Annotated in this window: 56 protein-coding genes and 1 pseudogene (1 of these 57 running past the window's edge); 43 read left to right on the top strand and 14 right to left on the bottom strand. The window is 47.8% G+C overall.

Features of this window, described 5'->3' with window-relative positions; genetic code table 11:
* From G9F50_RS14200 to cyoE, 17 genes are all read left to right on the top strand, one after another.
* Positions 1-532 carry the 3' portion of a tRNA dihydrouridine synthase gene (locus tag G9F50_RS14200; RefSeq protein ID WP_060562266.1) on the top strand. 452 nt of this gene lie to the left of the window's left edge, so only the last 532 of its 984 coding nucleotides appear in the window; its start codon lies off the left edge, out of view; its stop codon occupies positions 530-532.
* Positions 533-688: 156 nt separating this feature from the next.
* Positions 689-1189, top strand: a complete 501-nt coding sequence (locus G9F50_RS14195) for a DUF6884 domain-containing protein (RefSeq protein WP_060562241.1) — start codon at positions 689-691, stop codon at positions 1187-1189.
* Between the two features lie 256 nt (positions 1190-1445).
* A complete protein-coding gene (gene acoA / locus G9F50_RS14190) occupies positions 1446-2447 on the top strand; it encodes an acetoin:2,6-dichlorophenolindophenol oxidoreductase subunit alpha (protein ID WP_003155540.1) in 1002 nt (333 codons plus the stop codon).
* Position 2448: 1 nt separating this feature from the next.
* Positions 2449-3477 (top strand): acetoin:2,6-dichlorophenolindophenol oxidoreductase subunit beta, encoded by a 1029-nt coding sequence (gene acoB, locus G9F50_RS14185; protein WP_025284430.1) that lies wholly within the window; start codon positions 2449-2451, stop codon positions 3475-3477.
* A gap of 14 nt (positions 3478-3491) precedes the next feature.
* On the top strand, positions 3492-4685 hold the full coding sequence (locus G9F50_RS14180) for a dihydrolipoamide acetyltransferase family protein (protein ID WP_060562242.1): 1194 nt from the start codon (positions 3492-3494) through the stop codon (positions 4683-4685).
* A 14-nt stretch (positions 4686-4699) separates the two neighbouring features.
* Positions 4700-6079 (top strand): dihydrolipoyl dehydrogenase, encoded by a 1380-nt coding sequence (gene lpdA, locus G9F50_RS14175; RefSeq protein ID WP_060562243.1) that lies wholly within the window; start codon positions 4700-4702, stop codon positions 6077-6079.
* Between the two features lie 106 nt (positions 6080-6185).
* Positions 6186-7994, top strand: a complete 1809-nt coding sequence (locus G9F50_RS14170; RefSeq protein WP_060562244.1) for a sigma-54-dependent Fis family transcriptional regulator — start codon at positions 6186-6188, stop codon at positions 7992-7994.
* A gap of 65 nt (positions 7995-8059) precedes the next feature.
* Entirely contained in the window at positions 8060-8242 is a 183-nt protein-coding gene (locus G9F50_RS14165; protein ID WP_060562245.1) for an H-type small acid-soluble spore protein, read from the top strand.
* A gap of 170 nt (positions 8243-8412) precedes the next feature.
* The gene (glvA, locus tag G9F50_RS14160; protein ID WP_007610111.1) at positions 8413-9762 is read left to right on the top strand and encodes a maltose-6'-phosphate glucosidase; all 1350 of its coding nucleotides are present in this window, start codon (positions 8413-8415) and stop codon (positions 9760-9762) included.
* A gap of 68 nt (positions 9763-9830) precedes the next feature.
* The gene (locus G9F50_RS14155) at positions 9831-10592 is read left to right on the top strand and encodes a MurR/RpiR family transcriptional regulator (protein WP_060562246.1); all 762 of its coding nucleotides are present in this window, start codon (positions 9831-9833) and stop codon (positions 10590-10592) included.
* Positions 10593-10608: 16 nt separating this feature from the next.
* Positions 10609-12195: an alpha-glucoside-specific PTS transporter subunit IIBC gene (locus G9F50_RS14150; RefSeq protein ID WP_060562247.1), complete on the top strand. Its 1587-nt coding sequence runs from the start codon at positions 10609-10611 to the stop codon at positions 12193-12195.
* A gap of 187 nt (positions 12196-12382) precedes the next feature.
* Complete coding sequence (locus G9F50_RS14145; RefSeq protein WP_060562248.1) at positions 12383-14710, top strand: peptidase G2 autoproteolytic cleavage domain-containing protein; 2328 nt, start codon at positions 12383-12385, stop codon at positions 14708-14710.
* Positions 14711-15005: 295 nt separating this feature from the next.
* Positions 15006-16739 carry an ABC transporter ATP-binding protein gene (locus G9F50_RS14140; RefSeq protein WP_025284436.1) on the top strand — a complete coding sequence of 578 codons (1734 nt, stop codon included), beginning with the start codon at positions 15006-15008 and terminating at the stop codon, positions 16737-16739.
* Entirely contained in the window at positions 16720-18537 is a 1818-nt protein-coding gene (locus G9F50_RS14135; RefSeq protein ID WP_060562249.1) for an ABC transporter ATP-binding protein, read from the top strand. Before G9F50_RS14140 ends, G9F50_RS14135 begins: the two co-directional genes overlap by 20 nt.
* A 167-nt stretch (positions 18538-18704) precedes the next feature.
* Positions 18705-19109 carry a DoxX family oxidoreductase CatD gene (catD, locus tag G9F50_RS14130; protein WP_007408534.1) on the top strand — a complete coding sequence of 135 codons (405 nt, stop codon included), beginning with the start codon at positions 18705-18707 and terminating at the stop codon, positions 19107-19109.
* 16 nt (positions 19110-19125) lie between these two features.
* Complete coding sequence (catE, locus tag G9F50_RS14125; protein WP_060562250.1) at positions 19126-19983, top strand: catechol 2,3-dioxygenase; 858 nt, start codon at positions 19126-19128, stop codon at positions 19981-19983.
* Positions 19984-20333: 350 nt separating this feature from the next.
* A complete protein-coding gene (cyoE, locus tag G9F50_RS14120; RefSeq protein WP_060562252.1) occupies positions 20334-21281 on the top strand; it encodes a heme o synthase in 948 nt (315 codons plus the stop codon).
* Between the two features lie 37 nt (positions 21282-21318).
* Here the strand turns inward: cyoE and G9F50_RS14115 are convergent, their stop codons facing one another.
* On the bottom strand, positions 21319-21870 hold the full coding sequence (locus G9F50_RS14115; RefSeq protein WP_165417773.1) for a PadR family transcriptional regulator: 552 nt from the start codon (positions 21868-21870) through the stop codon (positions 21319-21321).
* 232 nt (positions 21871-22102) lie between these two features.
* On the opposite strand from G9F50_RS14115, the gene G9F50_RS14110 reads away from it, so the two are divergent.
* From G9F50_RS14110 to bstA, 5 genes are all read left to right on the top strand, one after another.
* Complete coding sequence (locus G9F50_RS14110) at positions 22103-22705, top strand: NAD(P)H-dependent oxidoreductase (RefSeq protein ID WP_007408540.1); 603 nt, start codon at positions 22103-22105, stop codon at positions 22703-22705.
* Entirely contained in the window at positions 22696-23784 is a 1089-nt protein-coding gene (locus G9F50_RS14105; protein WP_060562253.1) for an acyltransferase family protein, read from the top strand. The genes G9F50_RS14110 and G9F50_RS14105 overlap by 10 nt, the downstream gene beginning before the upstream one ends.
* 323 nt (positions 23785-24107) lie before the next feature.
* Positions 24108-26519 carry a PEP/pyruvate-binding domain-containing protein gene (locus tag G9F50_RS14100; RefSeq protein ID WP_060562254.1) on the top strand — a complete coding sequence of 804 codons (2412 nt, stop codon included), beginning with the start codon at positions 24108-24110 and terminating at the stop codon, positions 26517-26519.
* A gap of 22 nt (positions 26520-26541) precedes the next feature.
* Positions 26542-26814 (top strand): ribonuclease inhibitor Barstar, encoded by a 273-nt coding sequence (locus G9F50_RS14095; RefSeq protein WP_007408543.1) that lies wholly within the window; start codon positions 26542-26544, stop codon positions 26812-26814.
* A 25-nt stretch (positions 26815-26839) separates the two neighbouring features.
* A complete protein-coding gene (bstA, locus tag G9F50_RS14090; RefSeq protein WP_060562255.1) occupies positions 26840-27382 on the top strand; it encodes a bacillithiol transferase BstA in 543 nt (180 codons plus the stop codon).
* On the opposite strand, the gene G9F50_RS14085 is transcribed toward bstA, so the two are convergent.
* Positions 27342-28934, bottom strand: coding sequence for an MFS transporter (locus G9F50_RS14085; RefSeq protein ID WP_165406580.1), 1593 nt, complete (start codon positions 28932-28934; stop codon positions 27342-27344). The genes bstA and G9F50_RS14085 overlap by 41 nt on opposite strands.
* 108 nt (positions 28935-29042) lie before the next feature.
* The gene (locus tag G9F50_RS14080) at positions 29043-29525 is read right to left on the bottom strand and encodes a MarR family transcriptional regulator (RefSeq protein WP_012117110.1); all 483 of its coding nucleotides are present in this window, start codon (positions 29523-29525) and stop codon (positions 29043-29045) included.
* Positions 29526-29693: 168 nt separating this feature from the next.
* On the opposite strand from G9F50_RS14080, the gene mprF reads away from it, so the two are divergent.
* From mprF to G9F50_RS14065, 3 genes are all read left to right on the top strand, one after another.
* Positions 29694-32264: a bifunctional lysylphosphatidylglycerol flippase/synthetase MprF gene (mprF, locus tag G9F50_RS14075; protein WP_060562257.1), complete on the top strand. Its 2571-nt coding sequence runs from the start codon at positions 29694-29696 to the stop codon at positions 32262-32264.
* Between the two features lie 94 nt (positions 32265-32358).
* The gene (locus tag G9F50_RS14070; RefSeq protein ID WP_060562258.1) at positions 32359-33243 is read left to right on the top strand and encodes a PhzF family phenazine biosynthesis isomerase; all 885 of its coding nucleotides are present in this window, start codon (positions 32359-32361) and stop codon (positions 33241-33243) included.
* A gap of 76 nt (positions 33244-33319) precedes the next feature.
* Positions 33320-33904 (top strand): nitroreductase family protein, encoded by a 585-nt coding sequence (locus tag G9F50_RS14065; RefSeq protein WP_060562259.1) that lies wholly within the window; start codon positions 33320-33322, stop codon positions 33902-33904.
* 39 nt (positions 33905-33943) lie between these two features.
* Here the strand turns inward: G9F50_RS14065 and G9F50_RS14060 are convergent, their stop codons facing one another.
* The 3 genes from G9F50_RS14060 to G9F50_RS14050 all read right to left on the bottom strand — a co-directional run bounded on the left by G9F50_RS14060 (position 33944) and on the right by G9F50_RS14050 (position 35273).
* Positions 33944-34135, bottom strand: coding sequence for a YfhD family protein (locus G9F50_RS14060; protein WP_003155508.1), 192 nt, complete (start codon positions 34133-34135; stop codon positions 33944-33946).
* 70 nt (positions 34136-34205) lie between these two features.
* Complete coding sequence (locus G9F50_RS14055) at positions 34206-34316, bottom strand: YfhE family protein (RefSeq protein ID WP_003155504.1); 111 nt, start codon at positions 34314-34316, stop codon at positions 34206-34208.
* Positions 34317-34373: 57 nt separating this feature from the next.
* Positions 34374-35273 (bottom strand): TIGR01777 family oxidoreductase, encoded by a 900-nt coding sequence (locus tag G9F50_RS14050; RefSeq protein WP_060562260.1) that lies wholly within the window; start codon positions 35271-35273, stop codon positions 34374-34376.
* Between the two features lie 91 nt (positions 35274-35364).
* Between G9F50_RS14050 and recX the strand changes: the two genes are divergently transcribed.
* The 3 genes from recX (at position 35365) to G9F50_RS14035 (ending at position 37814) form a co-directional block, all read left to right on the top strand.
* Positions 35365-36156 carry a recombination regulator RecX gene (gene recX, locus G9F50_RS14045; RefSeq protein WP_015239427.1) on the top strand — a complete coding sequence of 264 codons (792 nt, stop codon included), beginning with the start codon at positions 35365-35367 and terminating at the stop codon, positions 36154-36156.
* A gap of 6 nt (positions 36157-36162) precedes the next feature.
* Positions 36163-36477, top strand: coding sequence for a YfhH family protein (locus G9F50_RS14040; protein WP_007408553.1), 315 nt, complete (start codon positions 36163-36165; stop codon positions 36475-36477).
* A 143-nt stretch (positions 36478-36620) separates the two neighbouring features.
* Positions 36621-37814 (top strand): MFS transporter, encoded by a 1194-nt coding sequence (locus G9F50_RS14035; RefSeq protein WP_101536292.1) that lies wholly within the window; start codon positions 36621-36623, stop codon positions 37812-37814.
* A 39-nt stretch (positions 37815-37853) separates the two neighbouring features.
* On the opposite strand, the gene G9F50_RS14030 is transcribed toward G9F50_RS14035, so the two are convergent.
* From G9F50_RS14030 to G9F50_RS14020, 3 genes are all read right to left on the bottom strand, one after another.
* Positions 37854-38243, bottom strand: coding sequence for a DUF2606 family protein (locus tag G9F50_RS14030; RefSeq protein ID WP_043020687.1), 390 nt, complete (start codon positions 38241-38243; stop codon positions 37854-37856).
* Positions 38206-39117, bottom strand: a complete 912-nt coding sequence (locus G9F50_RS14025) for a trypsin-like serine peptidase (RefSeq protein ID WP_060562261.1) — start codon at positions 39115-39117, stop codon at positions 38206-38208. The genes G9F50_RS14030 and G9F50_RS14025 overlap by 38 nt, the downstream gene beginning before the upstream one ends.
* A gap of 146 nt (positions 39118-39263) precedes the next feature.
* Positions 39264-39416, bottom strand: coding sequence for a small, acid-soluble spore protein K (locus G9F50_RS14020; RefSeq protein ID WP_003155495.1), 153 nt, complete (start codon positions 39414-39416; stop codon positions 39264-39266).
* A 123-nt stretch (positions 39417-39539) separates the two neighbouring features.
* Here G9F50_RS14020 and G9F50_RS14015 point away from each other — a divergent pair, with 123 nt between their 5' ends.
* From G9F50_RS14015 to G9F50_RS13990, 6 genes are all read left to right on the top strand, one after another.
* The gene (locus G9F50_RS14015; protein ID WP_003155492.1) at positions 39540-39809 is read left to right on the top strand and encodes a YfhJ family protein; all 270 of its coding nucleotides are present in this window, start codon (positions 39540-39542) and stop codon (positions 39807-39809) included.
* A gap of 132 nt (positions 39810-39941) precedes the next feature.
* A complete protein-coding gene (locus tag G9F50_RS14010) occupies positions 39942-40469 on the top strand; it encodes an SH3 domain-containing protein (RefSeq protein ID WP_015417063.1) in 528 nt (175 codons plus the stop codon).
* Between the two features lie 85 nt (positions 40470-40554).
* A complete protein-coding gene (locus G9F50_RS14005) occupies positions 40555-40890 on the top strand; it encodes an SdpI family protein (RefSeq protein WP_060562262.1) in 336 nt (111 codons plus the stop codon).
* Positions 40883-41743: an alpha/beta fold hydrolase gene (locus G9F50_RS14000; protein WP_007408559.1), complete on the top strand. Its 861-nt coding sequence runs from the start codon at positions 40883-40885 to the stop codon at positions 41741-41743. Before G9F50_RS14005 ends, G9F50_RS14000 begins: the two co-directional genes overlap by 8 nt.
* 210 nt (positions 41744-41953) lie before the next feature.
* Positions 41954-42934: a glycosyltransferase family 2 protein gene (locus G9F50_RS13995; RefSeq protein WP_003155484.1), complete on the top strand. Its 981-nt coding sequence runs from the start codon at positions 41954-41956 to the stop codon at positions 42932-42934.
* Between the two features lie 36 nt (positions 42935-42970).
* Positions 42971-45556, top strand: coding sequence for a YfhO family protein (locus G9F50_RS13990; RefSeq protein ID WP_060562263.1), 2586 nt, complete (start codon positions 42971-42973; stop codon positions 45554-45556).
* On the opposite strand, the gene G9F50_RS13985 is transcribed toward G9F50_RS13990, so the two are convergent.
* Positions 45553-46536 carry a metal-dependent hydrolase gene (locus G9F50_RS13985; protein ID WP_017419155.1) on the bottom strand — a complete coding sequence of 328 codons (984 nt, stop codon included), beginning with the start codon at positions 46534-46536 and terminating at the stop codon, positions 45553-45555. The two genes, G9F50_RS13990 and G9F50_RS13985, sit on opposite strands and share 4 nt — an antisense overlap.
* 225 nt (positions 46537-46761) lie before the next feature.
* Here G9F50_RS13985 and mutY point away from each other — a divergent pair, with 225 nt between their 5' ends.
* The gene (mutY, locus tag G9F50_RS13980; RefSeq protein ID WP_017419156.1) at positions 46762-47859 is read left to right on the top strand and encodes an A/G-specific adenine glycosylase; all 1098 of its coding nucleotides are present in this window, start codon (positions 46762-46764) and stop codon (positions 47857-47859) included.
* A gap of 6 nt (positions 47860-47865) precedes the next feature.
* On the opposite strand, the gene G9F50_RS13975 is transcribed toward mutY, so the two are convergent.
* Positions 47866-48090 carry a hypothetical protein gene (locus tag G9F50_RS13975; protein ID WP_013351495.1) on the bottom strand — a complete coding sequence of 75 codons (225 nt, stop codon included), beginning with the start codon at positions 48088-48090 and terminating at the stop codon, positions 47866-47868.
* Between the two features lie 81 nt (positions 48091-48171).
* Between G9F50_RS13975 and fabL the strand changes: the two genes are divergently transcribed.
* The 5 genes and pseudogenes from fabL to G9F50_RS13950 all read left to right on the top strand — a co-directional run bounded on the left by fabL (position 48172) and on the right by G9F50_RS13950 (position 52079).
* Positions 48172-48924 (top strand): enoyl-[acyl-carrier-protein] reductase FabL, encoded by a 753-nt coding sequence (gene fabL, locus G9F50_RS13970; protein WP_003155478.1) that lies wholly within the window; start codon positions 48172-48174, stop codon positions 48922-48924.
* Between the two features lie 83 nt (positions 48925-49007).
* Positions 49008-49160 (top strand): annotated as a pseudogene (locus tag G9F50_RS13965) (gamma-type small acid-soluble spore protein); the annotation flags it as partial.
* A 160-nt stretch (positions 49161-49320) separates the two neighbouring features.
* Positions 49321-49587 (top strand): YgaB family protein, encoded by a 267-nt coding sequence (locus G9F50_RS13960; RefSeq protein ID WP_003155476.1) that lies wholly within the window; start codon positions 49321-49323, stop codon positions 49585-49587.
* Between the two features lie 135 nt (positions 49588-49722).
* Positions 49723-50253, top strand: a complete 531-nt coding sequence (gene ntdP / locus G9F50_RS13955; protein WP_003155475.1) for a nucleoside tri-diphosphate phosphatase — start codon at positions 49723-49725, stop codon at positions 50251-50253.
* Between the two features lie 83 nt (positions 50254-50336).
* Positions 50337-52079: an ABC transporter ATP-binding protein gene (locus tag G9F50_RS13950; RefSeq protein ID WP_014417243.1), complete on the top strand. Its 1743-nt coding sequence runs from the start codon at positions 50337-50339 to the stop codon at positions 52077-52079.
* 79 nt (positions 52080-52158) lie between these two features.
* Here G9F50_RS13950 and G9F50_RS13945 read toward each other — a convergent pair whose 3' ends face one another.
* Both G9F50_RS13945 and G9F50_RS13940 read right to left on the bottom strand, forming a co-directional pair.
* The gene (locus tag G9F50_RS13945; protein WP_007610190.1) at positions 52159-53223 is read right to left on the bottom strand and encodes an aromatic acid exporter family protein; all 1065 of its coding nucleotides are present in this window, start codon (positions 53221-53223) and stop codon (positions 52159-52161) included.
* 209 nt (positions 53224-53432) lie between these two features.
* On the bottom strand, positions 53433-54722 hold the full coding sequence (locus tag G9F50_RS13940) for a glutamate-1-semialdehyde 2,1-aminomutase (protein ID WP_007408567.1): 1290 nt from the start codon (positions 54720-54722) through the stop codon (positions 53433-53435).
* Positions 54723-54879: 157 nt separating this feature from the next.
* Here G9F50_RS13940 and bcp point away from each other — a divergent pair, with 157 nt between their 5' ends.
* Positions 54880-55353: a thioredoxin-dependent thiol peroxidase gene (bcp, locus tag G9F50_RS13935; protein WP_003155466.1), complete on the top strand. Its 474-nt coding sequence runs from the start codon at positions 54880-54882 to the stop codon at positions 55351-55353.
* A gap of 124 nt (positions 55354-55477) precedes the next feature.
* Positions 55478-55915, top strand: coding sequence for a peroxide-responsive transcriptional repressor PerR (perR, locus tag G9F50_RS13930; RefSeq protein ID WP_003155465.1), 438 nt, complete (start codon positions 55478-55480; stop codon positions 55913-55915).
* Between the two features lie 34 nt (positions 55916-55949).
* Here the strand turns inward: perR and G9F50_RS13925 are convergent, their stop codons facing one another.
* Positions 55950-56303 (bottom strand): YgzB family protein, encoded by a 354-nt coding sequence (locus G9F50_RS13925; RefSeq protein WP_007408568.1) that lies wholly within the window; start codon positions 56301-56303, stop codon positions 55950-55952.
* A 202-nt stretch (positions 56304-56505) separates the two neighbouring features.
* Here G9F50_RS13925 and G9F50_RS13920 point away from each other — a divergent pair, with 202 nt between their 5' ends.
* Entirely contained in the window at positions 56506-57390 is an 885-nt protein-coding gene (locus tag G9F50_RS13920; RefSeq protein ID WP_007408569.1) for a nucleotidyltransferase-like protein, read from the top strand.
* The last annotated feature ends 281 nt before the right edge of the window (positions 57391-57671 follow it).

The following is a 57671-nucleotide window of genomic DNA, read 5'->3' as shown; positions in this document are numbered from 1 at the left end:
AGACGAATGGCGCGGCTGGCTGACACACATACTGAAACAAGACATTGCGAATCTTTCCATTCATCTGCGTACAAGAGCGGAAATGAGTAAAGTAGATGCGCATTGGGAGCTCATCCCGGAAATCAAGAAACTTCGTGATGAGATAGCGCCGGATACCCTATTGACGATCAATGGGGATATTCCTGACCGTGAAACCGGCTTGAAACTCGCTGAACAATACGGTGTTGACGGGATTATGATTGGACGAGGCATTTTTACTAATCCATTCGCCTTTGAAAAGGAGCCGAGAGAGCATAGCAGTAAGGAATTGCTTGATCTTTTGAGATTGCACCTGGATCTTCATGATGAATATTCAAAAGCAGATGCTCGAGCATATAAACCGCTCCCTCGCTTTTTCAAGATATATCTCCGCGGATTCCGTGGAGCAAGTGAATTAAGAAATCAATGCATGAATACAAAGTCAACAGATGAAGTGCGTGCATTGCTCGATGACTTTGAGAGAAAGTATCTTGATAAGATGGAGCAAGAGTGACCTAAACAACTCTTCATCCGGCCCGGATTTCGGTTTGAATTCCGGGTCTTTTTGTGTGCAGTTTTTATCCAGACAGATCCATGGCCAGTTTCGTCATGCAGAAATAAACGAATCATGGTACATTGATAGGACATACATCATAAAGGGGAGAGAAAAATGAAACGACTGTGCATCATCCCCTGCGGCAAGAAAAAAATTTGGGATGTCCATTCAGATACAGGTCCGGTAAGGGCGGAAGACGCTTATCTCAGCCCGTTTCATCAGGCGTGCGAGCAATATGCGAAAGCATTTTTCGATGAGTGGGTGATTTTGTCGGCGAAGCACGGATTCCTTCGTCCGGACGATATGGTTCCCGGAAATTACGATGTCACTTTTGGAACCGGTCATCCGGAGATCATGGCAGCGGACGAGCTGCGCCGTCAATTTCACGAAAAAGGCTTTTCCGACATCGAAGAGCTTGTCATGCTTGGCGGGAAAAAATACCGAAGCGTCCTAAACGCCGTCATCGGAGAGCATCAGCATATCACCTGGCCTTTGTCATCGTATAAAGGCATTGGCTACATGCTTCAAGCGCTGAATCGGGCTGTTGAAGAAAAGCATGAACTGCAGCACGTGGATATGAAAAAAAAGAGTGTAACCACTCAAACGCCACGATAGACTGTATGCAGAAGAATGAAGCAGTTAAAAGATTTCCGAGGAAATAAATACGTCGATCATTGTCAAAGACAGGGTGATGCCCGGTCTTTTTTGTATGCCATAAAACGAGACAAAGGGAACAGATCGAGACAAAATGAGACACCTGTCTCAAACTGTCTCCATTGTAAAAATAAAAACATTCATTTTACGGGCTTCAAAGGCTGGCATGCTTCTTGCATTTATAAGTTTGAACCCTAAATAGAAGGAGGCGCACAAAATGGAATTGTTAAAACGAGAAGGCTTGTCATTAACTGAGGAGAAAGCGCTATGGATGTACCAAAAGATGCTGGAAATCAGGGGCTTTGAAGACAAAGTGCATGAACTGTTCGCGCAAGGAGTGCTTCCCGGATTCGTCCATTTGTATGCCGGTGAAGAAGCGGTAGCTGCGGGGGTGTGCGCTCATTTAGATGATGGCGACAGCATTACAAGCACGCACAGGGGACATGGTCATTGTATCGCCAAAGGCTGTGATCTGGACGGCATGATGGCGGAAATATTCGGAAAAGCGACCGGACTGTGTAAAGGCAAAGGCGGTTCTATGCACATTGCGGATCTTGATAAAGGCATGTTAGGCGCAAATGGAATCGTCGGGGGCGGATTCACGCTCGCATGCGGATCAGCGCTCACGGCTAAATATAAACAAACTAAAAATGTAAGCGTTTGCTTTTTTGGGGACGGAGCCAATAACCAAGGGACCTTCCATGAAGGGCTGAACTTAGCGGCAGTATGGAATCTTCCTGTCGTGTTCATCGCCGAAAACAACGGTTACGGCGAAGCCACGACATTTGAGTACGCATCAGCCTGTGATTCAATCGCCGATCGGGCGGCTGCCTACAACATGCCGGGGGTCACGGTGGACGGAAAAGATATTTTAGCGGTTTATCAGGCAGCCGGGGAAGCGATAGAAAGAGCAAGAAACGGCGGAGGCCCGTCTTTGATTGAATGTATGACTTACAGAAACTACGGCCATTTCGAAGGGGATGCCCAAACTTATAAAACAAAGGATGAAAAGACTGAGCATCTTGAAGAAAAGGATGCCATCCAAGGCTTTAAAAACTATCTTCTAAAAGAAACAGATGCAAATAAACTGTCAGACATCGAACAGCGTGTCAGCGAATCGATTGAAAAAGCCGTCTCGTTCAGCGAAAAGAGTCCATATCCGAAAGAGTCAGAGCTGTTGACAGACGTCTACGTGTCATATGAAAAAGGGGGAATGTGAGATGGCGAGAGTCATAAGCATGTCGGACGCGCTCAATGAAGCAATGAAGCTTGCGATGAGAAAAGACGAAAATGTGCTTTTGATCGGTGAAGATGTCGCCGGGGGAGCGGCGGTCGATCACTTGCAAGATGATGAAGCATGGGGCGGTGTATTGGGGGTCACAAAGGGGCTCGTACAGGAATTCGGCAGAAGCAGGGTGCTGGACACACCAATTTCTGAGGCGGGCTACATGGGTGCGGCCATGGCTGCGGCATCCACGGGGCTGAGACCGATTGCGGAACTGATGTTTAACGATTTTATCGGAACGTGCTTTGACCAAGTGATCAACCAAGGGGCGAAATTCCGCTATATGTTCGGCGGTAAAGCGCAAGTGCCGATCACCGTCCGCACCACATACGGAGCCGGGTTCCGGGCAGCCGCTCAGCATTCGCAGGCGCTGTATGGCCTGTTCACCAGCATCCCGGGTCTGAAGACGGTTGTGCCGTCCAATCCATATGACGCCAAAGGTTTGCTGCTTTCGGCAATAGAAGACAATGATCCGGTATTCTTTTTTGAAGATAAAACGTCCTACAACATGAAGGGCGAGGTGCCGGAAGATTATTATACAATTCCGCTCGGAAAGGCGGATATCAAACGCGAAGGCAATGATGTCACGCTCTTTGCAGTCGGCAAGCAGGTCAATACTGCGCTTGAAGCGGCTGCGCAGCTTTCTGAGAAAGGCATCGACGCCGAGGTGCTTGATCCCCGGAGTCTGTCTCCTTTAGATGAGGAAGCGATTTTCACATCGTTAGAAAAAACAAACCGGCTGATCATCATTGACGAAGCCAATCCGCGCTGCAGCATCGCCACGGATATTGCTGCGATTGTCGCCGATAAGGGCTTTGATTTGCTTGATGCGCCGATTAAACGGATTACAGCGCCGCATACACCAGTGCCGTTTTCGCCGGTGCTTGAAGATCAATATTTGCCGACATCAGACCAAATTGTCAGCGTCACGCTTGAATTGCTTGGCGAGCCGGCAATGAATTAAAGGAGGGATATAGAATGGCTGTAAAAGTAGTAATGCCGAAGCTGGGAATGGCGATGAAGAAAGGTGAAGTATCCGTCTGGAATAAAAAAGTCGGCGACCCGGTTGAAAAGGGAGAAAGCATCGCCAGTATCAACTCGGAAAAAATAGAAATGGAAATAGAAGCGCCTGAAAGCGGCACGCTTCTCCATATTAAAGTCAAAGAGGGAGAAGGAGTCCCGCCGGGAACGCCCATCTGTTATATCGGGGAAAACGGCGAAGAAGTGCGGGAGAAGGAGGCGCCGGCTCCTGAAAATGCAGGGAAACCGCAATCTGAACCTGAACATATTCCCGCTCCCAAAGCCGTGCAAAAGCGTAAACACCGCGTGAAAATATCTCCCGTTGCCCGAAAAATGGCGGAGAAAGCCGGGTTGAAAGTTGATACGCTGAACGGGACGGGGCCCGGAGGCAGAATCGTAAAAGCTGACGTCATCAAGGCCATGAAGACGGAATCTGAACCGCAGTCTTCGGTTCAGACGGCACAGCCGGAGGAAAAACCGGCTTCAGCGATGAGAAAAGTAATTGCAGACCGAATGCACAAAAGCCTGCAAAACAGCGCCCAACTGACGCTGACGATGAAAGCGGACATTACGGAGCTTGTAAAATGGCAGCAGCAGCTCGCCGACAGCGTGAAAAAGCGGAGCGGTGTTAAACTGACGGTCACACATTTCGTATCCCGGGCCGCAGTGCTTGCGCTGAAACAGCATCCTGAGCTGAACAGCTCTTATCAAGAGGAGCGGATCATCACCTATCCATATGTCCACCTCGGGATGGCGGTTTCTCTTGAAAACGGTCTCGTCGTGCCGGTGATTCGGGATGCGGAAAAGCTTTCATTCCTTGAGCTTGCGGATCACATCAGCACATCGGCACGCCGGGCGCGGGAAGGCAATGCTTCCGGAGATGACCTGCACGGATCGACATTTTCTATTACAAATCTCGGGGGTTACGGAATTGAGCATTTCACCCCGATTCTTAATCCGCCTGAAGCCGGTATTCTCGGAGTAGGCGCAAGCTATGAAACGCCTGCGTTTAAAGGAGATGAGCTTGTCAAAAGCACCATGCTGCCGCTGAGCCTTACCTTTGACCACAGAGTATGTGACGGCGCACCGGCTGCGGACTTCCTGAAAACGGTCAAAGCGCTGCTTGAAGAGCCGGCCGGATTGATTTTATAGAGAGGGTGAAGAGATTGACACTAGCCATTATCGGCGGCGGGCCTGCCGGATATGCAGCTGCCGTGACTGCCGCGCGGAGGGGAGAAGAAGTCGTTCTGATCGACAAAGGGCCGCTCGGAGGCACTTGTCTCAATGAGGGGTGCATCCCGACAAAGTCGCTTTTGGAAAGCGCGAATGTGCTCGATAAAATCAGGCATGCAGATACATTCGGCATCGAACTGCCGCAAAACATTACACTCAATTGGGCCCGCATGCAGGGGCGCAAACGGCAAATCGTCAGCCGGCTCGTGCAGGGAATTCAATACTTAATGAAAGCAAATCAGATTAAAGTCATCAGCGGGACAGCTTCATTTCTCACAGAGCAGACATTGCTTGTTGAAGGAGAAGGAGGCGCAAAAGACATTCTGGAAGCGGATCGGATATTGATTGCATCCGGATCTGAACCGGCGGAGCTGCCGTTTGCCCCATTTGACGGCGATTGGGTGATCGACAGCAAAGACGCGCTTTCTTTACAGAAAATCCCTTCTTCTCTGCTTATTGTCGGGGGGGGTGTGATCGGCTGTGAATTTGCCTCTTTATTCAGCCGGTTTAAAACGAAAGTGACGGTGATTGAATCGGCTGACCGGCTGCTCCCGGCAGAAGACGGAGAAATCGCCGCCGTTTTCGAAGACTCTTTAAGAGACAGCGGGGCTGATATTCAGACAAAAGCCGCCCTTCAGCGGATTGACAAAGAAAGGAAAACCGCCGTGTGGACAAAAGATGGCAAAGAAATTGAGGCGCAGGCTGATCACATTTTGGTTGCAATCGGGAGAAAGCCGCGTTTGCATGGCTTGAATCTGGAGCAGGCCGGCATCCGGTATTCTCCGCGCGGCATTGAAGTCAATGACCATATGCAGACCAATGTGCCTCATATATACGCATGCGGCGATGCGGCCGGAGGAATGCAGCTCGCGCATGCCGCCATTCATGAAGGAATCACAGCCGCCGCGCATGCCTCGGGAAAGGACAGCAAAGTCAATATGCAGGCGGTGCCCCGCTGTATTTATACATCGCCGGAAATGGCCGCTGTCGGGCTGACGGAAACACAGGCGAGAGAGACATACGGAGATGTGAAAATCGGAGAATGCTCATTTTCTGCTAACGGAAAAGCGTTAATTAAACATCAGCATGGCGGCAAAATGAAAATCATTGCCGAACCTGAATTCGGAGAAATCGTCGGCGTGTCAATGATCGGGCCGGACGTGACGGAATTGATCGGTCAGGCGGTCATGATGATGAACGGTGAAATGACGGCTGATATGTCGGAGCACTTTATCGCGGCGCATCCGACTCTGTCAGAAACGCTTCAGGAAGCCCTGCTGAATGTCACCGGACTTGCGGTGCATTCCGTATAATCGGAATACCCTTTCTCAGATGAGAAGGGGTATTTTTCGTTGAAAGCGCTTTATTTTTCCCCTACAATATATGAAAAGATGGTCTGAACAGGGGGGAGCGAATACAATGAATGTCATTCGGAATGATTTTAAAACCTGGAAGCGCTTTGTGAAAGAAGGCGTGCTTGATGAATCCCGTATTCAGAAGCGGGTGGCCGCCTCATGGCACCGCTGCAAAAAAGCCGACGTCAACCCTTATCTCGAAAAGGGGCCGAATGTAATGCCGGCAGATCATTTAGAAAGGCAGGCCGAAAAGCATGCGTTATTTTTAGCGGCCTCAACGCCGTATGCAGAAAGAATGAAAACGGCGATGCGGGAAATGGAAATGATGGTTCTCCTGATTGATTCAGACGGAGTTGTCCATTCAGTTGACGGCCACCCGCGCACCATTCATGAAGCGAACCGCATCAATTTCTTAAAAGGCGCCCGCTGGACGGAAACGGCCGTCGGCACGAATGCGATCGGGACGGCTCTTTATACAAATGAGCCGGTCGTGATACACGGCTCTGAACATTATTCGCTCGCTTCTCATCAATGGAGCTGTTCCGCCGCGCCGATCCGTTATGAAGACGGGCGGCTGGCGGGTGTCATTGATATTTCCTGCCCCGCCGCCCGCGCTCAGCCGTTTATGCTCGGAATTGCCTCCTCCATCGCTTATACGGCGGAACGGGAGCTTGCCCTAAAGATCAAAATGACAGAACTTGACATGATCAGCAAGTTCGCCGGGCTGACCCGGTCTCACGATCCGATCGTGCTTTGCAATGACATGAGCCGGGTTATCGCCGCAAGCCGTCCCGTTCAGCATTTTACCGGACATACGCTGCGCGAGCTTGAGGAACAGGGCTATCACATCAAGCAGGCGAAGCGGGAGGAGAACGGCTACACATGCGTTTATTTATCCAAACGAGTAGAAAAGCCGTCTTTTATATTCCATGGTGCGGCAGGCAAAAGCCCGTCATCCCGACGTATGCTTCAGCAGCTGGAGCTTGTCACCCGAACGGACGCAACCGTTTGTCTTACGGGAGAAACCGGGACGGGAAAGGAGGTTGCCGCCCGGGCGATTCATAACAACAGCTCCAGGAAAAACAGCCCGTTTATCGCCGTCAATTGCGGAGCGGTCCCCGAAAAGCTGATTGAAAGCGAACTGTTCGGCTACTCGGAAGGCGCCTTCACCGGGGCCAAACGGAAAGGACATAACGGCGCTTTGCAAAAAGCCGATAAAGGCACGCTTTTCCTCGATGAAATCGGAGAAATATCACACTCCATGCAGGTCGCTCTGTTACGGGTGCTGCAGGAACGGAAAGTCACCCCGGTCGGCGGGACAAAAGAGATTCCCGTTGACATCAGAATCATCACTGCCACCCACACTGATCTGAGACAGCTTGTCGAATGCAAAAAGCTGAGAGAAGATTTATTTTACCGGCTTCACGTCTGTCCGATCCACCTCCCTCCATTAAGAGAACGCACCGAAGACATTCCCGGCCTCTTCCTTGAATTTCAGCGAAATCGCGGCTGGCGGGGGGAGCTTCCTGATGACTTTTTAGACCTATTAAAGAGCCGGAAATGGCCGGGGAATATCAGGGAATTGTTTAATGTATTTGAACGTCTTTCCGTCATGTTCCCGGACGGGCGGCTGTCAGAACGCCCCATCGCAGCCCTGCTTGAAGCGTCAGGTCTTAAAGAGGCGGCCGAGTCTTATGAACAGGAAGAAGCGTCCCCTGTCTCCATCCGGGAGCACATTCAGAAAAACATCATCGTAAACGCGCTTGAATCAGCGAAGGGGAATGTCACGCTGGCCGCCAAAATGGCCGGAATCCCGCGGAGCACGTTTTACAAACGCCTCAAAAAATTCAAACTCACCACCGGACAATTGTAAGAAACAAGCATACTTCTCTTGGCTGCCGGACACGTTATGTGTGAGGCCTAAAGGAGGTTTGAGACGTGAATACACAGCGTGCGAAAAACATTTCAGAATCCGCCGCCATGGCGTATGTGACGTACGAAGGAGTCCCGATTTATATTCAGCATGTCAACGAAGACAAGGAAACAGCCAGAATTTTTCCGATCGGAAATCCGCAATTTGAGCAGGAAGTGCTGCTTTCTGATTTACAAGAGCATTTTTGAGAATGGGTCTGCTGATGACAGCAGGCCTTTTTCGTACCTGTGGGAACTTTCCCGCTTTTTGAGAAAAATAACTAAAAATGATTAAATGATCTAACTCCTCCAAACCCGGTACAGATCGGACCTTCTCATGATATAAATAAAATGTAAACGTTATCAGAGGAGGGCTTCACATGACAGACAAATCATTCTCAATCGTTATTGCAGGCGGCGGCAGCACATTTACCCCCGGAATTGTATTAATGCTTTTGAATCACCTGGAAGAGTTTCCGATCAGAAAGCTGAAACTTTATGACAATGATAAAGAAAGGCAGGAGCGGATTGCGGGTGCGTGTGAGGTATTTATAAAAGAAAAAGCGCCGGACATTGAATTTCTGGCGACTGATGACCCAGAGACGGCTTTTACGGATGTTGACTTCGTCATGGCGCATATCCGCGTCGGAAAATATGCGATGCGCGCGCTTGATGAACAAATCCCGCTGAAGTACGGCGTGGTCGGCCAGGAAACATGCGGGCCGGGCGGAATCGCATACGGCATGCGCTCTATCGGCGGTGTTCTGGAGATTCTTGATTATATGGAAACGTACTCGCCCGACGCATGGATGCTGAATTACTCCAATCCGGCGGCGATTGTGGCCGAAGCTACACGGCGCCTCAGACCGAACTCAAAAATATTGAACATTTGCGACATGCCGGTCGGAATTGAGGATCGCATGGCGAACATCCTCGGATTATCTTCACGAAAAGAAATGAACGTCCGTTACTACGGCTTGAACCACTTTGGCTGGTGGACGTCCATCACAGACCGGCATGGCAATGATTTAATGCCGAAGCTGAAAGAGCATGTCCGTGAATACGGCTACGTTCCGAAGACGGAGGCCGAACAGACTGAAGCAAGCTGGAATGACACATTCAAAAAAGCGCGCGACGTACAGGCGGCTGATCCGGATACGCTTCCGAACACATATCTGCAATATTACTTATTCCCGGATGATATGGTGAAAAAATCAAACCCGAACCATACGAGAGCCAACGAAGTCATGGAAGGGCGGGAAGCTTTCATTTTCAGCCAATGCGATATGATTACGCGCGAACAATCGTCGGAGAACAGTGAAATTAAAATTGATGATCATGCTTCATATATCGTCGACCTTGCCCGGGCCATCGCTTACAACACAGGGGAGAGGATGCTGTTAATCGTTGAAAATAACGGCGCGATCGCAAACTTTGATCCGTCAGCCATGGTTGAGATTCCTTGTCTCGTAGGCTCAAACGGACCGGAACCGCTCTCAGTCGGGAACATACCGCAATTTCAAAAAGGCCTGATGGAACAGCAGGTGTCTGTTGAAAAACTGACGGCTGAAGCGTGGGAAGAGCGGTCATTTCAAAAGCTGTGGCAGGCGCTGATCCTGTCAAAAACAGTGCCGAACGCCCGTGTGGCAAGACTGATTCTTGAAGATCTGATGGAGGCTAACAAGGACTACTGGCCTGAGCTTGATGTAAGTCCGTCTCCTATTTCCTGATGACAATCTTCCCCGTTTTCTTTATCTGTTATTCTATATAATAGAAAGAAAACGGGGGGATTTTTGGGATGAGTCTTGAAGAACTGGTTAACCAGCATTACGCGAAATTAAATGACAACGATTTTTATATTTTAAAATATATATTGAATCATAAACATACGTGCTACCATCTCGGTATCAATGACATGGCGAAAGCCTGCAATGTCTCTCGGTCTTCCATCCTGCGGCTTGCCCAAAAACTGGGCTTCAGCGGCTACAGTGAATTCCGGGTTTTTCTGAAATGGGAGGATCAGCCTGAAGAGGGCGAGAATATGACGTTTGAAAAGCTGCTGGATGATATTGAAGCCAATGTAAAATACGTGAAGTCAAAAGATATGACGGAGATGTGCCGGCTGATAGATGAAGCAAAACGGATTTTCGTTTACGGATCGGGGACGGCTCAGAGGGTGTGCGCCCGTGAGCTGCAGCGGATGTTTGTATCCCGGCAGAAGTATCTGATTTTAATTCAGGACATCACAGAGTTTGATATCATGTGTGATGATTTTAAGGTTGACGACGTATTCATCATTATTTCTTTATCAGGCGAAACACCCGAATTAATTCCGCAGGTAAGGACCCTGTCCGCAAAGGGAGTTCCGTTTATTTCAATCACCAATCTGAAAAACAACGTACTGGCGCAAACGACGCCGTATAATCTTTATGCGACCAGCAAGCCGGTGACGTTAAGCGATAAAACGGAAATCGTCGCATTTGCCCCTTTTTTTCTGGTGGGCGAAGCGTTATTCCGTGCATATGTTGATTATAAAGAGCTCGAAAATTTTGATAAATAGCGGGAGGTCACGTGAAATGATGCAAAAAGTCCAGCGCTTCGGCAGCGCGATGTTTGTGCCTGTTTTATTATTTGCATTTTCCGGTATTATTGTCGGTCTGAGTACGCTGTTTAAAAATAAAACGCTGATGGGGCCCCTGGCTGATCCTGACGGGCTTTGGTATCAATGCTGGTACGTCATTGAACAGGGCGGCTGGACCGTCTTTAATCAAATGCCGCTCCTGTTTGCGATCGGCATACCTGTCGCCTTAGCGAAAAAAGCGCAGGCGCGGGCCTGTTTGGAAGCGCTTGCAGTTTATCTGACATTCAATTACTTTATCAATGCGATTCTGACGGTTTGGGGCGGGGCTTTTCATGTCGATATGACTCAGGAAGCGGGCGGAACGAGCGGGCTGACGATGATCGCCGGGATCAAAACGCTTGATACGAATATTATCGGCGCCATCTTTATTTCATCTATTGTCGTGTATTTGCACAATCGTTATTTTGATAAAAAACTGCCGGATTTTCTGGGGATTTTTCAAGGATCTTCCTACATCGTTATCATTTCTTTCTTCATTATGATACCGATTTCACTTGCGGTGGCATACGTGTGGCCGATGGTTCAGTCCGGAATAGGCTCGCTGCAAAGCTTTCTCGTTTCTTCCGGGGCGATCGGCGTGTGGATTTACACGTTCCTGGAGCGAATTTTAATTCCGACCGGCCTGCATCATTTTATTTACTCGCCGTTTATTTACGGCCCGGCAGTGGCTGAAGGCGGTATCGTCACCTATTGGGCCCAGCATCTAGGGGAATACTCTCAAAGCGTCAAACCGCTGAAAGAATTGTTCCCGCAGGGGGGCTTCGCGCTTCACGGCAACTCGAAAATCTTCGGCATTCCGGGAATCGCGCTCGCTTTTTACGCCACGGCTTCAAAGGAAAAGAAAAAAATCGTCGCCGGCCTATTGATCCCGGTCACCTTGACGTCCATTGTCGCGGGAATTACAGAGCCGATTGAATTTACATTCCTTTTTATCTCGCCGTTTTTATTTGCGGTTCATGCTTTGCTTGCTGCTTCCATGGCAACCGTCATGTATATGGCCGGCGTCGTCGGAAATATGGGAGGCGGTTTGATCGAAGCTGCGACCTTGAACTGGATCCCGCTGGCGTCAAGCCACGGCTTGACGTATGTATACCAGATCATTATCGGGTTGTGTTTTACCGCTGTTTACTTTTTCGTCTTCCGTTTCCTCATTCTCAAATTCAACATCGCCACACCGGGCAGAGAAAAAGAGGAAGGGCAGGAAACAAAGCTCTATTCGAAAAAGGAGTACAGAGAACGGAAGCAGGCTTCAAAAGAAACAGCGGCGGCAGACGAAACACAGCGGGATACAGCCGCTTTGTATATTGAAGCGCTGGGCGGAAAGGACAATATTACGGAGGTCACCAACTGCGCCACCCGTCTCCGCGTCACTGTCGCTGATGAATCAAAGGTCAAAAGTGACGCCGATTTCAGAGAGCTGGGAGCCCACGGCGTCGTCAGAAAAGGCAGGGCGCTTCAGGTCATTGTCGGATTAGGGGTTCCGCAAATGCGGGAGCGTGTCGAGAAAATATTGAATGGTTAAAATACTGCAGCAGCAGATTATGTGCAGAGCGCTTGTTAATCCGGCGCTCTTTTTATGTTTTGAAGAAATGTATGAATTTGTCATACCTTTGCCACCTGTACATGCAGGAGTGAAAATGAGAGGGTGCAAAAAACGAAATGACTTCTGCGGTATTTTAAATAGCAATTAACAAATAGGAGGCAAGACAATGACAAACTATACGACTTTCTTAGGACTTTACAAACCCGATAAAGCCGAAGGGATTGAAGTTGAAAGCATTGCTCAAAACTTTGAAGCGATTGACAGCAAAATCGGTGCTGCGCTTAGCAATGGCACGTCAACTTATGAAAATTTAAACGAAAGACTTAACATGTATGAAAACAGATTTGAACATGTGACAGAGCGGAACGTTATGGATTTTGGAGCTAAAGGTGACGGCGTAACGGATGATACGCAGGCATTTCATGATGCCATGGCCGACGGAGGTTATGTCGTAACAGTTCCCGCGGGTGTATTCAGAGCATCGGGATTGTTTGTTCCTTCAAATACAATGCTTGTCGGAGCAGGCAAGAAAAGAACGGTCATTAAATTATTAGACGAAACACCGGTCGGCCATTCTGTTCTGACCAACAGTGATTATACGAACGGTAATGAAAATATTTATGTCGGCCATCTCACTTTGGATTGGAACAAGGATACGCGTCCTTCCGGCTGGAAGATTCCGAAAGGCCCCACTTCAAGCTGTTTGCTTTTTGCGAATGTTGACTATTCTTTTGTCGAGCATGTGTTTGCGAAGAACGCCGGCCTGCACGGCTTTGATTCTACAAGCCCGAACTATAACAGACATGGAGAAAAAGATGATCCAACTTATTATCAGCCCAACGGCTGTAACTTTGTAACGTTTTCACATTGTGAAGCAACAGGGTCCGGGGATGATAACTTTACTTGTCACTTTGGGAAACACACGACTTTCAGTCATTGCCTCTCTTATCATCCAATGGGGCTAAACGATGGAACTTCTAACACGAACTGTTTTGAAATTGATGACGGCTCTCAAGACGTAATGATTGATAGTTGTATCTCAATTGGAGGAGTCCGAGGCTTTGAGATTAAGGCACACGGTTATGCACCGGCTGCGAAGAGAGTACAGCTTGTTAACTGTCGCGCATACGAAAATGCCATTGGATATAGCATTCGCCATATCGGTCACCACACAGCAAGCGATCCTCAGTCAGCGACAGCCCATGATGTGCAGCTTGCGAATTGTATCGCATATAACCCTAAGCCGAATGATCTTTACAAAGGGGCGGGTCCAAACGCGTTGCAAATCTCCGGATATGATGGTGTGAGTGTTGTGAATTTCCATGCTGTTTGTGATGATAGTTCAATTGATTATAAGGGTAATTCGGTAGTCAGCGTATTTTATAAAGGACGCTTAATTAGCTTAAAGAATATAACCATTCGCGGATTTAAGACTGCAGACAATGACTTATATATTGTCGGCGGGGATAACTCAGTAGGGAAAGTAATGGTGGATGGTGTCACCTTGATTGACTCCGGAAAAAAAGGAGTTGCATTTGGCAGCGGAATGTACGAGTCTGTTGTTAGTAATGTTTGGGGACAGAGATCTCCAAAAAATAATAGCGGGACAGTTGGAATTTATTCCTCAGATCCAGATCTTAATGTATCCAATTGTGATTTTTCAGGTTATGAAACTGACTTTAACATTGGAGGAGCAGTCACTCCTTATTTCTTATTCAAACATAAAGGAAGCGGGGTCATTGGCTCCCGTGAATCTCACGCTACAGGCAATAATAATTTTGTGGCTGGTTCTGTTCGGGGAAGAGCAACCGGAGCGGCTCAATCTTCAGTGCTTTCTTCGTACAATACAATTAATCCGAATTCAGATTCTGTAGCACTTGGCTGGGGTGCCGGCAGCACTCCGTCATCAGCCAACAGAAAGATTGAGCTTCACGCAAAAGAAGGAACAATTAAGGCTACGGGAGGCGTAACAGGTTCCTCGACATTCTCTGACTACGCCGAGTATTTTGAAAGCCTGAGAGGGGAAAAGATTCCGACGGGAACACTTGTCACACTTGAAGGTGATAAGATCAGACCGGCTGAAAAAGGTGACCTCATGCTTGGGGTCATTTCCGAGACCGCCGGAGTGATTCTTGGTGAGTCGAGTTTTCACTGGTCGGGACGATACGTAAAGAATGAATTTGGCGGCTATGTTTATGAAGAACAGAAAGATGCGAATGGCCATACGGTCATGGCGCCAAAGGAAAATCCGGACTTTCGGCCTGAAGAAGACTACGCTTCAAGAGAAGAGAGAGACGAGTGGAACATTGTCGGACTCATCGGCCAGGTATATGTCAGATGCGATGAGACTGTGAAAGCGGGAGATTTTATTCACGCTCATAATGGGATTGCAACAAAATCTGATGCTCCAAACCAGCGCTGGCAGGTCATGAAAGTGATCAATGAGTTTGATGCTGATAAAGGATTCGGGGTCGCTCTCGTTTTTATTCGTTAAATGAAATGACACGGTATGAATGATCATCTGACTAGCGGACGTCTTTTAAAGGCTCCGCTAGTCATTTTAAAATAAAAGGCTCCGGTTCAGGAGCTGGTAAAAAGAAAAGATAAGACAGCCTCCATATATCTGCACGCCTCATTCCCACAATTTTTATCCTCAATGATATTTCCGTTTTTTTTACACAAAGTACATAATAAAAGTGCAGGTTCAAGGGTTAATCCTTTATTCATTTAAGACAAACAAATAAAATAAATATACATACATATTGAACAAAGGATTTGGAGGCTTACACATGTCAAAGGCTTTATCATATGTAAAACCGTATTCTCTTTTGGCGGGAATCGCTCTGTTTTTCATGCTCATCGAGCTTGCGGTAGAGCTGCTACAGCCCCTGCTGATCGGGAAAATCATTGACGAAGGAATTTTAAAGCAGGATCTCGATACGGTTTGGCTGTGGGGCGGCGTGATGATCGGACTGACCGCTGTTTCATTCGCATCGGGCATTTTAAATTCATTCTACTCCGCCCACATCAGCCAGAGCTATGCGTATGATACGCGAAAAGGGATTTTTCAAAAGATTCAATCCTTCTCCTATTCGACGTTTGCGCAATTCTCATCCACATCGTTTATCACCCGGCTGACAAACGATGTGACACAGGTTCAGAATATGCTTTTCATGAGTCTCCGGTTTATGCTCCGGGCGCCGTTAATGATTGCGGGGGGCATTATTCTCTCGCTGACCGTCAATGCGAAACTCGGGTTTTTTCTGCTGATCACGGTGCCGATTTTGCTTTTGTTTTTGCTGTGGGTGCTGAAAAGAGGCGGCGCGCTGTTTCGGTCTGTGCAAAAGCGGCTTGATCAGGTCAACACGATCATGCAGGAAAACCTGACGGCGATCAAACTGATTAAAGCGCTCCTCCGTGCAAACCACGAAGTGAAACGTTTTTTGAAATCGAATACGAAGCTGATGGAAAAAACGGTCTCCGCTTTTCGTCTCGTGGAAGCGGCGATGCCGATTTTAATGCTGCTGATGAACATTTGTATTTTGTTTATCTTATGGTTCGGCGCCAAAAGCATTGCTCAGGGCGGAGCGCAGGTCGGCGATGTCGTTTCCGTCATTAACTATGCGACGCGGATTACAGGCGCGCTGTCCGTCCTTCCTTTTCTCATCATGGTATTTTCCCGGGCGAAGGCTTCCGGAGAAAGAATCGGCGAGGTGCTGGAAACAGAAGGCGGCGAGGGAACGGGGCAGGACCCGGCACGGGCGCTTGCAGGCGGGATTGAGTTTCGCGAAGTGTCCTTCCGCTATCCGGGCATGGAAAAAGACGCGCTGCATCACGTGTCCTTTTCTGCCAGCCCGAAAGAGACGGTTGCCATTATGGGCGCGACAGGCTCAGGAAAATCAACGCTTTTTCAGCTGATTCCGCGCCTGTACACGGCTGATTCGGGCAGTATTTTCATAGACGGCAAACCGATCGGTGAATTCTCCGCTTGTGGGCTGCGCAGGGAAATCGGCTATGTTCCGCAGGAAGTGCTTCTGTTTTCGGGCACCATCCGTGAAAATATCGCCTGGGGGCGGGAGGATGCTTCACTAGATGAAGTAATGGAAGCGGCCAAAGACGCGCAAATCCATGACACAATTATGAAGCTGTCAAACGGATACGACACGGTGCTGGGACAGCGGGGCGTCAATTTGTCAGGCGGGCAGAAGCAGCGGATTTCCATCGCGCGCGCTTTTATCAGAAAGCCGTCCCTCCTGCTGTTAGATGACAGTACGAGCGCGCTTGATCTTCAAACAGAAGCGAAGCTTTTACAAGCGATCAGATCCTATGAATGCACGACACTGATTATTACGCAGAAAATAACGACTGCGATGAAGGCTGACACCATCTTATTGCTTGAAGACGGCGAACTGCTGGCCAAAGGCACGCACAAAGAGCTGATGGCACAGTCTCATCTGTACCGGCAGATTTATGAATCACAATTCGGAAAGGAGGGAGCTGACAATGCAAAAAGACATTCGTAAACCTTTCCGATATCCGAAAATACCGCTCAAATCAAATGAAGGCGGCAGAAAACGCGCGAAAGCAAAAGATACAAAAGGCACGCTGCGCAGAATCTGGTCTTATGTAGCCGAGAAAAAAGGGCTTTTAACCCTTGTGATCATTATGGTAGTCATAAGCGCCATATTCGGCCTGCTCGGACCGTTCGTCATCGGGAAAGCGATTGATCATTTTATCGTCGGACAGACGACAGACGGATTGGCGGGGGTGCTGTTCATCCTGTTTGGGATTTACCTCGTGCAATCATTGTCCTTATGGTTTCAAAACTATTGGATGATCAATATCTCGCAAAGCACCGTGTTTAAAATGCGGAGCGAGCTGTTTACCCATCTGCATGAGCTGCCGATTCCGTTTTTTGATAAACAGCGGCTCGGGGACTTAATGAGCCGGGTCACCAATGATATCGAAAATGTCAGCTCCACTTTAAATACATCCGTCATTCAAGTGCTGTCAAGCGTCATTACATTCGTCGGCACAATCTCCGTCATGCTGTACATGAGTCCGCTTTTAACATTGATCACGCTTTTGATTATTCCGATCATGCTTTTGAGCATTAAATGGATCACCAACCGGACGGGATTGCTGTTTAAGCAGCAGCAGAAAAACCTCGGCGAGCTGAACGGTTTTATTGAAGAGTCGATATCAGGGGCGAAGGTCATTAAAGCCTATTCGAGGGAAGACCGCGTCATGGAACAATTTTCAGAAAAAAACGCGGCGTTACAATCATCGGGGTTTTGGGCGCAGACAATTTCGGGATTCATTCCGAAAGTCATGAACTCTTTAAACAATTTAAGTTTTACGATTATAGCGGCGGTTGGCGGGCTGTTTGCGCTGAAGGGATGGATTTCAATCGGTTCCATCGTCGTATTCGCCGAATATTCGCGGCAGTTCACGCGCCCTTTAAATGATTTAGCTAATCAGTTCAATACGATGTTATCGGCCATCGCCGGGGCTGAACGGGTGTTTGACGTGCTTGATGAAAAAGAGGAGCGGGAAGATGAAGAGCATGCGCTGTACCAGCCGATCAAAACGGGAGAGATTGAATTCCGAGATGTCTCCTTCGGCTATCAGGAAGACAGCCTGATCTTAAAACACCTGTCCTTCAGCGTTCCGAAAGGACAGTCCATCGCCTTCGTCGGACCGACCGGAGCGGGTAAAACAACCGTTACGAGCCTGATCGCCCGTTTTTACGAGCCGAATAACGGAAAAATCCTCATTGACGGAACGGACATCAAAAAACTGACGAGATCCAGTCTGAGAAAAAACATGGGGTTTGTCCTGCAGGATTCCTTTCTCTTTCAGGGCACCATCAGGGAAAATATCCGCTACGGCCGGCTGGATGCTTCTGACAAAGAGGTGGAGGCAGCCGCAAAAGCCGCCAATGCCCACGGATTCATCGAACGGCTCCCGAAAGGCTACGATACCGTCCTTACCCAAAACGGCGCGGGCATCAGCCAAGGACAAAAACAGCTCATTTCCATCGCGAGAGCTGTGCTGGCGGACCCGGTGCTGCTCATTTTGGATGAAGCGACGAGCAACATTGATACAGTGACCGAAGTGAAAATACAAGAAGCGCTCGGCCGTTTAATGGCGGGCAGAACAAGCGTCATCATCGCTCACAGGCTGAACACAATTCAAAAAGCCGATCAGATTCTTGTGTTGAAAGACGGCGAAATGGCTGAAAAAGGAACCCATGCCGAACTTCTCAGCCAGAACGGGTTTTACCGGGAATTATATGAAAGCCAGTTCCGGGAATCATAGATAGGGAAAAAGACCTCCGACAGAGTGCGAAGGTCTTTTTTTCGCGAAGGCAAATAGTACTTTTAAGTTATTTTCGTTAAATGTAACAAAATTACTTGACGTAAATAAGTTATGTATATATACTAGCTTACATAAAGTAAGTGATAATAATTTTCAAGGAGGATTTTATGAATAAATCATTCGAAACAGGAACACTGCTTTTAAGGGTTGTAACAGGTATTATCTTTTTTGTTCACGGTTTATCCAAGTTTCAAGGGTTGGAAGGAACTACGCAATTTTTCCAGAGCATCGGGATTCCGGCCTTTATGGTCTATGTCATCGCGACGATTGAGCTTGTCGGCGGGGTTCTGATCTTTTTCGGTTTGGCAACGCGCATTATCGGCGTTCTGTTTGCCGTCACATTAGTCGGCGCCATCTTCACGGCGAAGCTTTCCTCACCATTTATGGGCGGATCGGAATTTGATTTCATCTTACTGGTTGCGTCAATTCACTTAGCGCTTTCAGGAAGCCGTCTGCTTTCATTGGATCAGCTCCTTTTCAAATCAAAAAAGGGAGAAACTTTTTCAGCATAAGAAAGAAGGCGTTCAAATGACCGGCATTCATCAAGATACGGCAATCGGTTATGTCAAATTGACCATTAAAAATATGGAACGCTCGCTCGGCTTTTACCGGAATGTAATCGGCCTTCAAGTCATCTCGCAGACAGATCATTCAGCAAGACTGTCAGCAGACGGAAAACGCGTCCTGCTGGTGCTTGAAGAAAATCCAGGCGCCGTCGTTCTGCCGGAGCGGTCTGTCACCGGCCTTTACCATTTCGCGATACTTCTGCCTGACCGGAAAGAACTCGGCATCGCATTGGCCAGGCTGATTGAAAACGGCATCGCGCTCGGTCAGGGGGATCACGCGGTCAGTGAGGCTCTTTACCTGTCTGATCCGGACGGCAACGGCATTGAAATATACGCCGATCGTCCCCGCAGCACGTGGCAGCGCGATGCAGAGGGCAATTATGTCATGCAAACGGCGCCCGTCGATGTGGACGGGCTTTTGGAAGAAGCCGGAGCTGAACGGAAAAGCCGTCTCCCAGAAGGAACCGTAATCGGTCACATCCATCTTCATGTGACCGATTTACAGGAAGCCAAAGCGTTTTACACCGATATCCTCGGTTTTGACATTGTCGGCAATTACGCGGGCATGTCCGCTCTGTTTGTTTCAGCGGGAGGGTATCACCATCACATCGGTCTGAATATATGGGCCGGAAAACATGCGCCGCCGAAACCGGGAAATGCAAGCGGGCTGGATTATTACACCATCGCGCTGCCGCATCAAAAAGAGCTGTCACGTGTGACAAAAGCGCTGACCGATGCCGGCTTTGAGATCGAAGAAAAAGAAGAGGGCGTATTCGTCAAAGACCCTGTATCAGGGGCGGATATCGCATTTACACTGTAAGAAACAAACCTTGCCGTCTAACCGGCAAGGTTTTTTATTTTTCTGAAGTTTTCTTGGGAAGGTTCGGGAAAGAAGAACGTCGATTTGCAATATACACACGGGAGAGCGAACATCTCAGTGAGGCGCAAAAATGACGCGTGGCGCCCGCCATCGCCGGCCCGAGCTCAGGGCATCCGCTGGATTGAAAAAGCTGTATGGGCAGAATTTGAATAGAAAAAGGCAAAAGCCGCATCCGGTCACAAGATGCGGCTTTCCATAAACAATTTACAATTGTGTGAAAAATGTCCAAAATAAATTGTGCTTCCTGATTCTTCCTGATATGATAAGCCGAAAAAGGAGAACCTGAACAAATGAACTCAAATGCAGCACAGACGGAACAGCCGATGAAGCATAACGGAAACCGGATGACGGTTAAGGACTTTATCATTCTTGCCAAACCGGGGATTATCATCTCAAATTCACTCGCCGCATTGGGCGGATTTTGGATCGCATGGATTCAGTCAGAAAGGACGGGCGGAGGGCCCGGTATATTTGCCGCCATGGCGGTTGCCATGATCGGAACGGCGTTGGTCATGGCATCAAGCACTGTTTTTAATAACTTCTTTGACCGCGGCATGGACGCAAAGATGGCGCGAACCCGCACCCGCGCAAGCGTCACGGGAAAAATACCGCCGCCGGTCATGATCCTGTACGGCACATGTCTCGGCGCATGCGGATTCATCATGCTTGCTTCGCTTAATGTACTGACCGCCGTTCTTGGCTTGCTTGCATTTTTGCTGTATGCCGTCGTTTATACGCTTTGGTTTAAAAGACAATCCGTCTGGAGCACATTTGTCGGCAGCTTTCCCGGGGCGGCTCCGCCTTTAATCGGTTATTGCGCGCTGACCGGGTACATTGATATGCCCGCGATTTTGTTATACGCGATTATGTTTTTGTGGCAGCCGCCGCATTTCTGGGCGATCGGAATCAGGCGAAAGGAAGAGTATCGTGCCGCCGGCATTCCGCTTTTGCCGATCATAAAAGGCAACCGCGCCACAAAAATAAAAATGCTGCGCTATATTGCCGTTCTGACTGCGGTTTCGCTGCTCGTTCCTCTTTATATAGACGTCAGCCCGTTTTATACCGCGTCCGCTCTCCTGCTCGGGGCCATCTGGCTGTACCGGAGCGTCAAAGGCTTTCAGGCGGCGGATGACACGCAATGGTCGAAGGGGATGTTTTTTTATTCGATTGTGTATTTCAGTCTGCTTTTTCTTATTTTAATGGCTGATTCGTTTATCAATGCGGTTCTCAGAACGTAAACAGGCGGCTTGCAGATACAGAGCCGCCCCGTTTTGTTTATGCTTTTTTGATGAGAGCCAAAATATCTTCAAGCCAGGAAATATAATTCCGTTCCCGCTCAAGCGCTTTTGTCAGCACGAGATAATGGCCGAAATCAGGAGAAGAAAAAGAATCCGCCTCCGCGGACGATGTCATCAGTTCTTGATAACTGTTTACCAGATCGGACAATTTCTCCTTCCGCTTTACGAGCTGATCGGTGAATAGCTCATCCGCTTCTTCCTGCGTCAAAGCTGAGATGAAATAAGCCTTCAGCATAAATTCATCCTTGACCGTTTCCGGAATCGGGTCTTTTTTCGTCAGCCAGGCAGCAAGCTCCAGATCTCCCTTGTCAGTCAGCGTGTACATTTTTTTCTCAAGCTTCGTTCCTTGAATCGCAGTGCGAAACGTAATAAATCCCTCAGCCGTCAGTTTTTTTAATTCCGGATAAATCTGGCTGTGCTTTGCGCTCCAAAACTGGCCGAGCTCTTCTTTAAAATAGCTCGATATATCATATCCGCTCAATTCGCCTTTTCGCAAAAGCCCTAAAATCGCGTACTTTAAAATTCTCATGTTGCCCTCCAAGCCATTCATTTGACAGCTAGTATACCATACGGCCGCTCAAAAACGCAGAAGTGCCGGATGCTTGTCATTGAATCTGCGGCGGCAAAATCAGCGAAAATATGCAGAAAGGGGTTATCGAAACGGCAGCAGAACTGGAAAAAGCCTTTCTCATGTCTTTGCCTCATTCATATGACAACATGATATAATCATTGTAAAAATTAAGAAATAATGGGAGGGACATATGAAGACGGTGATTGTGTATGCAAACCCGGATGAGAACAGTTTCAATGCGGCTCTCGTAAAATACGTCGTCATGGCTTTAAAGGACAGCGGCCAAAGCTATACGGTCATTGACTTATACGCCGACCAATTTGATCCCGTGCTGAAGTACGGCGGCGAAAAAAAGCGCTCTGACATGAACCGGGACGCTGAAACGAAGAAATACCGGAAACTGATGAAAGAAGCGGATCATCTCATTTTCATCTACCCGCTGTGGTGGGGAGGCGTTCCGGCGATTATGAAAGGCTTTTTTGACAGAGTGCTTGTCGCCGGAGAAGCCTACACATATGAAAACGGCCGCGTAAAAGGACTGCTCCGGGCAGAGACGGCACAGGTCTTTTATACGGCGGATTCCCCGGGCTGGTACTTAAAGTGGTTCCGGAAAAACTCGGACTGGATTACGCTGAAAAAAGGCATTCTGCAATTTTGCGGCATTCAAAAAGCCGAGCGGAACCTTTTTTCTGTCGTCAAAACGAGCACACCCGAGCTGCGGGAAAAATGGCTGCGCCAAGCATACGCTAAAGTCCGGCGCGCTTGTGAAAAAGGAGCGGCCGCATGCAGATAAAAGAAATTTTCGTGATTCGCTGCCTGTCCTGTTTAAGTGTGGTTCTGCTTCACGTAGTTTCAATGGTGCTGATGATTCAGGAAGAGTCCTTAGCCAGTGCCGCCCATACGGTTGATGCTTTTCGGACCCTGTTGATGTTCAGCACGCCGGCGTTTATCTTTATTTCGGAATTTCTGCTTGCCAGGTCATACCCGGGAGGCGTTCCCGCGGGTTTTTTAAAGAAAAGGGGCAAAGTCATTTTCGTGCCGTTTCTGTTTATTGCCGCGGTGGATGCCATTTTAATGAAAAGCGTGGCGGAAGAAGGAGCCGGCTTCGTTTCAGTGATCGGTAAATTTTTAGAAAATGTGTTTTTAGGAAACTTCATCGGCTACTTCATTCTTGTGATCTTTCAATTTTACATTCTCCATATGCTGCTGCACCGCTGGCTGAACAACAAATCTCCCATGTGGGTGCTGTCTGTATCGTTTATCATCAACGCCGTCTATCTGGCTTACTTTTCCATCTTTCATCCGCCGGCATCATCGGGGCTTGATTCTATTTTTCCGTTCTTTTGGGTTCCGTTTCCGGGCTGGGTGTTTTATTTCTGTCTGGCATTTTATTGCGGAAAGGAATATCCGCGTTTTTTATCGCTCATCAATCAGTACCGTTATGCGGTTTACTTCAGTGCGGCCGTATCGGCAATATTGATTGTGGCCGTTTCATATATCAGCGGCGGCTCCATTTCCTCTAAGCGTCCGGATATTATGATTTACGCGGTCAGTATGATCTTTCTGTGTTTTCATCTGTTTTCAAAGCTCAAAAAAGTGCCCGCGATTGTGATGATGATCAGCAACTATTCGTTTTCAATCTATCTGCTGCACTCCTACTTTTTAATCAGCGGATATCTTCTGGAAGGCTATTTGCGGTCAATGCCTTTGCCGGCTGCCATCCTTCTTTTATTTTTGATCTGCACGCTCGGTCCCATTCTCGTATCTTGGGGGTGCAACCATTTCAGATACGGATACCTGTTTGTCGGGAAAGTGTATCAGCCGAAGCAGACCAAAAGAAATACGGCGGCGCATCAAGGCCGCACAGTCTGAAAAAAAGGCGGCGTTTCGGCCGCCTTTTTTGATACGGAAGTTGTACATAACCTGCAAACGAAACCCTCCGCGGCAAGCCGGAAGCGAATGCCAGGCAAGCAGTATCGGGCAGCCTATCTCTAATTTTGATAACGCTTTTACTGGGAGGCTGAAGACCCCGCCTGCGGCCGTTTTGACGGATGCATTTATGACAACATAACGCCATCGATTTTCTCACTTGTGAAGACCGATATATTGTATACTTATAGGAAATACTTTCAAAAAAAGTGAAAAAGAGAAAAACTGTGAGCTTGGATGAACGACTAAAAAGGAGCGGGGACATTATGAATGACTGTGTCAAAACATTCGGAGAACTTCCGGACGAACTTTATTCCTTTGCGGGAGGAAAAGGAAGCATTCTCTCTAAAATGTATCAAAGCGGGTATCCTGTGCCTGAAGGGTTTGTGATTTTGCCGTCAGCCTTTCAGGATGGACAGCTGCGCCATCAGGCAAGAGAGACTATTGATCAATATGTGAAATCCATCCGCAGCCGCCATGCATCTGCGTTGTTTGCCGTACGATCATCCGCGCTGAGCGAGGATTCCGCTCAGGCTTCCTTTGCCGGAGAATTCGATACGGTGTTGAATGTCAAAACAGATCAAGACATGTCCAGGGCGATTGATGAAGTCCGCCGATCGGCACAGTCAGAAAGGGTAAAAGCGTACAGCGCCGTTCAGGGAATGGAAGATGAGCATGAAATCGCAATCGTCATCCAGCTGATGATACCGTCTGAGATATCCGGAGTGCTGTTTACCGCAGATCCGATTACGGGGAGCAGGCGGGAGATGACAGGCAATTACGTCTACGGTCTCGGGGAGCAGCTCGTTTCAGGGGAAGCCGATGCTTATTCTTTTAAACTGGCACGGCCCAAGAAAAAATATGACGGCCCCGGGGAATTTCGCAAATATGCGTCAAAGCTCTATAAACTGGCGAAAAAACTGGAAAAAGATCTTGGAGGGCCGCAGGATATTGAATGGGCCGCCGCGGGCGGGACATTGTATATTCTTCAATCCCGCCCGATTACGACTTTACAAGCCGGAAATCTGGAAACCTATGAATGGAATGATTCTTTCAGCGGTGATTTTTTATGGACAAACACAAATATAGGAGAAGCGATTCCCGATGTGATGACGCCGCTCACATGGTCGCTCCTCCGGAATCTGGATGAAGAGTCGGGCATCATTCCGGGCTATTATGTCTGGTCCGGCAATATTTGCGGAAGAGCCTATAACAATATGAGCCAGCCTCTTTCCGTTCTCGCCGCTTTCGGTCTGAATCCGAAAGGCGGAAAAATAGGAAAAATGATGAGCGATACATTGGGAGAAATCCCGGCGGAAATGAAAATTCCTTTATATCCATTCTCAAAGTATGAACTTTTGAAGATCATCTCGAAAAAACTGAAACCGTATCTGTCGAAAATGAAGCACGCGAAAAAAAACATGTCCTCCTACTTGGACGAATCGCCGGAGTGGTGCCGGAATATTGAGGAAAAGCTGAAACGGGCCGAAACGGAGCGGGCATTATTAGCGATATGGAACAATGAGATCTATCCGTATTTATGCAACGCGTGGTTTGCGTTAATATCCGGCGGGCGTGATTCTGCGCAATCCTCTTCGTCGTTAACCTCTCAATTAACAAAACTCGCAGGAATAGAAGATGCGAATCTTCTGCTGTCCAATCTGAGGGGAAAAGGCGGACTGGCAAGCCTGGAGCCGATTATCGGCATTGATCAAGTCATGAAAGGCCGTATGAGCGAGGAAGAATATCTCAGGAACCAAGGCCACCGAGGCCCGCATGAATACGAACTTTCCATACCGCATCCGGGAGAAAACCGGGATTGGCTGACGAAGCAGATCAAAGAACACAAGGAGTCGGGTATTGATGCCGAACAACTGCTTTTGAAACAGCAGCGGGCGCATGAACAGGCCTTCCGAAGATTTGAAGAAAAGTTTCCTCATAAGGTCAAATGGCTCAAAGCCAAAATGGAAAAAGCGTCAGAATACGCGAATATTAGAGAAACAACCAGATCCGAATTTGTCAGGGTGTACCGGACAGCCAGAGCATTCGCGCTCAGAGCGGCGGAAATGACCGGCATGAAGGACGATATTTTCTTCTTGTATCTGCATGAAATAACCGATCTGCTCGCGGGGAAAGAGCCGGCGGTTGCGTCAATTCAAGCGAGAAAGCAAAACTATGAAACCTATAAAAAACTGCCGCCGTTCCCATCCGTTATTAACGGAAGATTCAATCCGTTTAAATGGGCTGAAGATCCTGACAGAAGAGCGGATTATTACGATGCTTTTATGCCTGCGGAAACTGATGATGCGCACACTTTAAAAGGTTTCGCGGGAGCGGCCGGGAGAGTGGAGGGCATTGTCCGTGTCCTTGATGTCCCGGAAGACGGGGATTCTTTTGCGGCGGGGGAAATTTTAGTGACTTCGACAACCAATGTAGGCTGGACCCCGCTTTTTCCAAGAGCGGCTGCTATCATAACGGACGTCGGCGCCCCTTTGTCCCACGCGGCGATCGTTGCCCGGGAACTGGGGATTCCTGCCGTTGTCGGGTGCGGAAATGCAACGTCAAAACTGAAAACGGGGGACAGGGTGGCCGTTGACGGCGGGCAAGGCATCGTCCAGCTGGAACCGCGGCAGACTCCGGTCACTTCTGAAGAGGAAAATGGTAAACTGATAGAATAAAATCATGGGAAAGGAGCCGCGTATGAATAAAGCAGTTATTAACGGGGAGCAAATCAGAAGTATGAGCGACCTGCACCAGACATTGAAAAAGGAACTTGCTCTTCCTGAATACTACGGTGAAAACCTTGACGCTTTATGGGATTGTCTGACCGGCTGGGTGGAATACCCCCTCGTTTTAGAATGGAGACAGTTTGAACAAAGCAAGCAGCTTACAGAAAATGGCGCCGAGAGTGTGCTTCAGGTCTTTCGTGAAGCGAAAGCGGAAGGCTGCGACATCACCATCATACTTTCATAATACGATCAACGGGAGAGAGACAAAAATGGAAAAACAAACCCTCAGCTATCCGATTGGAGAGTATCAGCCGGCTGAATCGATTTCGGCCGGACAGAAACAAGAATGGATCAATACGCTCGAACACGCTCCGGCCAAACTGAAACAAGCTGTCAGAGCGATGTCGGACAGTCAGCTTGATACGCCGTACCGCGAAGGGGGATGGACAGTCCGCCAAGTGGTTCACCATCTGGCGGACAGCCACATGAACGGCTATACCCGGTTTAAATTGAGCTTAACGGAGAATGAACCGGAAATCCGTCCTTATGATGAAAAAGGCTGGGCCGATCTTCATGATTCCAAAACCGCCGCTTGCGGGGATGCGCTTGAGCTGTTAGCGATCCTGCACAGAAGATGGGCCGCTCTTTTGCGCTCCATGACGGAAGCCCAATTCAAACGGACATACTTCCATCCTGTATCTAAAGAGACGGTTACGCTGGAACAAGCGCTCGGACTATATGTCTGGCACTCTGAACATCACATCGCCCATATTACTGAGCTTTCCCGGAGGATGGGCTGGCATCTGTCTTAGAGGGTGCCGGCTTTCGGAAAAACGCCAAAACAGCCGCAGATACAATCGTGCATAATGAAATGACGGCGGCTGCCGTATAAAGATGGTGGTAGCCGCTGGCAATGCCCGCTTCAATCGCATCAGAAACCGCTTTTTTGACGGCGGGAACGGGGATTCGGCTCACTTGCTCCTGCAATGAAGAAAGTCCGCCGCCGATATCGGGCGTTTGCGCCTGATCAGCGGGAATGCCGCTTTTCGCTAAACGGTTTTTGATGTCATCTCCGATCCGGTCAAAGCCCGCTGTAATGAAGCCGGCATATAAAGCCGGAGCGAGCGTCAGCCCGACCTGCCTTACGAGTGACAGCGTGCCGAGCGCTGTTCCTTTGTTTTGGCCCGCCGTTTCTGATACAAGCACATTCAGCGGAGCCCCGAGCAGAAATCCGAAACCGATCCCCGCAATGACACTCGCTGTGACAAATTCCCATTTATCCGTCACCCATAACGGAAACAGGCTGAAGCCTGCAAATGCGATGGCGCCTGATACAACCGCGGAGAAGACCGGCCCTTTTTTATCCGTGATCGCCCCGCCGAGCCACGCTCCGATGCCTGACGCCAAAGCGAGCGGCGTCATCCAATAAGCCGCTTTCTCCGCCGATACGTGCAAATATTGCTCCGCATAAGAAGGAATAAAAATGACCGCAGCGAGCAGCCCTCCCGATAAAAATCCGATGACGAGCGTCCATTGAAACACTTTATTTTGCAGCAGCGAGTAGGCGAGAATCGGATCGCCCCCTCGGTTTTCAACCCGCTTTTCAACCTTAAGCAGCACCAGAAAGAGAAGTGCCGATCCCAAAAGATACCCGTACACCTTTACGTCCATTATGCTTTCTGACAGCTTCGCCCCATCGAGATTCGTGATACCGATCATGCAAGATAAGATCGCAAGAGACAGCAGCATTGTGCCGGCGAGGTCAAGCCGTTTCGCCTCAGGCTCTTTCGTCTCAGCGATAAACAAACCGCCGCACACAACCAAAGCGGCGGCAATCGGCAGATTAATCAAGAACAGCCAATGCCACGACCCGGTTACATCAAGCAAAAAGCTCCCGATATTCGGTCCGAGGACGGCCGCCATACCGTTCATCGCCCCTAAAAGCCCGAGAGCTTTCCCCTGTTTCTCCTTCGGAAGCACGGCCAGCACATGCGAACTCCCGATAATAAAAATTCCGCCGCCGCCAAGCGCCTGAATGAGCCGTGCCGCCAAAAACATCGGGAAGCTCTGACTGAGTGCGACAAGCAAAGAGCCGAGTCCGAACAGCCCGACTTCAATCATAAACAGCTTTTTCCGCCCGTATCGGTCCGACAGCTTGCCGACAATCGGCACACTGACACTGAGTCCCAATGTGTAAAGGGTCACTCCCCACGATCCCCATGAAGGAGAAACATCAAAAGAGCTGTTAATCGTCGTCAGAGCAGCGGAAATAATTCCGTTGTCCAGCGCCGCCATGAACACACCGATCGTAAAGAGAGTGATGGCCCGGCTCTGTTTTTTTTCTGTTTGCAATGGCTCCGGCATACTGATCAATCCTCCTGTTTTTAATTCACTTCGAATATATTATTCACTTCAAGTGAATTAAATGTCAAACAAAAAAAGGCCGCCGATACCGGCAGGCCTTTTTCATCTCTATCCCTGTTTGGAAGAATCAAGCGCTCTTGCCAAAATGGCAAGCCCTTGATTGACCGTTTGTTTTTCTTCAGCCGTCAGCGTTTCCAATGAACGCTTCAATTTTACATGTCCTTTTTGATAAAGGCTGCGGAAAATATCTTTCGCGTTTTCCGTTAATTGAACGACGACTGAACGGCGGTCTTCTTCTGACGGAGCGCGTGTAATGAAACATGATTTTTCTAAACGGTCAAGCAGCCCCGTCGTATTTGAAAGAGAAGCGCCCATTTTCTCCGCTATGTCACTCACCTTAAGCGTCCCGTGGTTGTTCAGAAGCATCAGCACTTTCATTTGCGGCATGCTCATATCAAGCTTCATCCACTCCGACACATCGCCGAGCCCCGCCGATGTCATCACTTTCATGTACAGCACCCAAATATCCCGTTCCTCAGGAGAAAAAATATCGCCGCTTAATACTGTTGTATCATGCAGATTATAATCCATCGTCTCACTTCCTCATTCATACTCCTGCATACCATATTACTGATTTTAATCAGAGAAAGAAAGTTGCAGACGAGTTTTGTTTGAATGTGAGGTGGTAGTGTATAATATGTTGGAGATTATTGGAGGAATTATAATAAATAAGCTATTTTATGATGATTGGAGAGAACATTGCTGACTAAAAAGAATGCCTTATCGATATTAAAAGTATTATTTCCTATTGCAGTTTTGCTTTTAGTCATTTATCAGTCCAAAAAGGAATTGACAGACCTTTCTTTTAAACGAACGCTGTACATTATTAACGGGATTGAGCGTTACGATTTATTTATTCTCGTTCTGCTCGGCCTTCTTGCCGTCAGCGCGATGTCCTTTTATGACTTTGTGCTGAAACGGACGCTTCGCCTCAACATTCCGAATTGGAAAGTATTCAGGGTCTCTTTTATCGCCAATTCCTTTAACAATGTCCTTGGATTCGGCGGTCTGGCGGGTGTCGGGCTGCGGACGATGCTTTACAAAGAACATACGAATGACGTAAAACGCCTCGTCGCAGGCATCGCCTGGCTTACGTCCTCAGCGCTGCTCGGGCTGTCCGTCTTCAGTATCCTGACCATCGCCCGGGTTCTGCCGGTTGGAGAGATTACGAGTGAGAAACCGTGGCTGTGGGCTGTTATCGCCGGAGTGGCGCTTATAGTGCCGGCAGCCTTAATCGCCGCTGGGATCAACAATAAAAAAGCTGGCGCAGAAGACGGTGAAGCAAAACCGAGGCATCCGGTTTTTTCTTATATCGGGGCATCGTTTGCTGAATGGTTTGCTGCGGCTGTCGTCATGTATTATTCCCTGTATGTCATGGGAATTCACGCGGATGTCCGCCATGTATTCGGGGTATTTGCCATTGCCGCTATCGGGGGAATCATCAGTCTTGTGCCGGGAGGATTCGGTTCGTTTGACCTTCTGTTTCTGCTCGGCATGCAGAATATGGGCTTTCCGCAGGAGGCGGTTGTGACATCCATCGTCATCTACCGGATTGTGTATTCATTTATTCCGTTTGTGTTCGGGCTGTTCTTTGCGGCTGGCGATTTAACGGAAAATACGCTGAAACGGCTGGAATCAAATCCGAAGATGGCGCCTGCCGTGGAAACGACGAACGTGCTTCTCGTATTCCAGCGCGCTATCTTAATCAGGGTGCTTTACGGTTCGCTGTCGCTTTTGGTTTTCATGGCGGGAGTCGTCGTGCTGGCGTCCGTCGCCCTGCCGATTGACAGGGAGACGGTCATCCCGCATATTCCGCGCCCGGCGCTCCTTGCGTTTAACGCGTTATCGTTAAGCGCGGCTTTGATTCTTTTAATCTTGCCGATTGAATTATACAAACGGACGAAACGTTCTTATTCAATGGCGGTTGCCGCGCTGGTCGGCGGTTTTGTGTTCAGTTTCTTAAAAGGATTGAACATCAGCGCGATCTTTATTCTGCCTGTCGTCATCGTATTGCTTGTGCTGTTAAAGCGGCAGTTTATCAGAGAGCAGGCATCGTATACGCTCGGCCAGATGATTTTTGCGGCCGCTCTGTTTATTATCGCCTTGTTTAACTACAATCTCATTGCCGGCTTTATTTGGGATAAAATGAATCGGCTGCTGCGCCACGATTATTTCGTCCATAACAATTCGCACATTACATATGCCACGATGACGGCTATTATTGTTGTGCCGCTGTTTTTCCTTTTGTTTACGTTCTTTTATCATAAAAGATCGAAGCCGATCGGAGAAGAGGCCGATCCTGAACGGCTGAAGTCCTTTTTGGCGGAAGAAGGCGGAAATGCGCTCAGCCATCTCGGCTTTCTCGGGGATAAGCGGTTTTATTTCTCAAGCGACGGCAAAGCGCTTTTATTGTTCAGCCAGATTTCCAGAAGGCTTGTCGTGCTCGGTGATCCGTCAGGACAGAGAGACTCTTTTCCGCTTGTGATTGAGGAATTTCTGAATGAAGCGCATAAGCAGGGGCTGAGTGTCATGTTTTATCAGATCGAACGTGAAGATCTGGCGCTGTACCATGACTTCGGCTATAACTTCTTCAAGCTTGGAGAAGAAGCGTTCGTGGATATGGAGGCATTTACGCTCTCAGGTAAGAAAAAAGCGGGGCTGCGGGCGATTAACAACAAATTTGACCGCGAAGGCTACACATTTCATGTCGGGGAACCGCCGTTTTCCTCCGAGTTTATCGCCAAGCTGAAAGACATTTCGGACGAATGGCTCGGACCGAAAAAAGAGAAAGGTTTTTCTCTCGGTTTCTTCGACCGGGATTATTTGGAACAGGCGCCGATTGCTTACGTGAAAGACGCGGAAGGGGAGATCATCGCTTTTGCCAACCTGATGCCGATGTATCAGGAAGGCGAGATATCCGTCGACTTGATGCGTTATCGGAAAAGCGCGCCGAACGGTATTATGGACGCGCTTTTCATCCGTCTGTTTCTCTGGGCGCAGGAAAAAGGCTATACTACCTTCAATATGGGCATGGCGCCTTTGTCAAACGTAGGAACGGCTTTTACTTCTTTCTGGTCGGAAAGAATCGCGGCCGTCATCTTCAACAACGTCCGGTATATGTACAGCTTCAGCGGGCTGCGGGCCTTTAAAGAAAAATACAAACCGGAGTGGCGCGGGAAATACTTGGCGTACCGCAAAAACAGATCGCTGTCCGTCACGATGATCCTCGTCACCCGCCTGATCGGAAAAACCAAAAAAAGACGCCGGTAAAAGGCGTCTTTTTTTTTGAGAAATTAACTAAAAATTCTAATTTTACTCTGTTATACTGAATAACATGATCATAAGGTGAAAGGAAGGCTGATGAATGAAACAGGCAACCGTGTTTAAATATGAAGCGTTTTCCGATATTCCGAATTTGGGAAATCCCGCGGGAATCGTCTTTAACGGAGATGATTATTCAGATGAAGAGATGCAGATGATCGCCGAAATGGCAGGGTACAATGAAACCTCATTTCTCTGTAAAAGCGGAGAAGCCGATCTGCGCATCCGCTATTTTACACCCGGCCACGAAATGAATTTATGCGGACATGCTACCGTCGCCTCTCTTTACGCATTAATTGAAAAGGGAAGGCTTCAGGCTGATCAGACATATCAAATTGAAACAAAAGCCGGCATTCTTCCCGCAAAAGCCGCTGAACGAAACGGCCGGGTATACATCACACTCGAACAGGCTCCCCCGCAATTTCTGCCGTTTACGGGTGACAAAGAAAAGCTTGCGGCCTCGCTCGGGATTACGGCTGAGGATTTTCACAGCGGGCTGCCGATTGTTTACGGATCAACGGGGATCTGGACACTGATTGTTCCGCTGAGATCACTTAAAGCATCACGGAATATGGTGCCGGACAACGCACAATTCCCCGCTATTTTGCGCGATCTTCCGAAAGCGAGCGTTCATCCGTTTTCTCTGGAAACCGTTCATCCGGAAAGTGATCTGCACGGACGCCATTTTTCTTCCCCTTTCTCCGGAACGACCGAAGATCCCGTCACGGGAACCGCTTCAGGCGTCATGGCAGCCTATATGCGGCAATACGGAGGCTCCGAAGCCGAATGCCTCACGATTGAACAAGGCCAGGAAATCGGGAAAGACGGAAAAGTGGAAATCAGGATCGCGGAGGAAAACGGAGAGATGAACATCAAGATGACGGGAACGGCCGTGTATGCCGAAACAATCAATTTTCAGCTTTCGTAACGGTTTACAAAAGCCGGTCGTATCCGTTATATTATAAATGATAATCATTTTCATTTGGATAGGAAGGTGAATCGGCATGCCGAAAACCGAACAATTACAGCAAAACGAAAGTCTTGCACATACAATCAGAAACAGAAGATCCATCCGGTCGTTTAAACCGAAAACCGTACCTTCTGAAGTCATATTAGATATGCTTGAAACGGCCGTTTACGCACCGAACCACAGACTGACGGAGCCATGGCGTTTTATCTACGCAGCAAGCGAAGCGGGAAAAGAAAAGCTTGCGGACAGCTACGTCTCATTTTTCAAAAAGATAAAAGATGATTTCAACGAGGAAAAAGAGCGGAACATGAGAAAAAACCTCAGCGCCGTTCCGGGATTTTTGCTGGTCGTCTTAAAAGAAGATGAAAATGAATTTACGAGAAACGATGATTTCGCGGCGCTGAGCGGCATGATTCAAAACCTTCAGCTTCTCGCACATGAAAACGGCATCGGCATGGTCTGGAAAAGCGGCCGCATTATGTATGACAAACAGGTGCACCAAGACTTCGGCCTTGCTGACAATGAGCGCTTTGCCGCCATCATTCAAACGGGCTATCCGGATGAACAGCCTAAGGCGAAAGAACGGACGCCGGCAAAAAGCCTGTTTACCGAACTGTAAAAAAAATCCCCGTCTCTATACAGAGGCGGGGATTTCGTATTAGCGGGTTTTGCTTTTAGCTCTGTTGTCAGCGGCTTTCATCCGCGCCTGCGCTTCACGGTCAGCGGAATCAGCAAGCTCGCTTGAATATTCCTCATATGTGCCGTCTGTTTCGCGTTTCAAAGCATCCGGAACTTGAGGAAGTTTTTGTTTGTTTTTATCACGGTTTTTGTGAGTATGATTTCTGCCCATATCAATCGCCCCCTGAAAAAAGTGATATCAAACAAACATAGTATCTGCCCGGTCCCGATCTTTATTCAGTTTACTTCCGTTTGGCTGCTCTTTCCGCTTTTTTGAATTCACCGGAATAAAGGACTTCCTGCATTTTTTTCAGATTGGCTCCCTGCTGATGTTTTTCGCGCTTCTTTTCCATAAAAGAAGACCCTCCTTCAAAACAGAATACCAATAGGATTGGCTTTTATTTCCGTTTTTATGCAGATAAGAGATCCTTTAAAGCCAAATCAAGTTCTTCATACGTAAATTGAAAACCGGATGTCAGCGCCTGCTTAGGCAGGGCGCGCTGGCCTTTTACGATCAGCAGGCTCATTTCTCCCAAGGCCTTCTCCAGAAAAAGTTCCGGTACGGGAATCCAATGGGGGCGGTGCAGGACGCCTGCGATCGTTTTTCCGAATTGCTTCATTTCCACGGGGTTCGGCGATGTCACATTCATGGGACCGGACAAGTCATCATGCTCCGCCGCATAAGCGATGAGTTCCGCGGCGTCATCCACATGAACCCATGACAGCCACTGCCGTCCAGAGCCGATTGTGCCGCCGGCTAACAGCTTATAAGGAAGAACCATGAGCGGCAGGGCGCCTTTTTCACCGAGCATCACCCCGAATCTGGCATATACCGTCCGGATGCCGAGCGCTTCAATTTTCTGGCCTTCACGTTCCCACATATGAGCCGTATGACTGAGAAAATCTTCATTTGACGTATCTGACTGTTCGGTGAACGTTTTTTCTGTGCTTGTGCCGTAAATGCCGACGGCGCTGGCCTGAATCAAAGCCCGGGGTTTTTTCGGCTGCTGCTTTATAATCCGTCTGACTTCTCTCGTCGCTTCTATTCTGCTTGAGATGATTTGTTCCTTCGTTGTGTCCGTCCAGCGGTCAAAGATGGATTTGCCGGCGAGGTTCACCCATACATCAATAGGGGGAAGCTCGCGCTCAGGCGCCGCGTTTTCGGCCAGCCATTGAACATATGTCACATTTTTTTGTTCGGTTTCTCTCTGTTTTCTTGATAAAATATAGACATGATGTCCTCGGCGGGTAAACACACCTGTCAGATGCCGGCCCAGAAAACCAGTGCCGCCTGTCATCGCGATATTCATATCCATCTCTCCTTACACGTTGATACATATACTGTACCTCATTTGCCAAAAAGAAAAACGCCTGAACATCGGGGCGGGAAAGGAGACCGGGATGCCGTTTATTACAAAAATATCGACCCAAAAGAAAAATACCGAGCGCTTCAACATCTTTCTTGATGAGAAATATGCATTCAGCGTCGACGCCGACGTGCTTGTGCGTTTTGACCTGAAAAAAGGGAAAGAACTGGACGAGCTTGACATTCTTGAAATCCAGTACGGCGATGACGTGAAAAAAGCCTTTAACCGCGCCGTAGAATTTTTATCATACCGGATGCGCTCTGAAAAAGAAGTCCGGGATCATCTGAAGAAAAAAGAAACACCGGACATGGTCATTTCTGAAGTCATCCATAAACTGTACGATTACAGCTACTTAAATGACAAAGAATTTGCGGAAGCCTATGCGAGCACCCACAAAAAAACAAACGGCAAAGGCCCTGACGTCCTGTTCCGCGAGCTGAAAGCGAAAGGAATAGACGACGATACCATCAAGGAGACGCTCAGTGCGTTTACATTTGATGAGCAGATACAAGAAGCGCTGAAACATATCGGCAAAATCCTGAAAAAAGACAAAAAGCTGTCCACAAAAGAGATCAGACAGCGGGCGCAGATGCAGCTTCAGCGAAAAGGTTTCCCTTTCGACGTCATCAATGCCGCTCTGGAGCAAACGGAGTATGAGAATGACGATGAAGCCGAGATGGAAGCTCTGAAGGCTCATGCGGAAAAAGCGATCAGGAAATACCGTTATGACGGCAGTTATGAAAGCGGAATGAAGGTCAAACAGTACTTATTCAGAAAAGGGTTCTCGATTGACGATATTGATCAATTCTTGCAGGAAGAGGAGTAAACTGAAATGGACAAACGATACAGTCAAATGACGCCTCATGAACTACAGACAGAAATTGCGGGACTGACGGAAAAAGCGCGAAAAGCGGAACAGATGGGCATTGTAAATGAACTGGCCGTGCTTGAACGGAAAATTACGATGGCCAAAGCTTACATGCTGAACCCGGAAGACTTTCGGCCCGGCGGGGTGTATCAGATAGAAGGTTCTGATGACACTTTCCGCATTGATTACATCAACGGCGTATTCGCCTGGGGACACAGATCTTCCCCGTCTGACGGGGAAGAAGCACTGCCGATTTCCGTTTTAAAAGAAAAAAAGTAACAAAAGAGGCCGATTCCGGCCTCTTTTTCTTTTCGGGCACATTCGTTTCATACTTTCAGTAAAAAATGATTGAATTCATTTTTGATATCTTTTAAGATGGAATTCGTTGTTTTTAAATAAAAAGGAGGCGATTTGCGTTGAATATCAAAATGAAACAGCCATCTGTGAAATTAATGATTTTTGTGTTAATGATATGCACATTTTCCATCGGGTATACGGAATATGCTGTCATGGGTATTCTGACGTCGATTGCCGATGACTTTCATATACATGTATCTTCAGCGGGCATGCTTGTTACGGCGTACGCGGCAAGCGTCTGCCTGACGGGCCCGATCGTAACCATTATCGCGGTTAAGCTGCCGAGAAAGCCGGTGCTGCTAGGGTTGATGGGCATCTTCGTCCTTGCCAACCTGATGAGCGTCTTTGCGCCAAACTTCGCCGTGCTGGCGATTTCCAGAATTTTATCCGCATCCATCCACGGAGCTTTTTTTGCGATCGCCATGGTGTTTGCGAGTGAAATGGTGCCGCCTGAAAAACGTTCCGCCGCCGCGGCTTCCATGAACGGCGGATTAACCATGGCGCTGATGCTCGGTGTCCCGTTCGGCTCTTATTTAGGGGATGCCCTTAACTGGCGGGCCGTCTTTTTCATTATTTCCGTTTTAGGCATGATCGGGCTGATCGGACTGATGCTGGTCGTACCGAACCGGAAACCGAAAGTGATTCCGATGCTGATGAATGAATGGAGTGTCTTTAAGCATAAGCAAGTGATTTTTTCCTTTGCGATCACCATTCTCGGCTACTCAGGCGTATTTATCGCTTACACGTTTATTGAGCCGATTTTAAGAGATTCAGCGGGGTTCGGCACAGTCGGCATCACAGGCGCATTATTTGCCTACGGTCTCGGCGGAGTGGCGGGGAATTTCTTCGCGGGGAAAGTGCCGCTCAAACTGCTGACACGCACGATGATCGGTGTGATGATCGGCTTGATCGGCGTCTTGGCGATTTTCCCTTATATCGCCGTTTTTCCCGCCGCCGCGGTTTCAGCGACATTTTTATTCGGCGCATGTGCGTTCGGCACGCCGCCGCTTTTGCAGACCAAGGTTATTTCTTCCTCAGAAAACGGCACGACAATCGCCGCTGCGGTGAGCGTTTCCGCCTTTAACCTGGCAAACGCGCTCGGCGCCTGGATCGGCGGATTGATTCTCGGGGGAACGGGATCTTACTCATGGCTGTTTGCCGGCGGTGCGCTGATGACGGCTCTCGGCCTTGTGCTTTCCACGTTCGCTCATCTGTCTGAGAAGAAAGATGTTTATGAATACCAAGTGCATAAAGGATAACAAAAAGCTTGCAGGGGATATTCCGCCTGCAAGCTTTTTTCAGTGCTTCAATGTAATGCTGATCACCGTATGTTTATCACTCTCAGCTAAGGACATATTCCGGGTTTCCGGTACTCCGTCTTTTTCAAAAACGACGGCATAGGTTCCTTTCGCGCCGCTTTTCCATGCAATCTCGCCGTGGTGATCAGTCTTGCCTATTATCTCTCCGCGGTCTATATTCGGCTGATGATCTGACTCCGCCGCTTTCATCACGGTGACCGTCACACCGGCCGCCGGTGAACCGTCTGCATCCTCAACATGGAGCGTAACGGGCAATGCTTTTTTGGCGGCAGAATCATCCGCTTTGCCGCATCCGCATAAAACGGCCGCGGCGAGAAAGAAAACAAAAGCTTTATTGATTTGACCAATATTGAATGTTGTCGAATACACTGTTTGTCACCCTTGTTCCCAGATTGTAAGACGACCCGCCGTTTGTATGAATGGCAATGGCGGTCTGGCCGGTGTCGCTGTAATTGCGGTAAACGGGCGATCCGCTCTGGCAGCCGAACGTATCTGTCGTATAAGTGAGTTTATATGTCTCGGCAGAACGAATCGGCTTGCTGTCCGACCACATGGAACCGGACACTTTGTCGCACGGATATCCTGTCACGGTTGAGGAAAGCCCGGCCGGACTGGAACTGTTGGTCGTCCGGTAGCCGTACCAGCCGACAGTATTCCCGGGCGACCCGTTTACTTTGATTGCGCCGTAGTCGTAGTTTGTGTCACCGTTTTCTGTCCACCCTTTGACACTGTAGAATGTCTTGCCTGAATAAGAGCCGTACGGGTACAATGATCCGTTGCGGCCGGGAGCTGCCGTAATTTTCGATGCCCAGCCGTTTTTCTGGTCATACACGCAATGTCCCGCCGTAACGATCGTGTCGGCATTGACAAAAAAACCGGTGCATCCGTAGGTGCTTGTGCTGCCGCTGTATGTAACGGTCAGCTGTGCTGTCGCTCGATATGGAAATGATGTTGTAGGAGAAATTCTGATTCGTTCGTCTGTCCCAATAATACTGGAAGGCTTTAATGACTTGATGTCAGCTTTGCTGTTTTGTGCAAGCTGTCTTTTGGTGAGGCCCGTTCCTTCATAAGCGGGGGATGTCTGTGTTGTTTGTACAGGCTGATTCTGATGTGCGTCAAACTCCTCACCGCTGTTTGATACAGATGTCTGCGGGCTGCCCGCTGCTTCTGCTGAAACAGCAAATAATGAAACTGACAGTAAGAATGCGGTAAGGCTCAGCAATCGTTTTGAAACTGTCTTCATTTTATAAAACCCCTCCTTTTTTGTCTACCGGCTTTCGTTTTAACATTTAACATATTATGGAATTTATTTAGCGTTATGACCGCAAAAGGATGTTTTTTTCCGCAAAAAAAAGACCGGGTCATTCCCGGTCTCTTACGGTGTGTGTGTTATCGTCTGCCTGAAGCTCTCATGCGTTCTTGCGGGTGCGAATTAATTGAACCGTCCGCCCGTTTAGAAGCGTAGTCATCCTTTGCCCGCGGTTCGCCTTCAAACTTATTATTGTTCTGATTAGGAAATCCTTTTGCCTTGTTCCGGACCATTTGTTTTCCCCCTCGGCCAATATCAAAAGGTTGCGCCTTCTGGACTGAAGACGTAAAGTTAGTATATGCCTGTGACAAGCTGCGTAAAAGCAGCAGGTTTTCCCAAGGAAAGGAGACAGAGACATGAATACATATATCGACAAACTGACGAATTTGCTGCTTGAGAAAAATGACATGCTCAGCTATTTGCAAGCGCGAACTTGGGTTGAGCTTTTATGGGGAGATTTCGAAGCGACTTACGCAAAAGCCGGCCGCCCGTATCAAGGAGAGCAAATGACGGAACGCGTCGTCAAGGAATGGATCGAATCATACGGCAGCAAGCTCCATATGTTCCAGAGCGTTCGGGAAGACGTTTCTCATTATTTGGATCAAAGCAGGGGTCTCCTGCATTAACATAGCAGTGCACCCGCCGGATACAAGTCCGGCGGTTTTTTCTTTTTATAAAAGAAATAGAAAAATCATGTTTGGCGACCGGCGGAATGTGGAAATGTGTAATAACTTATAAAATAGCGGGGAGGAACCACAATGAACATGAAAAAGGGGTTAACCGCATTTATTCCGGCCGCAGGACTTTGCTTATTTTTAGCCGCAGGCACCGTTTTTTTCGATCCGGCAGCGAATGCCGCAGCAGTTCACCAGACAAAAATAGACACCGCAGCAGATACATATATCGTGAAAGCAGGAGAACTTAACGTCCGCAAAGAACCAAATAAACAAGGGTCGATTATCGGCACGCTTCGTTCAGAGGATTCCGTAAAGGTTAAACGGCTTCAAGGAGCAGATTGGGCTGAGATTGACTACAAAGGTCACAAAGCCTATATTTCCACGCATTTTCTGATGAAGCAGCCGGTGAAGGCGGTGACGGCGAAACAAACCGCTTTTTATACGCCGACTTTGGAAACCGGCAAAAAAGGGTCCGTTAAAGCGGGTGAAACCGTCAATGTGCTCGGCTGGGGGTTCAGCCATGACGGAGGATTTGACCGTAAATGGGCGTACGTCACATACGGCGGGAAAGCAGGTTATGTGAAAACGGCCGACTTAACTCAAAAATAAAGATTCAGGCAGGCGAATGAGCCTGCTTTTTTTTTGAAACCTTCTGTCTTTCCTTTCGTAAAAGATGAAAAGGAGAGTGAGGGATATGATAATGGTAATCGGCGGCCTTCTGATGGCTGCGGCCGGCATTTCAGTCACATTTTTTCCGCCGAAGTCGATCAACAGCCTGTACGGATATCGGACGAAGCGCTCTATGGCGGATGAGTCCCAGTGGAAAGAAGGCAATCGATTCAGTGCGCTCCTCATGATTTTGTTCGGCCTTATTTCGGCGGCAGCTGGATTTGCGGGCAGCCTGTTTATCCGGCTGACTCAGCCGTTCGCCCTGATCGTTCAGGCCGTATTATTGATTGCAATCAGCGTACTGATCATCGTCTTAACAGAAAGAAGATTGAAACAAACGGGGAGGAGAATCGATGAATGACATTACGTTTCACATGATCGAAACAAACGGAGTGACGCTGCACACGGCTTCAGCCGGTCCGAAAGACGGTCCTTTGGCGGTGCTGCTGCACGGGTTTCCGGAATTCTGGTACGGCTGGAAGAGCCAGATCAAACCGCTGGCGGATGCCGGATACCATGTTGTCGTGCCTGATCAGCGCGGCTATAATCTCAGTGACAAACCGGAGGGCATTGAAAACTATACCATTGATACGCTCAGAGACGACATTATCGGGCTGATCACTCATTTTACAGATGACAAAGCCGTCGTCATCGGACACGATTGGGGAGGAGCCGTGGCCTGGCATTTGGCATCCACTCGGCCGCAATACGTTGAAAAATTGATCACGGTCAATATCCCGCACCCGGCGGTTATGCGGAAGGTCACACCGTTCTACCCGCCGCAGTGGAAGAAAAGCTCTTATATCGCGTTCTTTCAGCTTCCGGAAAAGCCGGAACGGAGATTGTCTGAAGACGATTACCGCGTATTGGATCACGCGATCGGCTTATCCGAACGCCCGGCGCTTTTTTCACGGGAAGATGTCGACAGCTACAAAGAAGCTTGGGGCAGAAAAGGAGCGCTCACGGCGATGCTGAACTGGTACCGGGCGATCAGAGCCGGCGGTTTAGGCCCTGCCGTTCCGCTTAAAATGCCCGTTCCGTACCGATTAATATGGGGCGTCAATGACCGAGCGCTGAGCAAAAAGCTCGCCAAGGAAACAAAACGGATGATTCCAAACGGCGACTTAATCTTCATAGATGATGCCTCACATTGGGTCATTCACGAAAAACCGCGCATCGTCAGCCATTTGATTCATGAATACCTTCAGCAATAAAGTCTGTCCCGCGTACAGACTTTTTCTTTTTTTTCTCATATCTGCCGAAAAACATGACAAAATATAAACCATATGCAGAAAAAATTTTCTTTCCCTGTAACAAAAAAAGGGTTTAAACGTCATTAAAAAAAGGAAAAGCCTTACTGAAGTTTTGCGGACAATTCCTTTAAGGCCGTCCTAAAAAAAGAATAATACAAAGAAGGTGCCTTCATGAAACAAAGGTTAATCTCAATTATTATTCCGTCTTACAATGAAGGGAACAACGTCAAGCTCATCCATGAATCTTTAAAAAAAGAGTTTCAGACGATTCATTATGACTATGAAATTTTCTACATCAATGACGGAAGCGCGGATGACACCCTTCAGCAGATTAAAGAACTGGCCGCCAGAAACCATCGCGTCAAATACATATCTTTTTCCCGCAACTTCGGGAAAGAAGCGGCCATTTTGGCAGGATTTGAACACGTGCAGGGCGAAGCGGTAATCGTGATGGACGCCGATCTGCAGCATCCGACCCATCTGCTGAAAGACTTCATTCAAGGCTATGAAGAAGGGTATGACCAAGTCATCGCGCAGCGCAACCGAAAAGGGGACAGCCCCGTGCGTTCCGTGCTTTCTTCCCTGTATTATAAATTTATCAACAAAGCCGTCGAAGTGGACCTGCGTGACGGGGTCGGAGATTTCCGCCTGCTGAGCCGGCAGGCCGTTGATGCCCTTTTGAAGCTGAGTGAAGGGAACCGTTTCTCGAAAGGGCTGTTCTGCTGGATCGGGTTTGACCAGAAAATCGTATTTTATGAAAATGTCGAAAGGAAGAACGGCACGTCCAAATGGTCATTCAGCAATCTGTTCAACTACGGAATGGACGGTGTCGTCTCCTTCAACAACAAGCCCCTTAGGGTATGCTTCTTCACCGGTATTCTGATATTGCTTCTGTCGATGGTTTATATTGTAACGACCTTTGTTCATATTCTGACACACGGCGTGTCCGTACCCGGATACTTCACCATTATTTCCGCCGTGCTGTTTTTAGGGGGCATCCAGCTTTTGAGTCTCGGCATCATCGGAGAATACATCGGCCGGATTTACTATGAAACAAAAAAACGCCCGCACTATTTAATTAAAGAAGCGAATATAACGTACGGAGAACAAAATGAAACGAATTATACAAAAAAGCGCAAGTGGAACCATTAAACAGGCGCCGCTGTGCGCAGGGTCTGGGGACGTTGTATGAAAAAAAATAAATGGATCTTGCCGGCAGCCTGTGTGCTGGCTGCGGCAGCCGCTCATATTTTTTTCTTAAAAGAGTGGTCGGCAGGCCGCTATATGACGGGGTCTGGAGACGGGATCGCCCAAATGGCGGTCTTCAAAAAGCTGCTGTTTGATCAATATATGAACGGCAGGCTGTTTTACAGCTATTCGTTCGGACTGGGCGGGGGCGTGTACAGTCAGCTCGGCTATTATTTCTCTACTTCTTTTCTATTCCTGTTTATCTCCGCCGCTGTCCGCTTTTTGCAGCTTATTCAGCTGACGGGTGAGGCTGATGCGCTGTTTTGGGTGCAGGCCTCCGTTTTTATCAGCATTGCCAAGCAGAGTTTTATCATATTCACGGCGGCGTGTGTGTTCCGTTATTTCGTCAAACGGACGGTGCCTGCTTTTGCGGGCGCCGTGTTGTACGGGGTCTCGATTATCTACTTCCGGCATGAGGTATATTGGGACTTTTTCACTGACAGTATGGTGTGGCTGCCGCTGCTCGTGTTGGGCGCGGAAAAAATCATCAGGGAAAAAAAGCCGGCGTGGTTTATCTTCGCCTGTGCGCTGACATTGATCAACAACTTTTATTTTGCGTATATTAATCTGATTTTCATCGGCATTTATATCTTATTCAGGTGGATGATTCCTCTTGAAGGCAATGAGGCGAAAAGGCTCACTCAATGCAGGATATTTATTCTGTCGGGCCTTCTCGGGTTCGGCATAAGCGCAGTTTCCTTTATTCCTGTCGTATACGGATACCTTCATAATCTGCGGCCGCCGTATTCAGAGCATATTGCATGGCTTGATTTTTCCGACAACATTTTATTTTCAAGCCGGATTATCATCCTGCCGGCGGCTTTTTTGCTCTTTCTATTTACATTTTCTTTATACAAAAACCGCTTGTTCCGGCTGTTTGCGGGAATCAGTCTGCTGTATATTCTGTTTCACTTCAGCCCGTTTGCGGCAAGTGCCTTTAACGGCTTTTCAGCTCCGCAGAACAGGTTTGAATACGTCCTGTGCTTCACGATTGCCGGAACGGTTTCAGCCGGGCTTTCTAAGCTTTCAGACATCAGCATGAAGAGTATGCTGATGTCCGCCGTACTCGTCGTTCTGCTCTATTGGAGCCAGGTGAGGCGGTACAGTCTGGATATTTCTGATCACGCCAATCTGCCCGTCATTCTTCTTCTGGTGCTGACCATAGCCGCTTTCTTCGCAGCAAAGACAAGGCTGAAAGGCGCGGTGCCCGCCGTCTATGCCGTCATTTTGCTTACGGCGGTGCTTACGGCTAATACATATGAAAAATATGCTTTATCAGAAGGCGGGAAGATTTATACGGTATCGCATACATTTATGACGGGTGCTGACTATAAAGGCAAAGAGCAATCAGAGCTCATTCAGCGTCTGAAAGAAAAAGACCCTGATCCGTTTGCCCGTTTAGATTGGATGAACGGTGTTTTCAATAACACCCCGATCATATACGGATTCAACGGATTCAGCGTATACTCAAGCATACTGAACCGCAATCTGCTGTCCTTTTACTGGAACGACCTCCGGATTGACATGGGCAGAGAAAGCGTCAGCCGCTATGCGACATTAGGAAACAGGGCTAATTTATACAGCCTGCTTTACGGAAAATATTATATGACGGAAAAAGCAAACGAGGCCGGCGTGCCGTACGGGTTCAAAAAAATCATGGAATCATCCCATTATGCGGTTTATCAAAATCAATATATGCTTCCGTTCGTACGGACAGCCGATCGCGTATATAACGAGGGCGGTCTGAAAAAAGCGCCCGCCCTTGCCAGGGAACGGGCAATGCTTGACGGGATCGTCATGGAATCAAGCACAACCAACACGAAAAAAGCGCCTGAGGCGAAAAATATGATCCGCCATGCAGAGGTAGCGGCCGAACATGGCGATTATCATAACGGCATCCTGACGGTAAACGAAGACGGCGGCGGCCTGATCATTAAGCCGCAAGCCGCTAAGATGGACGGCGGCGATTATTACGTCAGCTTTTATTTGAAGAATAAAGCGAAGGACCAGGGCTTTACATTAAAAGTGAACGATTACACGACAACGAGAAAATCGAATCAATCCATTTACAAAACAGGTGTCAACGATCTTACTGTGAGAGTGCCGAAAACAAAAAACATCCAAATCCGTCTGCCGAAAGGATCGTATCAGCTTGACAGACTGGCGCTTTATGAAGAACGGTACGATACGCTGAAAAGCGCATACCGAAAAGCGGAAAAAGAACCGCCGGCCGATCTCAGCTGGCGCGGAAATACGCTTCATATCTCGTATGATAACAAAACCCGCGCGCCGTATATCATGCTTCCGATTCCATATGAAAAAGGCTGGGAGCTGAAGATAAACGGCAGAAAAGAGCAGATTGAAAAAGCGGATTATTCCTTTATCGGATTTAAAGCGCAAAAAGGAAAAAACGATATTCAATTAACGTATTACCCGCCGTTTTTTAAACCCGCGGCCGCTCTATCGGTAATCAGCCTCGTGTTTGCCGCTATATATGTGAGAAGACAAAAAAAGCCCGGCTCTTAAACAGAGCCGAGCTTTAATTTTTTCTGCAGTTTTTCCTCGCTGAAAATCCAGCCCGTGTAAGAAGAAAGAAGCTCTAAATCATGACTGAGATGGACGATAGCGACAAAAGGATAGTGGCCTTTGCTTCGGTAGCGCAAATCAATAAAGCGCACCTCATAATGATCTTTAAAGGTATCGACCTCCCACCTGTAAACGGGGGAAAATGAAAGAAAGGCTGCAATATTTTCGTCCTGTTTCGCGGCCTTCATCACATCGGTTTCCGGAACGGGCACGCGGTTGAATGTATCCAATATCACGACATGGCCGTCAAGGCTTCTGCCGACATAAAAGGCATGCGCCGTCGTCACGGCGATACGCCACTGCCTGAATTTCATCGTCGGCGAAATAATGATGGTTTCAATCTCCTCTTCAATCATTTCGCGCAGCCTTCGCTTTATCCGCAGCTGCATCAAAAACCGGACGGCGTAATATCCTGCGAGGATGATATAAAGCATCAGAAATGTCACGCCCGGATGACCTCCGATATACCACACGGCAATCGCGGCCAAATGGCTGACGAAAATAAACGGATCAAAGGTATTGATTAAACCGAGAGCGATCCATTTTCTCGAAAACGGGCGGATGGCCTGCGTGCCGTACGCGTTAAAAATGTCAACAAACACATGCAAAACGACAGCCAGAAGCGTCCACAGCCACAGGTGCAATAAGTTCGCTTCCGGATAAAACATAAACAAAATACCCGGAATCAGAACGGACCAAAATAAAACGGCGGGAATGGAGTGCGTGAACCCTCTATGATTTCGAATATAAACGGCATTATTTTTCAGCTTCAATATGGTATCAATATCAGGTGCCTGAGAGCCGGCAAGAGCGGCGATCATAACTGCCTGAGACATGGGGGTGTGCATGCCGACGGCAGGATCAAGAGTTGCGATTCCGCCAAGCGCGATACCCATGACAACGTGAGTGCCAGTATCCATTGTTGACCTCCTAGCAGGCGTTAACAATCAGTCGCCCGCATATTTCGCATTATAAGATATTCCCCATTTTCTGTTTGCCCAATCATGGCGTTTATCCGCCGTTCTCATATGTTTCCGCTTTTTCTTTATCACTATTTAATGTAACATATTATCGTAACGTGCCCTAAGTTTACACCAAAATACGGTGTCAAGAAAAGCGGAACCCGAAACATCTGAGGAGAAGATATGAACGCACTTGAAGAAAAAATGAAACAAAAAGATATAGACAAATTTCGCGAGGACTTAATTACATGGTTCGAAAGAGAACAGAGAATTCTGCCGTGGAGAGAAAATCAGGACCCGTATCGGGTGTGGGTATCAGAGGTGATGCTGCAGCAGACGCGCGTAGAAACCGTCATTCCTTATTTCCGGCGGTTTGTTGAGCAATTTCCGACCGTTTCGGCGCTCGCTGAAGCCGATGAGGAAAAAGTGCTCAAAGCCTGGGAAGGGCTAGGTTATTACTCCCGTGTAAGAAATCTGCAAAGTGCCGTAAAAGAAGTGCATGAGCGGTACGGGGGAGTCGTCCCTGCCGAGGAAAAGGAATTTGGCGGACTGAAAGGCGTCGGCCCTTATACAAAAGGCGCCGTGCTCAGCATCGCATACAACAAACCGATTCCCGCCGTAGACGGCAATGTGATGCGTGTCATGTCGAGAATTCTTTCCATATGGGACGATATCGCAAAACCTAAAACGAGAACCATTTTCGAACAGGCGATATCCGCTTTCATTTCTCATGAAAAACCATCTGAATTCAATCAGGGTTTAATGGAGCTCGGCGCGATCATCTGCACCCCGAAATCGCCGTCCTGTCTGCTTTGCCCCGTACAAAAGCACTGTTCGGCATTTGCGGAAGGGACAGAGCGGGAGCTGCCCGTTAAAAGCAAAAAGAAAAAGCCCGGAATAAAAACAATGGCAGCCGTTGTGCTGACAGACGATCAAGGCGATGTCTATATTCATAAACGGCCGCCAAAAGGCTTGCTCGCCAACTTGTGGGAGTTTCCGAATACCGAAACCCAGAAAGGAATCAAAACCGAAAGAGAGCAGCTTGAAGCCTATTTAGAAAAAGAGATGGGAACAACCGCTGAAATCGGGGAGCTGGAAGGCATCGTAGAACATGTTTTCACCCATCTCGTCTGGAATATTTCGGTCTTTTTCGGTAAAGTAAAACAAGTGTCGGATACAACGGAATTCATACGGGTCACAAAAGAGGAGCTCGAGGAATACGCATTTCCCGTTTCCCATCAAAAGATATGGAAAATGGCGGAAGAAAGCGGCCGCCTGTAAAAAGCGTCAGTCATAGCTGACGCGAGTGCCGTGGCCGTAATCCGCTTCATTCCGTTTCAGTCCGCCGCGGGCTTCGATTTCCTGAATCAGTTCCCGGTATTTGGACTGGCCTTCTTCGTTTAAATACGGCATAATTTGCTGGAAGGCATGATGGAAATAGGCGAGCTCTGAATCTTTCCAATCTTTTTTGGGCATCATGGCCAATTCGCCCATATCACGTCCGACATACATATAAAAGACCCCTTTCAACACATATTGCTTTTATTGTTTGTTGAATGAAAAGAACTATACACAGCAAGGAGCTGAGGAAAAATGGAACAAAATAAATGCGCACTGATCACGGGAAGCAGCCGCGGCGTCGGGAAAGCAGCCGCCATCAGACTCGCGGAAAAAGGATACAACATCGTCATCAATTACGCCCGCAGTAAAAAAGCGGCATTAGAAACCGCTGAAGAAATTGAAAAACTCGGCGTTAAAACGCTCGTCATTAAAGCCAATGTCGGCCAGCCGGCAAAAATCAAAGACATGTTCCGCCAGATTGACGAAACATTCGGCAGACTGGACGTGTTCGTCAATAATGCGGCTTCAGGCGTGCTGAGACCGGTCATGGAACTCGAAGAAACACACTGGGACTGGACGATGAATATCAATGCGAAAGCATTGCTTTTCTGCGCCCAGGAAGCGGCAAAGATGATGGAGAAAAACGGAGGCGGCCACATCGTCAGCATCAGCTCGCTCGGCAGCATCCGCTATCTTGAAAACTATACGACGGTCGGTGTCTCAAAAGCCGCTTTAGAATCGTTAACCCGTTATCTGGCGGTTGAGCTGTCTCCGAAAAATATCATCGTAAACGCGGTGTCAGGCGGAGCGATTGATACGGACGCGCTGAAGCATTTCCCTAACAGAGATGAACTGCTGGAAGATGCCCGCCAAAATACGCCGGCCGGCAGAATGGTCGAAATTAAAGATATGATCGATACGGTGGAGTTTTTAGTTTCTTCAAAAGCGGACATGATCCGCGGCCAGACCATCATAATTGACGGCGGACGCTCTCTGCTCGTATAAGTTTTAAAAAAGATGAATAGCCTTATCGTCTCCTGCGCATTCTATAGTGCGTGGAGGTGATAACAATGGCAAACTCAAAATTCAGCAAAACAGACGTTCAGCAGGTGAAAAGACAAAACCAGCAATCAGCTTCCGGTCAGGGTCAATTCGGCACTGAATTCGGCAGTGAAACTGATGCGCAGCAGGTTAGAAAGCAAAACCAATCTGCTGAACAAAACAAACAGCAAAACAGCTAATCACTGAAACGAAAAAGCACTTCATCTTCGGATGGAAGTGCTTTTTTCTGTTGCCGAAACGACAAAACTTGTGATTCCTCTACAGAATGAGTCAAAGGGTTTTCCGGTGGAAAATCGAAATGGTAAGGAGTATCAACCTAAAAGCCTAAGGAGGAACCCGATGTCAGAGTTTGAAAAGCTTGTAAGTGAACAGATGAAAATCATGGATCAGCTTCTCGAGCTGCAGTCAGAACTTGACCGCTGCCGGCAGGTGGAAGCGGAACTCATCAGTCTGGAAAGAGATGCAAAGCTGGACAATGTACAGGACGAAATTGCGACAAAGCGAAAAGACCTGGCCGGCATACAGGAGTTATTCCAAAGGCAGACAGAGCAAGTCATCCAGTCTTATCGCAGCACGGAAAAGCCGTCTTCCTATGTGCAGAAATGAATGTGCCATTCCGGAAGCGGAGTGGTTCTTTTATTTTCATTTTTTAATTCGTAACGTTATAATAGTGAAAAGACTTGTCGGAAAGCAATTGCGGCTGCATTGACTGCAGGGCTTTACAGAAAGTAGGGGAGAAATATGGGATATCCCAAGGAAGGAGAAACCATTCAAATTCACAGCTATAAGCATAACGGGCTGCTTCATCGAATTTGGAATGAAACGACGATTTTAAAAAGTACGGAATTGTGTATCATCGGTGCCAACGACCGGACAATGGTGACGGAATCCGACGGACGGACGTGGGTGACGAGAGAGCCGGCGATCTGCTACTTTCATGCCCGTCAGTGGTTTAACGTCATCGGAATGCTGAGAGATGACGGGGTACACTATTATTGCAACATCAGCTCGCCGTTCGCTTATGACGGAGAGGCCATCAAATATATTGATTACGATTTGGATGTCAAGGTGTTTCCGGATATGACGTATAACATTCTTGACGAGGATGAATACGATGACCACCGCAAATCAATGAATTACCCTAAAGAGATCGACAGCATTCTGAAGGAGTATCTGAATACGCTGCTGCACTGGATTCATCAGCGGAAAGGACCGTTTGCTCCGGAATTTGTTGATATGTGGTATGAACGGTATCTGCGCTATACAAAATAAAGAATACAATAAAAAAACCTGTTGGGGTGTCAACAGGTTTTTCACATGGGCTCACACGCCTTAAAGAGAGAGGGGGATAAAGTGTGGGCGTAATCAGACGCTATATGCAATTTGTAAAACCTTATAAAAAACAAATTTTTATCACAGTGTTAATCGGCATCATAAAATTCTCCATCCCGCTGGCTCTCCCGCTGCTGTTAAAATACGTGGTCGATGACATTATTCAAGGGAGCGGAACGGCAAGCGCTAAAACATCATCGCTATTCACGATAATGGGCATCATGTTCGTGCTGTTTTTAATTCTGCGTCCCCCGGTAGAGTACTATCGGCAATACTTCGCGCAATGGACGGGCAGCCGGGTGCTCTATGATATCAGGGGGGTATTGTTTGATCATATTCAAAAATTGAGCCTGAGGTTTTATGCCAACACGAGAACGGGCGAAGTCATTTCCCGGGTGATAAATGATGTCGAACAGACAAAAGACTTTGTCATAACGGGACTGATGAATATCTGGCTTGATATGATGACGGTGCTGATCGTCATCTGCATTATGTTTACACTCGATGTTAAGCTGACATTGATATCTGTCATTTTGTTTCCGTTATACGGAATTTCAGTGAAATACTTTTACGGCCGCCTCCGAAAACTGACACGTGAGCGTTCTCAGGCACTCGCCCAAGTTCAGGGACATTTGCACGAAAGAGTTCAGGGGATGCCCGTCATCAGAAGTTTTGCCATTGAAGATTATGAACAAGCCAATTTTGATGAAAAAAACGGACATTTTCTGGACAGAGCGATCCGTCATACGAATTGGAACGCAAAAACGTTTGCAGTCGTGAATACCATTACGGATTTGGCGCCGCTGCTCGTTATCGCGTTTGCGGGTTATTTTGTCATAAACGGTCCGCTGACGGTAGGGACGATGGTTGCGTTCGTCGGCTATATTGACAGAATGTACAATCCGGTCAGAAGATTGATCAACTCATCGACGACGCTGACCCAGTCGATCGCTTCAATGGACCGCATATTTGAATTTATCGACGAGCCGTATGAACTGACTGATAAACCGAATGCAGTAAAAGCTGACGGCATTAAGGGCGAAGTTGAATTCCGAAATGTCTCGTTCCGTTATGAGGAAGGAAAAGAAACGATTTTGCAGGACGTTTCCTTAAAGGTGACAAAAGGGGAAACCGTCGCGCTCGTCGGAATGAGCGGCGGCGGAAAATCGACGCTTGTCAGCCTCATACCGCGTTTTTATGATGTATCCGGCGGCAGCCTGCTGATTGACGGCACAGATATTCGCGATTATGAAGCGAGAAGCCTCCGCAATCAAGTCGGAATGGTGCTTCAGGATACGTTTCTGTTCAGTGAGACAATTCGTGAAAATATCGCCATCGGTAAACCGGGAGCGTCTCTGGATGAGGTGGTTGCGGCAGCGAAAGCGGCAAATGCCCATGAATTTATTATGAACTTCCCCGAAGGCTACGAAACCAAAGTCGGCGAACGGGGCGTCAAATTGTCAGGCGGGCAGAAACAGCGGATTTCCATCGCGCGTGTATTCTTAAAAAATCCGCCGCTGTTAATCTTGGATGAAGCGACATCGGCTCTTGATCTTGAAAGTGAACACTACATTCAGGAAGCGATGGAAAAGCTTGCGAAAAACCGGACGACTTTTATCGTCGCCCACAGGCTGTCCACGATTACGCATGCGGATAAAATTGTCGTCATGGAAAACGGCGCCGTCGTCGAAACCGGCACGCACGAGGAATTAATGGCCCAAGGCGGCCAGTACAGACACTTATTTACGATTCAGAATTTGAACTGATACAAAAACGTATGCCGTCCGAATGGGCGGCATACGTTTTTTTGAATGCAAAAAAACCCGGTTTTACGGAAGCACCGGGTTACTCTTCGTCTGTTTCTAATTCGCTGTCTTTCGGGTGGTATGTCTGAAAACTCGTAATTAATGTATCGAGATGCTCCAGCTGCTCGCGGTATTCCGCAACCGCAGCCATAATGCTGAGCATATTGTAATCAAGCAGTTCATCCTCGCAGTTCTGCTGATTTTTCAAGAAAGACTTCGTCAAAAGCTGTTTATATCTTATGCTTTCTTCAGCATCGTCATCATGCGGCTTGATCTTGCCGACCGTCCGCATCAGAATCCTTTCGTGCCAATGAAGCAGATAATCAATTTCTTCTGTCAGCGTCTCCTGAAATTCCTCCGGCATATGATAAATCTCGTTTTCATAGCGGTGCAGCTTTTTCAGCGTATCAAGCGCCCGATTCGCCGTAATAATCGCCTGTCTGAACAATACAAGCTTGCGCGACTTTACATACGTCGTTTTCTTAAAGTAGCTTCTCTCCTCTTTATAAAGAAGGTACGTATGATCAAGCTTCATCATCTTTTCCTTCAGCTTCTCAATATCCTCTTTCAATATCGAGTGTTCCGTGGATTGGCGCATCGTCAGCCTGATCCATTTCATGATCTCATCGGTATATTCAACCGTATGATGAGTCAGCTTCGTTTCGTATTTCGGCGGAAGAAACACAAGGTTCACAATAAAAGAAGACAGCACGCCTAAAATAACGGTGCTTGTTCGTATCAGAGCGAACGTCAGGAAGCTGTTTCCCGGTGTTTCTAAAATCGCGATAACCGTCACGAGCGCAATTGAAATGGTGTGTTCAATTTTCAGTTTTAACATGATCGTGATGACAATCACTGCGGTCAATCCGATCATAATCGGACTCGGTCCGAAAATCAGTCCGAATGCCGTAGCGATGACAGCGCCGATGATATTTGCCTGAACCTGATCAATAATGATAAGAAAAGACCTGTAAATAGAGGGCTGTATGGCAAATATAGCTGCAATCCCGGCAAAGATCGGCGACGGAAGTCCGATCCATGATGCTAAGTAGAGCGCGAGCGTAATCGCAATCCCTGTTTTAAAAATGCGGGCACCAAGTTTCATTGGTTTGTGCGTGCATTCCTTTCTCTAATAAATTATGTGCCGAACGAACGGCTGACACTTACATTTCCCTGTCGGCTGATTTGCTAAACAATAAAGTAATATACAGGGATCATACCAATTATTCAAGGTCTTTTTTTGAAAAAACCATTATCTCACAAATCGGACAAAAGAAACAAGCGGAAGCCCCGGGCTCCCGCTTGTTTCAGCAGTTATTTTTTCATATGTCTGAACGCATCTTCAACGGCTTGTAAAGTGGCGTCGATATCCTCTTCAGTATGTGCGGTTGTGATAAACCAAGCTTCATACTTTGATGGAGCGAGATTGATGCCGCGCTCAAGCATCAGCTTGAAGAACTTGGCGAATGCTTCTCCGTCCGTATTTTCCGCCTGCTCGTAATTGACGATCTTTTCATCAGTGAAGTATACCGTGAGCGCGCCTTTTAAACGGTTGACGGTGATGGTAATGCCATGTGTCTCCGCATGGGCGAGGATGCCTTGCTCAAGTCTGGCGCCGAGCTCATCAAGCCGCTCATATACGCCCTCTTCCTTCAGGACTTCCAGGCAGGCGATGCCTGATAAGATAGATGCCGGGTTTCCGGCCATCGTGCCGGCTTGATATGCCGGGCCGAGCGGAGCAACCTGCTCCATGATCTCTTTTTTGCCTCCGTAAGCGCCGATCGGCAAGCCGCCCCCGATAATTTTACCGAGCGCCGTTAAATCAGGCTTCACTTGAAGAAGATCCTGCGCGCCTCCGTACATAAAACGGAACGCCGTGATCACTTCATCATAAATGACGAGCGCGCCCGCTTTATGGGTCAATTCATTTACCTGTTCTAAAAATCCTTCTTCAGGTTCAACGATGCCGAAGTTGCCGACGATCGGCTCGACGAGAACCGCTGCAATTTCTGAACCCCATTTATCCAGCGCGGCTTTGTAGCTTTCAATATCATTGAAAGGAACGGTAATCACCTCATTGGCGATGCTTTTCGGCACGCCGGCGGAATCAGGAGTGCCGAGCGTAGACGGACCGGAACCCGCAGCGACAAGTACAAGATCAGAATGGCCGTGATAGCAGCCGGCGAATTTAATGATTTTTGTCCGGCCTGTATAAGCGCGTGCAACCCGGATCGTTGTCATTACCGCTTCAGTGCCTGAGTTTACGAATCGTACTTTATCAAGTGAAGGAATGGCCTCCTTCAGCATTTTGGCGAAAGTGACCTCATGTTTGGTCGGCGTCCCGTACAGCACACCGTTTTCAGCCGCTGTTTTAATCGCTTCAGTAATATGCGGGTGGGCATGTCCGGTAATAATCGGGCCGTAAGCCGCTAAATAATCGATATACTGATTCCCGTCTACATCCCAGAAATAAGCGCCGTTCGCTTTTTCCATCGCAACGGGTGAACCGCCGCCTACCGCTTTATAGGATCTGGACGGGCTGTTCACGCCTCCGACGATATGCTCTAACGCTTCCTTATGAAGTTCAACTGATTTTGTATACAAAAAATGACCCTCCTAATATCTCCTTACATCATGTTCTATTGTAGCATGCTTCATTGCGAGCACAACGGTTCATGCTTCCAGAAAAGAGCGGGAGGATAACGGTTGTAATCTTAACGTGAATTGGATACGCTTAATAAAAAACCCGGAGGTATAAGAAATGACGATTGAAATCGGACAAACAGCACCGGATATGAAATTAGTGAATGACAGCGGGGAAGAAGTAGCATTGACGGATTTTAAAGGGAAGTACGTCGTTCTCTATTTTTATCCGAAAGACATGACACCCGGATGCACGACGGAAGCATGTGATTTCCGTGATCAGCACGAAAGTTTCGCGGGACTTGATGCGGTTATTATCGGAGTAAGCCCTGACAGCCGTGATAAACATGAAAAATTTAAGCAAAAACACGATCTTCCTTTCCAGCTCCTCGTTGATGATGAGCACAAATTGGCGGAAGCTTTTGATGTGTGGAAGCTGAAGAAGAATTTTGGGAAAGAATATATGGGTATCGAGCGATCCACTTTTTTGTTAGACAAAGAAGGCCGTCTTGTGAAGGAGTGGAGAAAGGTAAAAGTGAAAGATCACGTTGCCGAGGCGCTTCGCGAATTGGAACAAATTGCGTCTAATTAATGGACAAATGCTGAACTCACGGGGTTTTCTTCAGATTACATTTGACAGGAGACCGGAAAAAGATGTACACTAATTATAAACATTATAAAGTAAGAATCTTTTTTAGAAGAGAGGTGCATGACGGATGGCTGCACATGAATTAAAAGAAGCCTTAGACACGTTGAAGGATACGGGAGTCCGGATTACTCCTCAACGTCATGCCATTCTGGAATATCTCGTGGATTCTATGGCACATCCGACAGCGGACGATATATATAAAGCCTTGGAAGGGAAATTCCCTAATATGAGTGTTGCGACAGTGTATAACAATTTGCGTGTATTCCGGGAAGCGGGGCTTGTAAAGGAACTGACGTACGGAGATGCGTCCAGCAGATTTGACTTTGTCACCTCTGACCATTATCACGCCATTTGTGAAAGCTGCGGAAAAATCGTAGACTTCCATTATCCCGGGCTTGACGAAGTGGAACAGCTTGCGGCTCACGTCACGGGGTTTAAGGTAAGCCACCACCGTTTGGAGATTTACGGCGTCTGCCAAGAATGTTCCAAAAAAGAAAACCACTAAACGAAGCTGACCGCTTTGATACGGTCAGCTTCGTTTATTTTACACTGTTTTTTCTGTTATAAGACTCATCGAACGCTTTGCCTTCCAATCCTTTATCCAATGTAAGCGGCTCTCTGCAATGCATGCACATATCCACTCTGCCCAGAATCTTCGTTTCTTTCTCGCAAGCGGGGCACATCACCCGGACCGCTTTTGTGGACAGCATGCCGATCCAAAAATAAACGGCGGTGCTGAGCCCGATCGACAGCAGGCCGAGAATCATAAACAAGCTGGCAAGCAAAACAGACTGCTTAAAGAACAGCCCGATGTACATAATGATAAACCCAACGAAAACCAAACTTAACGCAAACGTTCTGATCTTATTAATTTTGCTTGAGTATTTCGCCATGTCCATCCCCCTCTCGTTTAACTATAGCACAAAACAGATGGCATATTCTTCATGTTTTCGTAAGAAAAGGGAAGAATAAATATGGCACCTGAAAGGAAATTTGTTATAATAGTGCAATGTGTTTAGAAAAAAGGACTTTCATGTTTTATCATAGAAATGTAGAAACAATAGCTAGTGAAACAATCGCATTGGAGGAATCGTAATGGACAATCTTCTCCGTCCAATTTACCAAGAAAGAGCAAGTCATCCCGATACGCTGGCCGTCCTTATGATTGAGAGAAGGAGTAAAGCATCATCCATCACGGATAACTTTGATGCGGTCATGCTTGTCATTGTCAAACAGGCTGATGAACCTCTTTTTATAAAGCATTATGAATTCGAACAAAAAACCGCTTCTTTACATATTGTAACGGATGCTCTGCTTCAGGAATGGATTCTGCTTGGGACCAATAGAAGAGTCATAGATTGGATCATCAACGGCAAAGTGCTGTTTGACCGCAATGAATATATATCTGAACTCAATGACCGGCTCAGCACTTTTCCTTTCGCCGAGCGGAAATTAAAGATCGGAATGGAATACGGCAAGCTGATCAGAAGATTTGTAGAAGGAAAAGCGTTTTTTGAAGCTGATCATTTTCTGGATGCATATTATGCGGTAGTGCATGCTCTTCACCACTTGGCCCGCATAGAAGTGATTGACCGGGGGTTTTATCCCGAAACGACAGTCTGGAACCAGGTCCGTCACATTGAGCCGCAGGTATATAAGCTATATTCCGAACTTGTCGAGAGTCACGAAAGTTTGGAGAAAAGGCTCGAATTATTATTCTTAGCAAATGATTTTCTCATCCATTCAAAAGCTGAAATCGGTTCTGCGCACCTTTTTCAAGTGATGAAAGAAAAAGAAATGTGGCAGTTTGGAGAATTGCTTCAGCACCCTGAACTGGTGCACTTCACCCAAGATCTTGGTGTCATGCTTGATTACCTGACGGAAAAAGGCTTTGTTGAAGTATCTCAAATAGAGACCAAAGGGCAGGAAGTATATCATCGAGGATATTCTTTCAAAAAAAGTGTTGACGCTGAATCATAGGCATGGTATATTATTAAACGTCGCTGATGCGCTTCAACAAGAAGCTCACAGCGGCGGAGGAATAAAAACAAAAAAACATTTGACAGTAACTCGCTGAAATGTTATACTGAAAAAGTCGCCTCGAGATGAGGTTGAAATGATCTTTGAAAACTAAACAAGACAAAACGTACCTGTTAATTCGAAGTTTTAAATAAACCGCACAGCGATGTGCGTAGTCAGTCAAACTACTTTATCGGAGAGTTTGATCCTGGCTCAGGACGAACGCTGGCGGCGTGCCTAAT

This window comes from Bacillus sp. EKM206B, assembly GCF_011066015.1.
GTDB classification, from domain to species: Bacteria; Bacillota; Bacilli; order Bacillales; family Bacillaceae; genus Bacillus; species Bacillus velezensis.
This window is presented reverse-complemented; position numbering and strand designations above follow the sequence as displayed.

Bases quoted from the DNA above. Each gene is read 5' to 3' on its own strand.
- G9F50_RS14195 (WP_060562241.1), top strand. From the start codon at position 689: ATGAAACGACTGTGCATCATCCCCTGCGGCAAGAAAAAAATTTGGGAT.
- acoA (WP_003155540.1), top strand. From the start codon at position 1,446: ATGGAATTGTTAAAACGAGAAGGCTTGTCATTAACTGAGGAGAAAGCG.
- acoB (WP_025284430.1), top strand. From the start codon at position 2,449: ATGGCGAGAGTCATAAGCATGTCGGACGCGCTCAATGAAGCAATGAAG.
- G9F50_RS14180 (WP_060562242.1), top strand. From the start codon at position 3,492: ATGGCTGTAAAAGTAGTAATGCCGAAGCTGGGAATGGCGATGAAGAAA.
- G9F50_RS14170 (WP_060562244.1), top strand. From the start codon at position 6,186: ATGAATGTCATTCGGAATGATTTTAAAACCTGGAAGCGCTTTGTGAAA.
- glvA (WP_007610111.1), top strand. From the start codon at position 8,413: ATGACAGACAAATCATTCTCAATCGTTATTGCAGGCGGCGGCAGCACA.
- G9F50_RS14155 (WP_060562246.1), top strand. From the start codon at position 9,831: ATGAGTCTTGAAGAACTGGTTAACCAGCATTACGCGAAATTAAATGAC.
- G9F50_RS14150 (WP_060562247.1), top strand. From the start codon at position 10,609: ATGATGCAAAAAGTCCAGCGCTTCGGCAGCGCGATGTTTGTGCCTGTT.
- G9F50_RS14145 (WP_060562248.1), top strand. From the start codon at position 12,383: ATGACAAACTATACGACTTTCTTAGGACTTTACAAACCCGATAAAGCC.
- G9F50_RS14140 (WP_025284436.1), top strand. From the start codon at position 15,006: ATGTCAAAGGCTTTATCATATGTAAAACCGTATTCTCTTTTGGCGGGA.
- G9F50_RS14135 (WP_060562249.1), top strand. From the start codon at position 16,720: ATGCAAAAAGACATTCGTAAACCTTTCCGATATCCGAAAATACCGCTC.
- catD (WP_007408534.1), top strand. From the start codon at position 18,705: ATGAATAAATCATTCGAAACAGGAACACTGCTTTTAAGGGTTGTAACA.
- catE (WP_060562250.1), top strand. From the start codon at position 19,126: ATGACCGGCATTCATCAAGATACGGCAATCGGTTATGTCAAATTGACC.
- cyoE (WP_060562252.1), top strand. From the start codon at position 20,334: ATGAACTCAAATGCAGCACAGACGGAACAGCCGATGAAGCATAACGGA.
- G9F50_RS14115 (WP_165417773.1), bottom strand. From the start codon at position 21,870: ATGAGAATTTTAAAGTACGCGATTTTAGGGCTTTTGCGAAAAGGCGAA.
- G9F50_RS14110 (WP_007408540.1), top strand. From the start codon at position 22,103: ATGAAGACGGTGATTGTGTATGCAAACCCGGATGAGAACAGTTTCAAT.
- G9F50_RS14105 (WP_060562253.1), top strand. From the start codon at position 22,696: ATGCAGATAAAAGAAATTTTCGTGATTCGCTGCCTGTCCTGTTTAAGT.
- G9F50_RS14100 (WP_060562254.1), top strand. From the start codon at position 24,108: ATGAATGACTGTGTCAAAACATTCGGAGAACTTCCGGACGAACTTTAT.
- G9F50_RS14095 (WP_007408543.1), top strand. From the start codon at position 26,542: ATGAATAAAGCAGTTATTAACGGGGAGCAAATCAGAAGTATGAGCGAC.
- bstA (WP_060562255.1), top strand. From the start codon at position 26,840: ATGGAAAAACAAACCCTCAGCTATCCGATTGGAGAGTATCAGCCGGCT.
- G9F50_RS14085 (WP_165406580.1), bottom strand. From the start codon at position 28,934: ATGCCGGAGCCATTGCAAACAGAAAAAAAACAGAGCCGGGCCATCACT.
- G9F50_RS14080 (WP_012117110.1), bottom strand. From the start codon at position 29,525: ATGGATTATAATCTGCATGATACAACAGTATTAAGCGGCGATATTTTT.
- G9F50_RS14070 (WP_060562258.1), top strand. From the start codon at position 32,359: ATGAAACAGGCAACCGTGTTTAAATATGAAGCGTTTTCCGATATTCCG.
- G9F50_RS14065 (WP_060562259.1), top strand. From the start codon at position 33,320: ATGCCGAAAACCGAACAATTACAGCAAAACGAAAGTCTTGCACATACA.
- G9F50_RS14060 (WP_003155508.1), bottom strand. From the start codon at position 34,135: ATGGGCAGAAATCATACTCACAAAAACCGTGATAAAAACAAACAAAAA.
- G9F50_RS14055 (WP_003155504.1), bottom strand. From the start codon at position 34,316: ATGGAAAAGAAGCGCGAAAAACATCAGCAGGGAGCCAATCTGAAAAAA.
- G9F50_RS14050 (WP_060562260.1), bottom strand. From the start codon at position 35,273: ATGAATATCGCGATGACAGGCGGCACTGGTTTTCTGGGCCGGCATCTG.
- recX (WP_015239427.1), top strand. From the start codon at position 35,365: ATGCCGTTTATTACAAAAATATCGACCCAAAAGAAAAATACCGAGCGC.
- G9F50_RS14040 (WP_007408553.1), top strand. From the start codon at position 36,163: ATGGACAAACGATACAGTCAAATGACGCCTCATGAACTACAGACAGAA.
- G9F50_RS14025 (WP_060562261.1), bottom strand. From the start codon at position 39,117: ATGAAGACAGTTTCAAAACGATTGCTGAGCCTTACCGCATTCTTACTG.
- G9F50_RS14020 (WP_003155495.1), bottom strand. From the start codon at position 39,416: ATGGTCCGGAACAAGGCAAAAGGATTTCCTAATCAGAACAATAATAAG.
- G9F50_RS14015 (WP_003155492.1), top strand. From the start codon at position 39,540: ATGAATACATATATCGACAAACTGACGAATTTGCTGCTTGAGAAAAAT.
- G9F50_RS14010 (WP_015417063.1), top strand. From the start codon at position 39,942: ATGAACATGAAAAAGGGGTTAACCGCATTTATTCCGGCCGCAGGACTT.
- G9F50_RS14005 (WP_060562262.1), top strand. From the start codon at position 40,555: ATGATAATGGTAATCGGCGGCCTTCTGATGGCTGCGGCCGGCATTTCA.
- G9F50_RS14000 (WP_007408559.1), top strand. From the start codon at position 40,883: ATGAATGACATTACGTTTCACATGATCGAAACAAACGGAGTGACGCTG.
- G9F50_RS13995 (WP_003155484.1), top strand. From the start codon at position 41,954: ATGAAACAAAGGTTAATCTCAATTATTATTCCGTCTTACAATGAAGGG.
- G9F50_RS13990 (WP_060562263.1), top strand. From the start codon at position 42,971: ATGAAAAAAAATAAATGGATCTTGCCGGCAGCCTGTGTGCTGGCTGCG.
- G9F50_RS13985 (WP_017419155.1), bottom strand. From the start codon at position 46,536: ATGGATACTGGCACTCACGTTGTCATGGGTATCGCGCTTGGCGGAATC.
- mutY (WP_017419156.1), top strand. From the start codon at position 46,762: ATGAACGCACTTGAAGAAAAAATGAAACAAAAAGATATAGACAAATTT.
- G9F50_RS13975 (WP_013351495.1), bottom strand. From the start codon at position 48,090: ATGTATGTCGGACGTGATATGGGCGAATTGGCCATGATGCCCAAAAAA.
- fabL (WP_003155478.1), top strand. From the start codon at position 48,172: ATGGAACAAAATAAATGCGCACTGATCACGGGAAGCAGCCGCGGCGTC.
- G9F50_RS13960 (WP_003155476.1), top strand. From the start codon at position 49,321: ATGTCAGAGTTTGAAAAGCTTGTAAGTGAACAGATGAAAATCATGGAT.
- ntdP (WP_003155475.1), top strand. From the start codon at position 49,723: ATGGGATATCCCAAGGAAGGAGAAACCATTCAAATTCACAGCTATAAG.
- G9F50_RS13945 (WP_007610190.1), bottom strand. From the start codon at position 53,223: ATGAAACTTGGTGCCCGCATTTTTAAAACAGGGATTGCGATTACGCTC.
- bcp (WP_003155466.1), top strand. From the start codon at position 54,880: ATGACGATTGAAATCGGACAAACAGCACCGGATATGAAATTAGTGAAT.
- perR (WP_003155465.1), top strand. From the start codon at position 55,478: ATGGCTGCACATGAATTAAAAGAAGCCTTAGACACGTTGAAGGATACG.
- G9F50_RS13925 (WP_007408568.1), bottom strand. From the start codon at position 56,303: ATGGCGAAATACTCAAGCAAAATTAATAAGATCAGAACGTTTGCGTTA.
- G9F50_RS13920 (WP_007408569.1), top strand. From the start codon at position 56,506: ATGGACAATCTTCTCCGTCCAATTTACCAAGAAAGAGCAAGTCATCCC.